Annotated in this window: 49 protein-coding genes and 1 pseudogene (1 of these 50 running past the window's edge); 22 read left to right on the top strand and 28 right to left on the bottom strand. The window is 60.9% G+C overall.

Annotation, left to right across the window (positions count from 1 at the left end; all coding sequences use genetic code 11):
* Positions 1-504, bottom strand: partial view of an efflux RND transporter permease subunit gene (locus QBJ92_RS13140; RefSeq protein ID WP_277970155.1) — the 5' end (the start) only. Its footprint begins 2,688 nt before the window's first position; 504 of the gene's 3,192 nt are visible here — the first part of the coding sequence; it begins with the start codon at positions 502-504; its stop codon lies off the left edge, out of view.
* 188 nt (positions 505-692) lie between these two features.
* Here QBJ92_RS13140 and QBJ92_RS13135 point away from each other — a divergent pair, with 188 nt between their 5' ends.
* From QBJ92_RS13135 to QBJ92_RS13125, 3 genes are all read left to right on the top strand, one after another.
* Positions 693-1,607 carry a LysR substrate-binding domain-containing protein gene (locus QBJ92_RS13135; protein WP_277970154.1) on the top strand — a complete coding sequence of 305 codons (915 nt, stop codon included), beginning with the start codon at positions 693-695 and terminating at the stop codon, positions 1,605-1,607.
* Positions 1,608-1,889: 282 nt separating this feature from the next.
* Entirely contained in the window at positions 1,890-2,315 is a 426-nt protein-coding gene (locus QBJ92_RS13130; protein ID WP_277970153.1) for a GNAT family acetyltransferase, read from the top strand.
* 289 nt (positions 2,316-2,604) lie between these two features.
* Positions 2,605-3,684: a DUF5694 domain-containing protein gene (locus QBJ92_RS13125; RefSeq protein ID WP_277970152.1), complete on the top strand. Its 1,080-nt coding sequence runs from the start codon at positions 2,605-2,607 to the stop codon at positions 3,682-3,684.
* Positions 3,685-3,890: 206 nt separating this feature from the next.
* On the opposite strand, the gene QBJ92_RS13120 is transcribed toward QBJ92_RS13125, so the two are convergent.
* The 4 genes from QBJ92_RS13120 to QBJ92_RS13105 all read right to left on the bottom strand — a co-directional run bounded on the left by QBJ92_RS13120 (position 3,891) and on the right by QBJ92_RS13105 (position 8,271).
* Positions 3,891-4,292, bottom strand: a complete 402-nt coding sequence (locus QBJ92_RS13120; RefSeq protein WP_277970151.1) for a response regulator — start codon at positions 4,290-4,292, stop codon at positions 3,891-3,893.
* A gap of 65 nt (positions 4,293-4,357) precedes the next feature.
* Entirely contained in the window at positions 4,358-6,388 is a 2,031-nt protein-coding gene (locus QBJ92_RS13115; RefSeq protein ID WP_277970150.1) for an EAL domain-containing protein, read from the bottom strand.
* 113 nt (positions 6,389-6,501) lie between these two features.
* Positions 6,502-7,113 carry a PilZ domain-containing protein gene (locus tag QBJ92_RS13110; protein WP_277970149.1) on the bottom strand — a complete coding sequence of 204 codons (612 nt, stop codon included), beginning with the start codon at positions 7,111-7,113 and terminating at the stop codon, positions 6,502-6,504.
* Positions 7,114-7,272: 159 nt separating this feature from the next.
* Positions 7,273-8,271, bottom strand: coding sequence for a GlxA family transcriptional regulator (locus QBJ92_RS13105; RefSeq protein WP_277970148.1), 999 nt, complete (start codon positions 8,269-8,271; stop codon positions 7,273-7,275).
* 238 nt (positions 8,272-8,509) lie between these two features.
* On the opposite strand from QBJ92_RS13105, the gene QBJ92_RS13100 reads away from it, so the two are divergent.
* From QBJ92_RS13100 to QBJ92_RS13080, 5 genes are all read left to right on the top strand, one after another.
* Positions 8,510-9,568, top strand: a complete 1,059-nt coding sequence (locus tag QBJ92_RS13100; RefSeq protein ID WP_277970147.1) for a hypothetical protein — start codon at positions 8,510-8,512, stop codon at positions 9,566-9,568.
* Entirely contained in the window at positions 9,565-10,377 is an 813-nt protein-coding gene (locus QBJ92_RS13095; protein ID WP_277970146.1) for an SHOCT domain-containing protein, read from the top strand. Before QBJ92_RS13100 ends, QBJ92_RS13095 begins: the two co-directional genes overlap by 4 nt.
* A gap of 32 nt (positions 10,378-10,409) precedes the next feature.
* Positions 10,410-10,769 (top strand): hypothetical protein, encoded by a 360-nt coding sequence (locus QBJ92_RS13090; protein WP_277970145.1) that lies wholly within the window; start codon positions 10,410-10,412, stop codon positions 10,767-10,769.
* 141 nt (positions 10,770-10,910) lie between these two features.
* Positions 10,911-12,017: a hypothetical protein gene (locus QBJ92_RS13085; RefSeq protein WP_277970144.1), complete on the top strand. Its 1,107-nt coding sequence runs from the start codon at positions 10,911-10,913 to the stop codon at positions 12,015-12,017.
* Positions 12,018-12,132: 115 nt separating this feature from the next.
* Positions 12,133-12,576: a hypothetical protein gene (locus tag QBJ92_RS13080; protein WP_277970143.1), complete on the top strand. Its 444-nt coding sequence runs from the start codon at positions 12,133-12,135 to the stop codon at positions 12,574-12,576.
* A gap of 491 nt (positions 12,577-13,067) precedes the next feature.
* On the opposite strand, the gene QBJ92_RS13075 is transcribed toward QBJ92_RS13080, so the two are convergent.
* From QBJ92_RS13075 to QBJ92_RS13065, 3 genes are read right to left on the bottom strand one after another with little or no spacing between them, the layout of a single operon-like run.
* Positions 13,068-13,841, bottom strand: a complete 774-nt coding sequence (locus QBJ92_RS13075) for a hypothetical protein (RefSeq protein ID WP_277970142.1) — start codon at positions 13,839-13,841, stop codon at positions 13,068-13,070.
* A complete protein-coding gene (locus tag QBJ92_RS13070; RefSeq protein ID WP_277970141.1) occupies positions 13,838-14,407 on the bottom strand; it encodes a hypothetical protein in 570 nt (189 codons plus the stop codon). Before QBJ92_RS13070 ends, QBJ92_RS13075 begins: the two co-directional genes overlap by 4 nt.
* Complete coding sequence (locus QBJ92_RS13065) at positions 14,367-14,765, bottom strand: hypothetical protein (protein ID WP_277970140.1); 399 nt, start codon at positions 14,763-14,765, stop codon at positions 14,367-14,369. The genes QBJ92_RS13070 and QBJ92_RS13065 overlap by 41 nt, the downstream gene beginning before the upstream one ends.
* Before the next feature lie 170 nt (positions 14,766-14,935).
* On the opposite strand from QBJ92_RS13065, the gene QBJ92_RS13060 reads away from it, so the two are divergent.
* Complete coding sequence (locus tag QBJ92_RS13060; RefSeq protein ID WP_277970139.1) at positions 14,936-15,163, top strand: hypothetical protein; 228 nt, start codon at positions 14,936-14,938, stop codon at positions 15,161-15,163.
* Between the two features lie 18 nt (positions 15,164-15,181).
* A complete protein-coding gene (locus QBJ92_RS13055; protein ID WP_277970138.1) occupies positions 15,182-15,457 on the top strand; it encodes an HAD-IA family hydrolase in 276 nt (91 codons plus the stop codon).
* An 81-nt stretch (positions 15,458-15,538) separates the two neighbouring features.
* Here QBJ92_RS13055 and QBJ92_RS13050 read toward each other — a convergent pair whose 3' ends face one another.
* From QBJ92_RS13050 to QBJ92_RS13030, 5 genes are all read right to left on the bottom strand, one after another.
* The gene (locus tag QBJ92_RS13050; protein ID WP_277970137.1) at positions 15,539-16,474 is read right to left on the bottom strand and encodes an N-acetylglucosamine kinase; all 936 of its coding nucleotides are present in this window, start codon (positions 16,472-16,474) and stop codon (positions 15,539-15,541) included.
* Positions 16,471-17,610 carry an SIS domain-containing protein gene (locus tag QBJ92_RS13045; protein ID WP_277970136.1) on the bottom strand — a complete coding sequence of 380 codons (1,140 nt, stop codon included), beginning with the start codon at positions 17,608-17,610 and terminating at the stop codon, positions 16,471-16,473. Before QBJ92_RS13045 ends, QBJ92_RS13050 begins: the two co-directional genes overlap by 4 nt.
* Complete coding sequence (locus QBJ92_RS13040; RefSeq protein ID WP_277970135.1) at positions 17,603-18,886, bottom strand: D-tagatose-bisphosphate aldolase, class II, non-catalytic subunit; 1,284 nt, start codon at positions 18,884-18,886, stop codon at positions 17,603-17,605. The genes QBJ92_RS13045 and QBJ92_RS13040 overlap by 8 nt, the downstream gene beginning before the upstream one ends.
* A gap of 69 nt (positions 18,887-18,955) precedes the next feature.
* Positions 18,956-19,885 (bottom strand): DMT family transporter, encoded by a 930-nt coding sequence (locus QBJ92_RS13035; RefSeq protein WP_277970134.1) that lies wholly within the window; start codon positions 19,883-19,885, stop codon positions 18,956-18,958.
* Positions 19,882-21,981: a glycoside hydrolase family 36 protein gene (locus QBJ92_RS13030; protein ID WP_277970133.1), complete on the bottom strand. Its 2,100-nt coding sequence runs from the start codon at positions 21,979-21,981 to the stop codon at positions 19,882-19,884. Before QBJ92_RS13030 ends, QBJ92_RS13035 begins: the two co-directional genes overlap by 4 nt.
* Before the next feature lie 133 nt (positions 21,982-22,114).
* Between QBJ92_RS13030 and QBJ92_RS13025 the strand changes: the two genes are divergently transcribed.
* The gene (locus QBJ92_RS13025; RefSeq protein WP_277970132.1) at positions 22,115-23,218 is read left to right on the top strand and encodes an amidohydrolase family protein; all 1,104 of its coding nucleotides are present in this window, start codon (positions 22,115-22,117) and stop codon (positions 23,216-23,218) included.
* A 330-nt stretch (positions 23,219-23,548) separates the two neighbouring features.
* On the opposite strand, the gene QBJ92_RS13020 is transcribed toward QBJ92_RS13025, so the two are convergent.
* The 3 genes from QBJ92_RS13020 to QBJ92_RS13010 form a co-directional block, all read right to left on the bottom strand.
* On the bottom strand, positions 23,549-24,463 hold the full coding sequence (locus tag QBJ92_RS13020; RefSeq protein WP_277970131.1) for a hypothetical protein: 915 nt from the start codon (positions 24,461-24,463) through the stop codon (positions 23,549-23,551).
* Positions 24,464-24,662: 199 nt separating this feature from the next.
* Positions 24,663-25,436: a transcriptional repressor AgaR gene (agaR, locus tag QBJ92_RS13015; protein ID WP_277970130.1), complete on the bottom strand. Its 774-nt coding sequence runs from the start codon at positions 25,434-25,436 to the stop codon at positions 24,663-24,665.
* 97 nt (positions 25,437-25,533) lie between these two features.
* Positions 25,534-27,390, bottom strand: a complete 1,857-nt coding sequence (locus QBJ92_RS13010; RefSeq protein ID WP_277970129.1) for an NPCBM/NEW2 domain-containing protein — start codon at positions 27,388-27,390, stop codon at positions 25,534-25,536.
* Between the two features lie 315 nt (positions 27,391-27,705).
* Here QBJ92_RS13010 and QBJ92_RS13005 point away from each other — a divergent pair, with 315 nt between their 5' ends.
* On the top strand, positions 27,706-30,624 hold the full coding sequence (locus QBJ92_RS13005) for a TonB-dependent receptor (RefSeq protein ID WP_277970128.1): 2,919 nt from the start codon (positions 27,706-27,708) through the stop codon (positions 30,622-30,624).
* A 31-nt stretch (positions 30,625-30,655) separates the two neighbouring features.
* Here QBJ92_RS13005 and QBJ92_RS13000 read toward each other — a convergent pair.
* From QBJ92_RS13000 to QBJ92_RS12990, 3 genes and pseudogenes are all read right to left on the bottom strand, one after another.
* A pseudogene (locus QBJ92_RS13000) lies at positions 30,656-31,652 on the bottom strand (IS3 family transposase).
* Between the two features lie 375 nt (positions 31,653-32,027).
* Complete coding sequence (locus QBJ92_RS12995; protein ID WP_277970127.1) at positions 32,028-33,524, bottom strand: hypothetical protein; 1,497 nt, start codon at positions 33,522-33,524, stop codon at positions 32,028-32,030.
* Between the two features lie 306 nt (positions 33,525-33,830).
* The gene (locus tag QBJ92_RS12990) at positions 33,831-34,220 is read right to left on the bottom strand and encodes a DUF1622 domain-containing protein (RefSeq protein ID WP_277970126.1); all 390 of its coding nucleotides are present in this window, start codon (positions 34,218-34,220) and stop codon (positions 33,831-33,833) included.
* A 358-nt stretch (positions 34,221-34,578) separates the two neighbouring features.
* Here QBJ92_RS12990 and QBJ92_RS12985 point away from each other — a divergent pair, with 358 nt between their 5' ends.
* On the top strand, positions 34,579-35,208 hold the full coding sequence (locus QBJ92_RS12985) for a GNAT family N-acetyltransferase (RefSeq protein ID WP_277970125.1): 630 nt from the start codon (positions 34,579-34,581) through the stop codon (positions 35,206-35,208).
* 362 nt (positions 35,209-35,570) lie between these two features.
* On the opposite strand, the gene QBJ92_RS12980 is transcribed toward QBJ92_RS12985, so the two are convergent.
* Positions 35,571-37,115, bottom strand: a complete 1,545-nt coding sequence (locus QBJ92_RS12980) for a carboxylesterase/lipase family protein (protein WP_277970124.1) — start codon at positions 37,113-37,115, stop codon at positions 35,571-35,573.
* 314 nt (positions 37,116-37,429) lie between these two features.
* Between QBJ92_RS12980 and QBJ92_RS12975 the strand changes: the two genes are divergently transcribed.
* From QBJ92_RS12975 to QBJ92_RS12965, 3 genes are read left to right on the top strand one after another with little or no spacing between them, the layout of a single operon-like run.
* Complete coding sequence (locus tag QBJ92_RS12975) at positions 37,430-37,948, top strand: 2Fe-2S iron-sulfur cluster-binding protein (protein WP_277970160.1); 519 nt, start codon at positions 37,430-37,432, stop codon at positions 37,946-37,948.
* The gene (locus tag QBJ92_RS12970; RefSeq protein ID WP_277970123.1) at positions 37,945-38,934 is read left to right on the top strand and encodes an FAD binding domain-containing protein; all 990 of its coding nucleotides are present in this window, start codon (positions 37,945-37,947) and stop codon (positions 38,932-38,934) included. Before QBJ92_RS12975 ends, QBJ92_RS12970 begins: the two co-directional genes overlap by 4 nt.
* Positions 38,931-41,273 carry a xanthine dehydrogenase family protein molybdopterin-binding subunit gene (locus QBJ92_RS12965; RefSeq protein WP_277970122.1) on the top strand — a complete coding sequence of 781 codons (2,343 nt, stop codon included), beginning with the start codon at positions 38,931-38,933 and terminating at the stop codon, positions 41,271-41,273. The genes QBJ92_RS12970 and QBJ92_RS12965 overlap by 4 nt, the downstream gene beginning before the upstream one ends.
* Before the next feature lie 212 nt (positions 41,274-41,485).
* On the opposite strand, the gene QBJ92_RS12960 is transcribed toward QBJ92_RS12965, so the two are convergent.
* A complete protein-coding gene (locus tag QBJ92_RS12960) occupies positions 41,486-42,454 on the bottom strand; it encodes an alpha/beta hydrolase (protein ID WP_277970121.1) in 969 nt (322 codons plus the stop codon).
* 283 nt (positions 42,455-42,737) lie between these two features.
* On the opposite strand from QBJ92_RS12960, the gene QBJ92_RS12955 reads away from it, so the two are divergent.
* Positions 42,738-43,043, top strand: coding sequence for a hypothetical protein (locus QBJ92_RS12955; protein ID WP_277970120.1), 306 nt, complete (start codon positions 42,738-42,740; stop codon positions 43,041-43,043).
* 1,436 nt (positions 43,044-44,479) lie between these two features.
* Here QBJ92_RS12955 and QBJ92_RS12950 read toward each other — a convergent pair.
* From QBJ92_RS12950 to QBJ92_RS12940, 3 genes are all read right to left on the bottom strand, one after another.
* Entirely contained in the window at positions 44,480-45,403 is a 924-nt protein-coding gene (locus QBJ92_RS12950) for a hypothetical protein (protein ID WP_277970119.1), read from the bottom strand.
* Between the two features lie 80 nt (positions 45,404-45,483).
* Entirely contained in the window at positions 45,484-46,401 is a 918-nt protein-coding gene (locus QBJ92_RS12945; protein WP_431358401.1) for an alpha/beta hydrolase, read from the bottom strand.
* A gap of 17 nt (positions 46,402-46,418) precedes the next feature.
* Entirely contained in the window at positions 46,419-48,446 is a 2,028-nt protein-coding gene (locus QBJ92_RS12940; RefSeq protein WP_277970117.1) for a beta-glucosidase, read from the bottom strand.
* A gap of 18 nt (positions 48,447-48,464) precedes the next feature.
* On the opposite strand from QBJ92_RS12940, the gene QBJ92_RS12935 reads away from it, so the two are divergent.
* Both QBJ92_RS12935 and QBJ92_RS12930 read left to right on the top strand, forming a co-directional pair.
* The gene (locus tag QBJ92_RS12935; RefSeq protein ID WP_277970116.1) at positions 48,465-51,113 is read left to right on the top strand and encodes a TonB-dependent receptor; all 2,649 of its coding nucleotides are present in this window, start codon (positions 48,465-48,467) and stop codon (positions 51,111-51,113) included.
* A gap of 64 nt (positions 51,114-51,177) precedes the next feature.
* The gene (locus QBJ92_RS12930) at positions 51,178-51,813 is read left to right on the top strand and encodes a TetR/AcrR family transcriptional regulator (protein ID WP_277970115.1); all 636 of its coding nucleotides are present in this window, start codon (positions 51,178-51,180) and stop codon (positions 51,811-51,813) included.
* 16 nt (positions 51,814-51,829) lie between these two features.
* Here the strand turns inward: QBJ92_RS12930 and QBJ92_RS12925 are convergent, their stop codons facing one another.
* A complete protein-coding gene (locus QBJ92_RS12925) occupies positions 51,830-52,648 on the bottom strand; it encodes an SDR family NAD(P)-dependent oxidoreductase (RefSeq protein ID WP_277970114.1) in 819 nt (272 codons plus the stop codon).
* A complete protein-coding gene (locus QBJ92_RS12920; RefSeq protein ID WP_277970113.1) occupies positions 52,645-54,126 on the bottom strand; it encodes a flavin-containing monooxygenase in 1,482 nt (493 codons plus the stop codon). The genes QBJ92_RS12925 and QBJ92_RS12920 overlap by 4 nt, the downstream gene beginning before the upstream one ends.
* On the opposite strand from QBJ92_RS12920, the gene QBJ92_RS12915 reads away from it, so the two are divergent.
* Positions 54,125-54,811: a TetR/AcrR family transcriptional regulator gene (locus QBJ92_RS12915; protein ID WP_277970112.1), complete on the top strand. Its 687-nt coding sequence runs from the start codon at positions 54,125-54,127 to the stop codon at positions 54,809-54,811. The genes QBJ92_RS12920 and QBJ92_RS12915 overlap by 2 nt on opposite strands.
* Positions 54,812-54,841: 30 nt before the next feature.
* Positions 54,842-55,357 carry a GNAT family N-acetyltransferase gene (locus tag QBJ92_RS12910; RefSeq protein ID WP_347342794.1) on the top strand — a complete coding sequence of 172 codons (516 nt, stop codon included), beginning with the start codon at positions 54,842-54,844 and terminating at the stop codon, positions 55,355-55,357.
* A gap of 83 nt (positions 55,358-55,440) precedes the next feature.
* On the opposite strand, the gene QBJ92_RS12905 is transcribed toward QBJ92_RS12910, so the two are convergent.
* The gene (locus QBJ92_RS12905; RefSeq protein ID WP_277970111.1) at positions 55,441-55,725 is read right to left on the bottom strand and encodes a hypothetical protein; all 285 of its coding nucleotides are present in this window, start codon (positions 55,723-55,725) and stop codon (positions 55,441-55,443) included.
* 160 nt (positions 55,726-55,885) lie between these two features.
* Positions 55,886-56,611, bottom strand: coding sequence for an SDR family oxidoreductase (locus QBJ92_RS12900; protein ID WP_277970110.1), 726 nt, complete (start codon positions 56,609-56,611; stop codon positions 55,886-55,888).
* Positions 56,612-56,720: 109 nt separating this feature from the next.
* Between QBJ92_RS12900 and QBJ92_RS12895 the strand changes: the two genes are divergently transcribed.
* On the top strand, positions 56,721-57,638 hold the full coding sequence (locus tag QBJ92_RS12895) for an AraC family transcriptional regulator (protein ID WP_277970109.1): 918 nt from the start codon (positions 56,721-56,723) through the stop codon (positions 57,636-57,638).
* Positions 57,639-57,671 lie beyond the last annotated feature (33 nt).

Genomic DNA, 57,671 nt, shown 5'->3' with positions numbered 1-57,671 from the left:
TACCAGCCCAGGGCGCACCTGGTTGACCGCCAGGTCGAACATCTTGCCTTCGGATAGCCCCTTTCCCGACAAGGCAAGTTGGACGATCGGCACGGTCGAAGCACTGTAGTTGAGCACCAGCGGTGGCGTGACGCCGGGCGGAAGCTGCTTAAGTACGGTTTGCGAGACAGAGGTGACCTGCGCAGTCGCGGTGCGGACATCGGCGCCAGGCTGAAAATAGATCTTTACGACCCCGATACCGGGTAGCGACTGGCTTTCGATGTGGTCGATGTCGTTGACGGTCGTCGTCAGCACGCGTTCGAACGGGGTAATGATCCGGCCCGACATTTCGTCCGGCGACAGGCCGCTGTACTGCCATGCGGTCGCGATAACGGGCACGCGGATGTCGGGAAAGATGTCGACCGGCGTGCGGATCGTCGCGAGCACGCCGACGATCGCGATCAGGATCGCCATGACGATGAAGGTGAGCGGACGCATCAGGGCCACACGGACGATCCCGATCATGCAGTGCCTCTCGGATGAATCGGGCGGTAAGCGGAACCGCGCTTGGAGCGATCATTCATGCTTGGGGAGGAGACCTCAGCTCGATGTACGCCTTCATCATGTACGATGCGGCGCTGCCCCATTCGACCTTTGTTTCTGACGTGTCTAATATTGTTTCCCGCCGGATCGAGAGGTATTAGCTATCAATCATGGAGCTTCGCCACCTAAGGTACTTCGTCCAGCTCGCTGCCGATCTGCATTTCGGACGCGCAGCTGCGCACCTTGGCATTTCGCAACCACCACTCAGTCAGCAGATACGATTGCTCGAAGAGGAGCTTGGCGTGATGTTACTGGAACGGACAAGCCGGCGTGTCTCGCTAACTCGAGCAGGCGTGCTGTTCCTCGACGCGGCGAGGCGTACCCTGTCAGAAGCGGACCGCGCCGTTCTCATCGCGCGACGGGCCGCCCTTGGCGAGCTCGGCGCTTTACGCATAGGGTTTAATGCGTCTGCGCCGTTCATTCCGCTGATTGCCGCAACTATGTTCGCCTTCCGCGAAGGTCATCCCGACGTCGATCTGACCCTGACCGAAGTCGCTGGCGCGGCACAGATCGCCGCGATCGGTGACGGCCTTCTTGATCTCGGCTTTCTGCGGAGTCCGGCGCGGCCCGCGGTACCTGCGGGCCTGACTACAAGGCTGATCTTAAAGGAACGGCTGCTGGTTGCCACCCGAACGGATAATGCTCTTGCCATTCGAACGGGGTTGCACCTCTCCGACCTCACCGATCAGTCGTTGGTAGTCTACTCTAGCGACAAAAGCGGCGGTTTTACTGAAACCCTGCTTGAGCTGATGCGTACCGCTGGAGTAGAGCCTCGCATCACCCAAAGCGTTCGCGAAGTATCGACGTTGCTAGGCCTAGTCGCTGCTGGAATTGGTATTACAATCATCGCCGAGTCACTGTCGTCGCTCCAGTCGGCCGGACTTGCCTACATTCCGCTACTAGACGAATGGGCGACGTCGGAGATGTGGCTGGTGCACACCGACGTGCCGTCTTTTCTGGTGCAGCGATTTTTAAATGTTCTCGAGGACGCAGGGGAGGGCGCTAGCGGCAAATCAGCAGACTGACGAAAGCAAATACGCGCTCTCCCCTGCGTTGCAGCGCGAGGCCGCAAGATGCCGAGCTATGCACGGGATCATTCAAACAGCAGCAGTGCCGATAGCGAATACTAGGCTAATACCTTGTGATCTTCGCAAATAACCGACCGGTCCTGAGCGCTAACCGCTTGGCCGATTTGGGCTGCTATGTTAGCCTGTGATCGGTCACAATGGGCAGGTCACGCAGCGCTGTGGATCGAGGCCTTCGGCCAGCGCCTTCCCCGTCATGAGGTAGAAGACTACAAAGGCGGCATGTCGATGATCGTACGCAGCGCAACGCTAGAAGACGAAACCGACGTTACTCGGTTGTGGCGGTCCTGCAATCTCGTGGCGAACTACAACGACCCTGCAACAGACTTCCGCTTTGCGATGCTAGGCGCCAACTCGACCGTTCTTGTTGGCGACGCGGGAGGCCGTATTTGCGGGAGCGTTATGGTTGGACACGATGGACACCGCGGCTGGCTTTATTATGTCGCCTCCGCCCCTGATCAGCAACGGCAAGGCACCGGTCAGGCAATGATCGAAGCTGGAGAGCAGTGGCTTCGGGAGAGAAACGTACTCAAGGTCCAGCTGATGATCCGGGACACGAATACGGCGGTGGTGCCCTTCTATGAGCGCCTCGGCTACGAGGAGGCGCCCCGCATACTCATGAGCAAGTGGCTTAATAAAACCGATTAGACCCAGATGCGGACGTTCAGGGCACCCAAGCGGCTCGCCAAAACCAGACACTCGTTCACGTCCGAACCTAGCCTGCCTTGTCGAAAGTGGGCTCACACCAAAGCGTCGGCGTCAGAGCCTCGATGCCCTCAACAGTTTAGGTCGGCCGCCTGCCAGCCGGGCGGCTTGCGGGCGGATGTAGGCTGCATTGTCTCGCTCAAAAGCTTACGATGCGGGGACAGTAATCTACTTCCATCGGCTCACTTGCTGTATTACCATACTAGCACGGCTGTGATCTAAGGGGCGATGTATGGCGCAGTTATGGAGGTTGGCGGCGATCATCGCTGCGGTCGCAGGCGCGTCAATCGCGTCGGCGCAAGCTTATCGTCCGTTCGATACGAGTCAGCTGAAGGGACCGCGTTCCGGACCACACAACCAACTGCTCGTGCTCGGCAGCACGCATCTATCGGGCTTGCCCGCAGCATTCAGGCCCGAGCAACTGACCCCGGTCCTCGACAAGCTGACGTGCTGGCGCCCGCAGGCGATCGCCATCGAGGCGGTGTCTGGCTCGCAGTGCGATTTCATGCGGCACTACCCCGATCACTACAAAGACAGCATCGAAAGCTACTGCTGGGACCCGACACCCGCCGCCAAGGCAACCGGGCTCGACGTGCCGTCGGCGACGGCCGCCTGGAGCCGCCTACTCGCCGCCTGGCCCGCGACGCCGTCGGCTGCCGATCGTCGCCGCCTCGCTGCGTTATTTCTTGCCGGCGGCGAAGGAGCTAGCGCGCTGGTCCAATGGCTGCGCCTTCCGGAAAACGAACGCCACGTCGGCGAGGGCATCGACGCGACCCTGGTTGCGCGGCTCGAGCGGCTACGCACGCGGAACGACGAAAGCCTATTGATCGCAGCCGCATTGGCTGCCCGGCTCGGACTGGAACGCGTTTACGCAATGGACGACCACACCGCCGACGCGCCGGTCACCGATGAAAAGGGCTACGAAGCCGTGATCTCGAAGGCTTGGGACAATCCCGCTACCACGAAGCGAAAGGTAATGGATGCGGCGTTCATGGCTAGGCTAGGGCAACCGGGAACCATGCTTGCAATGTACCGCGCCTATAATCGCGCCGACCAGGCGAAGTTGACTTTTGCCAGCGATTTCGGTGCCGCGCTGGAAGAACCTTCGCCGGAACACTTCGGACGTGACTATGTCGGGTATTGGGAGACACGCAACCTGCGTATGGCGTCGAATATCCGCGACATGTTTGCCATGCAACCAGGCATCCGCGGGCTCGTCGTCGTCGGTGCCTCACACAAGCCGTATCTTGAAAGCTATCTCAACCAGATGCATGACATGACGGTAGTCGATGCTGAGGCGGTATTGCGCTGATCGACGAGCGCTTCAGCATCATGCCGGCAGCAGCGTTCAAAATCTCAATAGGCAAAGTCGACCTTCAGAGTGACGGCTCAGACCCAAACCCGGACATTCGCGCACCCTTCCCCGCTTCCCAACTTCAGACATTCATTCACCTGCGCTCTGACTGCGACGGGCGCATGCTCCTTCGATCCAACTTCGAAGAGTAATGTCGCCCTTCTTCAGAAACAGGTGAGGACGCTGTGCTTAGGCGGGACGACAGTGTGTAGGAGGTTGGCTACGACAGTCAGCATCCGCGTGAGCGCGAAAGGTTTCTGTACGATCACGCTGCTCGGCACGCCTTCCGATACCCAATCGGCACCGCTGTCACCCGTCATATAAATGACGACAACGCCCGGATCGCACTGGCGAGCCATGCGTGCGACATCCCATCCGCTTGGCCCGGCACCCAAGCGAATATCAGTGACGACGATGGCAAAATTCCGTGTTGCCAAATGCGTGATCGCATTCGCTCCGCTGCTGCTCGCCAAAATAGAGAACCCCGCTTCCTCAAATGCATCGACCAGCGTCATGAGGATCAGTGGTTCATCGTCGACGATCAGGAGCTGTGGTTTTGTTTCCAACGCTGCTTCCCCTTACTTCGAACTCTGCGATTGCCAAACTTTCGGATCGATTGCGGTGGACGCAGCTACCCAGTGCGGTGCAGTGCGGCACCGCTCTGCGCCGGACCAAACAGATAGCCTTGTCCATGGCTGCACCCTTTCTGGCGAAGCAGCTGGCGCTGGAGCTCGGTTTCGATACCTTCAGCAACGACCTCTAGCGACAGGCTGTCGGCAAGCCCGATCACCGCGGAGACGATGGCAGAAATTTCCTGATTGTCGGCCATTCGCTGGATAAACGAGCGATCGATCTTGACCACATCTACCGGAAAGTCTCGCAGGTGAGAAAGCGAGGAATAGCCTGTGCCGAAATCATCAAGTGCGATCCGTACGCCCGCACAGTTCAGCAGTTTAAGTGCTCGCGCAACATAGCCAGCGCCGCGTTCGCAGAATACATGCTCGGTAACTTCCACCTCAAGGAAGGACGCCGGGACCCCAGCATCGCTCCCATGTCGAAGCAAGCATTCGGCATAATCGTCGCGCAAAAACTCGACCGGGGCGGCGTTGATTGCGACCCGTCCGAACCGCAAGCCCTGCCCATGCCACTGCCGGATGTCGGCAAGGACGTGCCTCCGCACGTGATCGCCGATCCTGGACGCAAGCTCATAGTCCTTGAAGGCCTCCTCCACTGTATCCGGACCCTGCACGCCGCGTGTCGGATGGATCCACCGAAGCAGGGCTTCGTACCCGGTGACTTCTCCGGTGCGCAGGTCGACCTTGGGTTGGTAGTGTGGAACGATGCTATCGTCGCGGAGCACGGTCTGCGCAAGACTGAGCTGGGAAGCGGCGCACTGGGCCTGATGGCGCATCTGGTTGCGGAAAACGCTGAGCCCGCCGCGGCCGGACCGCTTGCGGGCGTACAGCGCTGTATCGGCGTTATTAAAAAGTTCGAGCGCGGTCGTGGCATCCTGCGGAAAAAGGGCCCCGCCGATGCTGACGCCTGCGTTCAATACTCGTCCGCCAATCGTCACCGGTGTGTTGAGACGCACGGCGATGGCATCGCCAGTCTTTTGCAGCTGTTCCTCGTCGCTAAAGTGCTGGACGATGATCGCGAATTCATCGCCGCCCAGTCGGGCCGTGAAATCAGTTGGTCGGGTACCGTCCTGAAGCCGGTCTGCCACGGCCTGAAGAAGCAGATCGCCGGCGGCATGACCCAATGTATCGTTGATATGCTTGAAATGATCTAGATCGAGCAACAGCAGCCCGAACGGAATGCCAGTCCTCGCGGCGCGAATCGTCTCTGCCTCAAGATGTGCTTGAAACGCGCTACGGTTGGCGAGGCCGGTGAGCGCGTCGTGTTCGCTCGTCCACTTCAGTCGGTTTGACGCTGCCTTGCTGTCGGTGACATCGCGGCAAATCGACAGCAACCGCAAGACAGTGCCGTCCGGATCTTTGATCGGCGTGACCAAGACGTCCCACCATTTCGCGACCCCACCGTTCGTCGGGCGCATAGCGCTGAAGCGCGCGACCCCGCCCGAACGCGCCGTTTCTAGCGCGGCACCCATCCTCGATCGAACTCGCTTTGGCCAAAAGTCTGACCAAGGCCGACCTAGTACGGTATCGCCGCTACGCATTTGCAGCGCCCGACACCCGGGCTCGTTGATCAATTCCACCCCACCATCAAGCGAGATCACCACGATACAATCGGCACTCGCATCTAGAATGCTACGGTAAAGCGCTTCACTTTCGCGAACCGCGTCCTCGGCCTCCTTCCGGGCGGTGATGTCTCGCGATACGCCGATTACGCCGCATATGTCGCCGTTGACGATCCACGGGACCTTCACGGTCTGGAAATGCCGCGGTTCGCCATGAATCGGGATGATCTCGTCCGCAGTCACGGGCTTCCGCGTCATGAAGATCTGACGATCGGTGCCCTGATAACCGACCACGAGATCAGGTTCGAACAGATCTTCTGTCCGCAGGCCAGTCTCGAGCCCGCATCCCTCGCGCAATGCGCGATTGGAGAGGATGAAGCGTCCCTGACGATCCTTTGCAAAAATGAGATCGTCGACGCTGTCGATCACCGTCTGGAGCAACGTCTGTTCGCGGTTGCGGTCCACCTGAGGCTCGGCCGCCGGAGCAAGGAGCGTGTGAGGAGGATCAGACGCGGGCTCCACCCCAGCGTTAAACGGCACCGGGGGCAAGGCTGCGGTCGATTTGCGCTGACGCGGGCTCATGAAACGCCAGCGCATACGAGACGCAACGTCTGAATCTGGTCCGCCGTCTCGATTCCCGCCATATCACTGGCGGCCCAGCGGACGGACGCGAGGATAAGTGGGCGGTCGGGCAGCCGAACAATGACCTGCTGGCCCACTTCGAGAACCGCGTCGATCTCAAGCCGCATGCCGGAGCGCGAGACGTCGCGTACCGTTGAGTGATAGCATAACGATCCAATCGCAATCCGGCCCGTCAGATCAACCGGATACCGTTTGGACCGCGACGCATGGGATACGAGAAAACCGGGATCGACTGCGTCCGAACAGCTAAAAATATGAAGGGCATCGACGAGGTCGATGCCGAATTTGGGACCGCGGACCCAGCGAACGCTTCCCTGATGGAAACGATTGCCCCCGATCGAAAAGATAAGAAGGTCCGTAGCGCGGAGCGGTGTCATCGTCTCTCCGGCAAAGCCGGTGCGCGAGACGTTCACAATGCGCATGTTGGCATAGCTTACCACCGGCAGCACGTCCGCTTTAAGCAGCACTCGGCTGCGTGGGGCGCCACGACGGTCGGATGGCTCTGCCTTCCCGACGTTCAGCAAGGACTTCAACCGATCTACGAGCATAGCGAAGCGTTCCGCTCAATGCTGCGACGTTCCCGAATGAGAAGACGCCCTGCAACAGTATCAATTTGAGGTAGGATGACGGCAGCGAACAGCATGGTAGCCTCCGGGTGCCAGAATGCGGCAGCCGGGGCGTCTCCTCAACGTCGGCTTGGCGACACTTCAGGACAAAGAAACGTCATTTCCGTCCTGGTCGCCCGCCCCTGAACCGGAGGTACGGAAACGGCTGCGATATTCAGCTGGCGTAACTCCTATCCGGCGGAGGAAAGCGCGGCGCAGCGTTGCGCTCGATCCGAAGCCCGCTGCATGCGCGATCGACTTGATGGGGGATCGGCTGTCCTCCAGCAGCCCTCGCGCGATGTCTACCCGGGTCAACTCAACGTAGGCGGCCGGACTCGTGCCCAATGCGCTATGGAATAGACGCGTCAGGGTGCGCGGATTCAACCCTACTAGGGCGGCAAGCGCCGTTACACCGAGATCGGCCCGGGGATATTCCAGGATATGCAACTGGATTCGATCGAACGGACCGCTAGCACCCGTTTGCACCGTAAGGGCGGCACTGAATTGCGATTGTCCGCCCGGCCGTTTGAGGAACACTACGAGACGACGCGCGACCCATAAGGCTAAGGCACGACCGTGGTCCTCCTCAATAAGCGAGAATGTCAGGTCGATCGCCGCTGCGACCCCAGCCGAGCTGAACACCGGCCCGTCGCGGACGAAAATTCGGTCTGCCTGGACTTGGATCTCAGGAAACTTTGCCGCCAAGCGATCTGCATATTCCCAGTGCGTAGTAACGGAACGCCCCGACAGGAGCCCGGTATCAGCCAACACGAAAGCGCCAGTACAGATTGAGCCAAAGCGCCGTGATTGCCGAGCCTGCTCACGCAACCAACGTTGGACCGGTTCGCTTGGGGTTTGGGGTAAACCGTAAGGACCGACCACAATCAGCGTATCGGGAGGGCCGAACGCATCTGCAATCCCGGCGTCGGGAAGGAAACGGACACCCGATGCGCTTTTCGCTGGAAACCCATCTTCGGTCACTAGCTGAACGTTATACGACTGCCCATTCGCGATCTTGCAGTTTGCTTCGAATAGCGCATCGCGCACGCCAGCGATTTCCAAAAGATGAACATTGTTCGGCGCGAAAATCGTGATGAGCACGATCGATCCTTCGCTCGGCGGTAATCGCCTCAAAGACACTCTACGCTTCGCTGAGAGCGATGAACAGAAGATTGGTTGGCTGGCATGGGTCCGAACTGGGCGTTAGCCGCCCGGCCGTCGTGGGTCTGGCAAGACCCATTCTCGGTCATTCATGGCGACCCGCTCGCTGCCCGATTCAGGCCGTTTGTTCACCTTGAACGTATGGACTTGAAGCGGTTGAAGTTGGGTTTTCAGCTGATTGCATAAAGCCGAAGCGAATTCAGGTGGTCAGGCATTTGCAACAGCTCTGCTCGATTTTCTCTTTGGCACCGCTGTAGTTGAAGGGCGATATCGCAGGATGAAATGCCGAATAGGTCGCCTACTGATCCTGCCGCTGCTGCTCGCCGGTGCGTCCGGCCGCGGGGATGCGCAGAGAGCAGGTATTTGGGAAGCGCAGGCCGTTGTTGACGGGACGCCGCTCGGCTCTCCCGTCAGAGAATGCCATCTAGCCGGCGCGCAACTTGCCATCATGCAAACATGGCCTGCGGGTTGTGTCGCAAAGCCTCTGCAACACACGACGTCAGGCATCACTAGCGAGGCAAAATGTGACAACACCAGAACCGGTCCATCGCTGCTTCTGCGGCAGGAGCTGACAGGCGACTTGGACCGACGCTATCGGATCGTGACATCGAGCCGGATCGATGGAACTGCAACAACCCAGCCAACGCATCGCTCGACCGTGGCATTGCGGTATCTTGGACCGTGCGCCGGTCGAGAAAGCACGGTTTCTGAATCGGATGCGGCTAGTCAGCGCAGGCCGGCGCGAGAGCCGCTGTCAATCGTGATTGCCCGGATCATCCTACCTCTCATCCTAATATTAGGCTTCATTTCGGCGACAGGCTGGTTCTTCCGCCGGCGCTGGCGAGATCGACGGGAGCAGTCGACCGTCAAGAACATCGTACTCGGTGAAGCTGGCGAGGCCACGATCCCCGTCTTGGTCACCTTCACGGGGGTTCGAGGTCTGCCATGGTGGTACAGCATCGCCATGAACAACGCCGCACCGCTTCTGGTCATCGAGCCTGACGGACTACGCTTCCGCGTCATCCGTCGGCAGCATCGCTCCTTTGCCGAGATCGCGTGCGTGGATGTCCACCAAGCCTGGCGCACAGTGAACCTCGACTTCACCTTCCACGGGTCGGCATTTACTTTCGCTGCCAACGTCGGCACGGTCGCGCTGGCTGCGCATGTTATCGCTTCGCTGCCGTCAGGCGTTCCCCTCTCGCCAAGCGCACAGGCGCTGAAGTCGGCCACGTTATGAACGCGATCGCGATCTACATGTTGAGCGGTACGGTGCTGAGTAGCATCATTGCCGCGGCAAAAGACCGCTCCATCGTCTTCTGGGCGGTGTTCGGGATCGTCGCCGGCCCGATCGCCGTCGCGGTCGTCGTGTGGCTGCCGTCCCGTCGGCCCGTTGCCCCGCCCCGGCGTCCGCCTTATGCGATGCGCTCTATTGCTGACGAGATCGACGCGCTAGACGCCATGCGCCAGCGCGGAATGATAACAGACCTTGAGTTCGCTCAGGGCAAGGCGCAGATCCTGGCATGGCCGGTTACGTCGCAGATCCCACCCGCACTCTCGCCGCAGCGCGTAATCGCGGACGGCAGGCGCACTTGGGCAAGCTATCATCCAGCCACACGGGCGGCCTTTACGAACCTGGCAAGCCGTCATTGTCTCGATATCCACTGGCGTGACGACCTACCGTTCGAGGTGGTTGCCACCTATCCGGTGCAGCTAGGCCTCTCGCTGGCGTTCACGATGGCGCTGGAGAAGGGCGCGGTCCACTGTTGGGGCGAGGGGTGGGATCTTGAAAGCGCCGAGATCGGACGACCCGACAAGGGCATACCCGGCGACGTCGATCAGGCGCTTGACGCCTTGGTCGAAGGGACGGGTCGCATCGTCATTCGGACGGCCTACGGCACCCAAACTCCGTTTCATATCTCTCTCCAAATGTTGAGGAACGATCGATGGCGTACGGTCCGACGCCGCTTTCATCTGCCATGGCCGCCACTGTGGCAGCGGCGGATACTAATGAACGATCAGGCTGATAAGTTGACCGACGTTGCGTAGAGACACGGAAACTTTTCAAGGCGACATGGTGGATGAACGACGACAAAGCCGAGGCTGCTGAGACCTCGATGACGCCGGCGAACTATGCCGCAGCGGCCCATCCGCGTAGACCTTGGTGGAAACCATATCGTCGAACATGGATCATTTTTTTAGTCGCCATAGGCAGCATTGCCCTCTTCGGAGCGTTCAACTTCGGTGGACGGGACAGTAGCGGCGATGCGGCAGGGCAAGGCCTCGCAAGCGCATTCGAGGCTCTCTTTTTCATCGTTGGCGCATTCGTCATTGGTGGAGTGGCACTGATCATATGGCTGTCTCGCTACGTCCGCATACCAACGATCGTCATGGGAATCTTCGGGCTGGTAGCGTTGTCAGTTCTAGTCCTGATTTGGTGATCATACTTGTCGGTTGGGTAGCGGCCGTTGAGACCCAGAAACGTTCGTTCAACTCGCGTCTGGCCGCTCCCGCTTGCGGACGTTTGTTCATCGGAGCATAGGTTGTCTGCGGACAGGAACTGATCTCAAGGAATTTAGGAAGTGACGTTCGACGTTCCGCACTTTGAGCGCGAGTTCGAGACCTTCAGCGGCTCGACTTACCGGTACTTCAACGATGGCCCGTTCACCAGCTTCACGTCAGGCGCCGCGGACGGCTGGGAAGGGTACAAGCCGAAGCTAAGAGAGCGGGCGCTCGCGGAACTCGACGCGGGATCATGGACCGAAGGGGACATTGGCAGCGGCAAGATGCTCGACGGCGCCATAGCCGCGATCGAGATTGAGGGCACCGACCGAACGCGCAATAACCTCGTCTCGTGGGAAGGACGCTACGGTCCAGGCTCGGCGAGCCATGCCTCCCTCGTCTCGGCCCGGACTAATTCGCAGCGGCGGCAGGCGTTCGAACGGTGGCTTTGGGGCGCCTTCCGCACCGGTAGCCAGCCAGGCGAGCTGTTCGAGCGACTGCGCGAGTTGGCTGGCGACTGCTACCCATTGGCGGCCTATCTCTTCTTCCTGATCGACATTGATCGCTTCGCTCCCATCGCTCCACGCACCTTCGACGAGGCGTTCAGGCGGCTCGGTATCGATCTCAGGACGAGCGGGCACTGCTCGTGGGCGAACTACGCCGGCTTCAACGACGTTCTGGAAGCGGTACGGGCACGGCTCGCCACCAAGCCAGGTCTGTCGAACGCAAAGCACATCGACGCACACTCCTTCTGCTGGATGCTGGTCCGGATGGACGAGGAAAGGCGCGCTAACGGCACCGGACCCGGCACTGTGCGCTATGCTAGCGCGCAGAAGAAGTCGGTAGTCGAGATGGCGATGAACGCCATGGCTGCCGCCGCGCAGTCCGGTCAGACCACGACGACCATTCGCAAAACCAAGCAGGTCCACCAAACGCGGACTGAGCTCGAGGCGATCATAGCCCGACTGATCGCGGAGCAGGATGGACGCTGTGCGCTAACCTCGCTGCCGCTGCAGTGGCGTGGCGAGGCCGAGGACTCGGCGATGCTCGCATCCCTCGACCGCATCGACAGCGAAGGACACTATTGCGATGGCAATCTGCAGGTGGTCTGCCGCTTCGCGAACATGTGGAAGGGAGCGATTCCAGACGGCGAGTTCAGGCGGCTGCTCGACCTCGTTCGATCGTAGGGGCGGCCGTGACGAGAACCGAAGGCGCCATGCCTACTACCGTTCCGGAACCCGAGCTCGAGTTCATGAAGGTTCTCGACAACGAGTACCGAGCACGCTCTAGGCTCTCCGCCGCGTGCCCAAGACGAATATGGTGTTTCGCCGCTCGCAAGGCATGGCCAAGTTTCGCAAGCAGCAGGGCGGCATGTCGATGGCGAGGGCGTTGCAGGAGTCGATCCCGGTCGTTGCGCAGATCGTCGGCCGCGTCTCACCAGAGGTCATTATTTTCGCAGGTCACGATGCGCTTGCGATGTTCCATAAGACATTCGGGACCGCGCCTCTCGGGCCTTCGCTCGTCGCACCGGTGACCACGCCTAACGGTCGGTACTCAGCACTCGTCTATGCCGTTAAAGAGATCCAGTGCTCGATCCTGCCGCGGCCGGTCCTTGCGTGCGCACTGGCACACCCCTCAAAGTATGCACGTCGGGCGGAGTTTTTGACCGCCGAACAGGACATGAAGGTTCGCCTCAGTCACATCGGCGCTCGGCTTATAGAGATGGGACCGCCCATTGTCCGGTGAACAGGGGCCGCCCAAAATCGCACTTCAGCGGAGCGTTCGGGTGGAGGCAGCGGGGACCCAGTTGCAGACATTTACGACGCGCTAGCGGCTTTTCGAAACTGGCCGCTCGTTCAGGTTACAAAGTCGCCCGCCTTAAAAAGCCGTTTGGCCGGTTCCAGAAGCCGCGGACGAGATAGCGATGCTTGGCCGGTGGCGGAACTCGCCGCCCAAACATCCTTTGAGCGACACTTGGCAATGGTACTGTCAGACTAACAAGAATCTGGTTCGTTCGGCGGGCGACCGGTCAGAAACTCGGTTACGATCGGGTGCCACGGTAAGAACATTGGCAAGCCTTTCATCAAACAAAGTGACAGCGAGGGCGGCCTACTTGCCGCCCCAACCGCGTTGATGCGCCATTCTCGATCGCGAACCGCGCGGCATCGGTCTCCGACGCCGCAAAAAGGATCTGTAGAGACCGCATCGCCTATACTGCGTAAGAGGCGCTGTGACGCTCAACGGTATACCATTGTCCAGATGAGCACCGCGGCCGCGACCATAGCCACGGCCAAGGGGATGATCAGTGAAAACCACCTTCCGAAGCCCATGAATCGGCGGAACCATGCAACGCGCCGAGAGGCGACCTCGATCACTCCGAGGTCATCCGAGTCCAACGCCTCCTGCGGATTCACCTCGTTGAACGCGGTCATGCGAGCATGCTCTGCCTTGATAAGCCCAAACAGTTCGTGCTTGCGATCCGGATCCGCTCCCGTTTCCATCAGCACCTCGAACTCCGCCTGCAGCGGATCGACTATGCGCCGGTGTTCCGCCACGCGGTCCTGGAAGCGCACGAAGGCGTTTTCGGCTCGGTCCTTGAGATCATCCTGACGCCTTCGATGCAACTCGATGCGATCCCGGATGTCCACCAGCGCGAGCGCGAGCGCCGAGCGCCAGCGCATGAAGTCCATCTTCCCCTGCATGGCGAAGCAGAAGCCGAAATAGCCGAGGACACCGAGCGCGCAAAGCCGCAGCCAGATGTCGGGTATTGACGACGCTTCAAACGGCCCCAGGCTCACCTTGTTCAGGTGCATCGGCGACGCGAGCAGGAGGCAGACGGCGGCGGAGACCAGAAGCCGATCGCGGTCGGCCCTGCCGGCATCCGAGAGCATCGGCGCGGTCGCAGCTATGGTTGCGCGCTCCCTGATCATGGCCGTCCTCAGCGCCGGGTCGCGGTCGGCGTCGGACGGTCCGGCAGGATCCGCCGCCGCGGGCGAGACGGGGGCCGTCACGCCACGTCCGCGGCTGCAAGAAGTACGAGGTCATTCAGCATGCGCTGGCGGGTTACCTGCCCTGCGGCCGCGGCCTCGACGTGCGCTCGCATCCCGTCCAGCATTTGTCTGCGAGCGGCGGCGTCGTTGGCACGCGGCGGCTCGACGCTGACGACCGGCGCGAAAAGGAGCGCTGCGACCATGCCTTCGACCGCGGCGGGACGGCCATCGGGCGCGCAGCGCACGAGGTGCAGCTCTTCTCCCAGGGTCTCGCCTTGCTCCGACTGCCAGCGGCCAAGGAAAGCGGCGATCTGGCCTTGCGGACCGGGAAGCCCCAGAGAGGCGTAGCCGCCGCCGAATTCAGGCGAGCCTGACATCGCGACCAGTTCGCGCAGAAATGACGAACCGAAGTCGATGAGCGTCAGGGAGCGGCCCGCGGCCACCTCGACGCGGCTGGTTGTGGCCTCGATCACCGTCCGGGCGCCGAACTCGGGGTGACGGCCTCGCAGGCCATCGGCGAGCCGCAGCGTAACCCGCTCGCGGCGCTCATCCACGCCGGCAACCTCGTAACCGTAATAGGGCGCCAAGCAGGCGAGCGAGGGCAGGCCGGTCGAGCTCGATCCGCAGCTCGTCGTCCGCCATGCCGATCGATCTGACGAGCTTTGCGATGATGACGCGAATCTTCGCTGGTTCCGCCAAATGTTTGACCGCGTGCTCGGCCCGCTCCACCAGCACGCCGATCGCAGCAGCAGATGCGCCGTTACCGGCGAGGACCGCGATCTCGCGATAGTCGCGAAAGTAATCGCTCAGCCTAGCGACGAGCGCGGCTTCGACATCGTGCGCCGGCATACGCCATGCCAGCGGGGATTCCGGCCGCAGATCGGCGCTATGCGTCACATAGTAGCGATAGCGGCGGCCGTTCTTAACCGCGTGGCTCGGCGTCATCCGCCGCCCATGGCCTCGCCGAACCCACCGATGCCGCACCGCTAGTCCTGCTTGCCGCTGCAACCAAGGTCCGTGAAGGTAAGGCAACCAAGCTGGTTCTGACAGGCCCCGGCGGGCAGACATCAACCCGCGACCCAAAGCTTGTCGCGCTGCTGTCGGAAGCGCGTGCCATGCGCGATCTGGTGTTGGCATCGCCTGACCGTTCGATCCGAGAAATTGCAGCGGACCAGCAGCGCTGCCGCCACCGCATCGCCAAGCTCATTCGGCTGTCATGGCTCTCTCCCAGCATCGCCACCGCTATCGTAGAAGGTCGGCAAGCCAGAGCGCTGACGCCGCGCAAGCTGCTAGATACGGACTGGCCACTGAGTTGGGCAGCGCAGGACGCGACGATTGCTTGATGGGGACGGGCTGCAGCGTTGCCGCACGATGGCTGGGCAATCTTCACGGCCGCTACCAGCCGTCTTACCGAGGCCCGACTGGAAGCCGCCGGGCTGAACGCACCTAGCCTGTTCATTACCGCAGAGGACATTCCCGTCGGCAAATCGGCGCCGAATTGCTACAGCGAGCCGACCCTAAGGCTCGGTAAAAATGTGACGCGGTGTGTCGTTTTCGAGGATGCCCCAGCCGGCATCCAGTCCGGACGCGCCGCTGGCGCAGAAGTAGTTGCTGTCACCCAACGCGTACACTCTTGATGGCGACTGAATATCTGCAGATCCACGACTAAAGCAATCTTGCCGTAACGCAGCACGGCCGTTTAATGCGCTTCGCGTCGATCAAGTAGCAAGCGATCGCTCCAGCAACGCTGCGTATAGCGCTGCTCCTACGCCCGGTTCGTGGCGCGGCGCGATTAGTTCGTAAGGCGACTGCTGCTCCAGCGCGCGCAGGAAGGACTTGCGCACCGTATCCTGCTTGGTCAAGACGCCGCCGGACCAGGAGAGCAGCACCGTTTCGCTTTCCGAGAACCTCAACCGATTGCGCAGCGCCTGTGCCAACTGTGCCAGTTCCTGGCCTGCTCGATCGAGAATGGCGGCGGCGTGCGCATCCCCCTCACCCGCCGCCTGCACGACGATCGGCGCGAGCGCAGCGATTGCGTCGCGGGTCATGCCCTGTTCCCCCATTACCCGCGCACAAATATCCAGATCGCTGCCGAGATCGAGCGCAGCGACAAAGACACTGTGCAGCGGCCCGGCAGCAAGGCGACCGTCGCTCATCCGGGTGAAGGCGTTGAGACCCTGGATCGCGATCCAATAGGCAGAACCTTCGTCACTGAACATTTCGCCCCAGCCGCCGACCCGGGCGGACAGCCCCTGCCGCTCACCGTAACCAATAGAACCCGTCCCCGCCACGAGGTTGATCCCGTCGGCACAGGCTAGCGAGCCCGCCCAGCCGCACACCATGTCATTGTCGCAGGCGTAGCGGTCGTGTCCGAGAATTCGCCCGCATGCAGCGTTCAGCAACGGATCCACTGCGGCGTCCTCCCCGTAGGCCGGCAGTCCGAAAAACGCGTAGCGCAGTTCCGATGGCGCCACCGCGAGTTGGCCGCATACTGCGCCGACCCCGTGCGCGATCCGGGCGACTGCCTCGTCGAGCCCAACCTGCAAATGATAGGTCGTTCCCGTCAAAGCCCGTGCTACGACCGCACCGCTTGCATCGCTGCACACGAACTCGGTCTTGGTGCCGCCGCCATCGACGCCGAGATAAAAGGTCATGCTGCCGGCGTATGGATGCGGACGCCCTGCACGACACGGTTGACCGTGCCGCTTGCATTGGGCCGGTCGGGGGTACGACCCTGTCGCAGCGAGCAGTGCAGACCAAACAGTTGCGCCGGAACGATGTAGGGGAACAGCAGGTCCGATTCGGTGAACGCGGATGCGCCCTCCACCAGCAGCGTGTCACCGCCGCCATCCTGCGCGGAGATCGCGAAGATGGCACCGCAACGTCCGTCCGCGCGCAGTTCGGCAAGGATATCGAGATCGTATAGCCGGGTCAGCGGATCGTTCGAAACGAACACCACCACCAGCGTTCGAGCAGTAACGATCGTCTTCGGACCATGACGGAAACCTAGCGCGGAATCGAACGCCGTCGGAATGGCGCCATCAGTCAGTTCGAGTAGTTTGAGCGCGGCTTCACGTGCGAGGCCCTGGAACACACCACTGCCCAGATAGACGACCCGCTCGAAATCCTGTGCGGCGAGATCCACGGCGATGCCATCGGCTTGCGTCAAAGTGTTACCGACGGCGGTCGCGATCGCCTCTACTCGCGCATCCATCGTATCCACGCCCGTGAAGATCGACAGCGCCGCCAGCATCATCGCGCTGAAGCTCGAAGTCATCGCGAAAGCGCGGTCGTGTGTTTCTTCCGGCAAAAGGACGACATGGCCGTGCGGGCCGGCGCGCTGCGCCAGCGCACCCTCGGCATTGCAGGTGATGACAAGATGATGGACCGACAGGCGCGCGTCGGCCAGATCGACCGCGGCGATGCTCTCCGGGCTGTTCCCCGATCGACCGAACGACACCATCAGCGTCGGTCGCTTCGGGTCCAGATAGAGGTGTGGCGCACCAACGATGTCGGTGGTCGCCACCGCCTCAACCGGACGGCCAAGCGTTGCGGTCAGCCACGGCGCGAGACACTCGCCGATAAACGCCGACGTGCCGGCACCACACAGCATGATACGCAAGTCCGCCTTAGCAAGGAGCGGCGCAAGGAACGCGTCGATCGCGTCGCGCGTCGCGATTAGCACGGCCTGCGTAGCGCGCAGCGTGGCGGGTTGCTGCAGGATTTCGCGCCGCGTCCAGCTATTGTCGCTGGTGGCCGGTCGGTCAGACGCAACAAGGGTTTCAGGCATTGGGGTTACACGCTCCATAATAGGCGTCGAGCGTCGCGGCGATGTGCGCGACAATGAGATCCACTGGGTCCAACGTCGCTGTACCGGCGCGAACAGCGGCATAAGCGACAGGGAGATATTGGCTGAGCAGCGGCAATGGCGGCGCGTGCGCGCGCAGATTGTCGAACAGTTTGGTCTCCGCTTCGACGATTGCGGGGTCGGGCCAGTAATAGCGGATGCGGTCGCTCAGGCTGTATTGCAGCTGGAGATCGAGCGCTCCGCCGGTCTCGTGATAGTATTTCCGCCAATTGCCCGGCTCGGCCTTCATCCGCGCAACCGCAACGTCGCGGAGATGGGAACGCTCGTCGGGCGCAACCGTCTCGCGTTCGATTGCATCAAGCCCCCACAGTGCTTCGCGCAACGCAAAGGTCACGCCGGGACCGACCTTGAGGATCGCGAAATGATCATGCACCAACGCGGCAAGCGAAGCAGCGGATTGATAATCGGTCGAATGCGCCTCGAACACGACGTGGTCGACAGGCACGATCGCGGCGCTCAGCGCGCGTGCCGCCTCAGGTCGGTAATCAACTACTTTCATGTGATCGAACTCGACGCCCGGTTGCACAACCGTTGCGATCACGCGATCCCAGGCAGCCGCGAGCCCGCTTTCCGCAAATAACACGCGATGCATGTCGAGCGTCGCCAGTGCAGCCTCGGGCGTCGTAATCGCGAGCGTTTCGAGGTCTTCTGCTGCGCCACCGGGCACCGGCACCTCGGTGCCGATCACATAAACCGGGGCGTCTGCTGTATCTCCCAAAAAGGCGTTTTCCGCTGCGCGGCACAGTCGCGCGGCGCGTTCCGCAATAGTCCGCTCGGGCAATGGGTTCGGGTCACCCGCACACGTCATTGAGCAATCAAGATGGATCTTCGAAAAGCCCGCGCGAACATAGTCGGCGATCATCGTCTCGGCCTTGGCCATCGCGTTGTCCGCCGACAGGCTAGTCCAGGCATTAGGACCGAGATGATCCCCGCCGAGCGCCAACCGCTCAAGCGGAAAGCCCAACCGATGTGCGATCGCCTCGACAAAGCGGCGGAAGTCGGCGGGCACCATGCCGGTGTAACCGCCGTCCTGATTGACCTGGTTCGAGGTCGCTTCGATTAGCACGACCGGCGCATCGTGCCGCAACGCATGCGCAAAGGTCGCCTCGATCACCAACGGGTGAGCCGAGCAAACCGAAGTTACGCCGATCGCTTCCCCGTGCTTGTGACGCGCGACGATGTTTCGAATCAGTTCCACCAACTTCTCCTTTCGATATGCATTAGCGCATCACTCTCAGACCCGCAACTAAGCGAAGCAAAACGAAACCTATTTAACGAGAATACCGTCGGCTTTGTGATCATCGCCGCCTGTGGCGTCGGGCTCGAACGCCAACATTAGCGATGCGGCCAAGGCGAGCCCGATTCCGACGAGCTTGATCGACCCCGGCATCACGCCCAGCGCGACTAATGAGATGATGGCAGTCGCGAGCGGCGCGCCGGCGTTCGTCAGCGGCGCCACGATGATCGCCTTGCCGTAGCGAAAGGCGAAGACGAGCGTCAGCGCACCGACAGCGTTCAAAACTTGGATTCCCGCAGCCAACCATGGACCGTCCGCACCATCGTTGATGGGCCGGCTAAAGTCGGTCAGCATCAGCGCAACGGGCACGAGCGCGAGACCGGTGACGGTCATGTAGAAGAAGATGCTTTCGCCCGTCATGACGCGATTGGCGGATTTCATGAAATAGGCTTGAAGCCCCCAACAGGCCATGACGATCAACGCCATCCACATCCAGCTCCCGCCGGACGCAGCACCACCCGGCGCGAAGTCGAAGGTCGGCAGCGCGAGCAGAGCAAGCACGATTCCGACCGCACCAAGGCGCCCGGTGCGTTCTCCCATGAACAGGAAGGAGAGTGCAATCGTAACAACCGGCGACAAGGAGATGACCGGAAAGATGAGGTACGCCGGCCCCCGCGTTACGGCGTAAAACAAAACCATCTGTCCGCCCGCGCCGAGCAATCCGACCGCAAGGCCGTGAGCGACAGCGCGCGGGTTGGTGTCGAGCTTCCATTTGGCCTGCGCCAGTACGATTACCGCGGGCGGGATCATCGTCAGCGCCCATACGCAATATACCAGCGTCTCTGGGAAACCATGCTGCGGCGACAAGCCCGAAAACGCCCCCCAGATTCCCCACAGAACGACGGTTGCCAAGGCGTTCAGCAGCCATACCCGGCTACCCGACGTCGCGCTGTTAGTCATGCTGTAGCCTTTTGATTGAGCGGTGTGGCGGCAAGCACGAGGAAATGCTCGAAGCGTGCCGGCAGGCTGGCAACAGGACCGCTGACGGTGCCCAGCGGCTGTCCGGTGAAGCTGTTGATCAATCTATGACGCCCCGGCGGGAGGCCACGCAGCGTGACGGTTCCGGCCCATGTATCGGCGTAGAACGCATAGTGCATTGCCCCGCCCGCGCGGATCGCGTGGCTCTCCGGTTTATCGAAGCCGATGTCGTAGAGGCCGCCGAGATACTCCCCCTTGGGCAGCATATTCGCGCGGTACAGTGCGATCCACTTGCGCCACAGCACCTCACGTTCCGGAGTCAACGCGATTCCGCCGGGTGGCAGTGGATCGGTGGTGTTGACTGGATCGTGCGGCCAGGTGAATTTGGTCGAGACGATCGCACCGACGCCGTAATGCGTGGCAAAGTCGTTGTGCCGGTCGCTTAGCTCGACGTGATCTCCAGCATAAGGCGCGGACGGCCCCATCAATGCCTTGAAAGTTTTTCCCTTTAACCGGATCTGCCATGAAGAAGTCGGGTCAGAGGCCGGGGTGTGATTCATTCCCGGCATGTTGTGAAAGGCGAAGGAATCGCCGCACGGGCAAATCTCGATCACCGCGTCAGGGTTGATCGCCATTGCCTCGTCGTAGAGCGCCTTCCAGAAATCCTGCAGCTTCTCGTAGGATTCTTCGGGGCGCGCATGGTTGTGCGCAGGGTTATGGCAAGGCGCGACCCCATTCAAATGCTGGCCGTCGAGCTTCAGCCCCTCGAACCCCCATTCCCCCAGGATACGGCGAACCTGCCCGCGAAAGTAATCGACCACCGGCGGATACGCCGGGCACATGGTATAAGCATTCCAGAAGCTGACGTTCTGCGCGGCACCCGTTGCATCGAGCAATAGCATGTCGGGATGATCGCGCAGCAGATCCGTGCCGGGGTCGACCGCGAGTGGTGCGAGCCATAGGCGGGGGCGCATCCCCCCCGCTTTCATAGCGCTGGCGAACGCCTTCATGTCGGCATTGCCACGCGGGAATTTTTTCGAGTTCAGCTTCCAGTCACCCTCCGATGTCTGCCAGCCATCGTCGAGCACCGCCCATTCAAGGCCAATCTCCTTAGCCTTGCCCATCGCCGTCAGAACTTCAGCGGTCGTAAAGTCGCGGCCGTATCCCCAGGCGCACCATACCGGCGCGTAGCTCGCGTCGGGGATTGCGGGAGCAGCAAGCCCGCGCTCGGCCATCAGTCGACGATAGGCGTCGAGTGGACGAAAATGATCGCCCTCATGTACCATTAAAAATACCGGCGGCAGATCGAGCGACGCCCCCGGTGCAAGCAGCGCGGGCTGGTCCCCGGAGATCGCGATGCGGGTGCCCGTTGGCTGACCCGAGACCGGCAGCGACACTAGTCGTGGCACGGTGTCGATATGCCCGACGGCAAGACCGGCATCGCGACGCCACACCACTGCGACCGGCGTACCGCCGCCATAATCCGATGCGTTCATCCCCATGAAGTTGTGCTGCCCGAAGCCCGGCGAAACGCGCTGCACCCAGTCTCTTCGATCGGGGTAAGACGCTCCCGAGAAACTCCAGGCGCCATCGGTATGCGCGAGTAGATCATGCGTCGCCGCCTGCCATCCCGTAACGACGACCGGCGCGGCGCTGGTGTTGCGATAGCGTACGTCAAGCAGCGCGAGACCGGGGTAGCGATCGAGGAACGTCACCGAAACACGCTTCTCGATACGCCCGGCTGATGTTCCACGAAGATGATGGACGCGACCCGTGCCGTGCGCACCGGATACGTTTTCGTGAGTCTGGTCGAGCAGCAGGAATCGGTCGATGACCTGCTCATCGCCGAGCCGGATCGCCTCGCCCGGTTCCATCGCGGTCAGGACCGTGCCGCCTCGCGAAATCCGCGAATGGAGGCCTGAATCAAATTCGATCGTCAGCACGCCATCGCTCAGACGGACTGCCGATCCGCCCTTGGTCACGACCCACGCTAGGGCTTGCGGCGCGACTAACAGTGTGGCGGCAGTGCCCGAAAACTTCGCGAGCAGGCGCCGGCGAGAAAGGATGAAACTCTGCACGGCAGCCTCCCGAAAACTAGGCCACCTCATGAAAACGGGAGCGACCTTGAACACGATGTGCCCGATCGTTATCGCTTGCGCAAACCAAAACGCAACATAGTATCGTTTCGTTACGTTTCATTTGGAGAACTTGATGCGCGCGTTAACAGCAGTCCTCACGGCAACCGCAGCGCTCGCGCTGGTCGGCGCCGCTCCGCCGCCGACCTATACCGAGGCCGATTTCGCGCGCGTCCCCAAGCTCGATGCGCACGTCCACGCCAATCGCGACAGCACCGACTTTGCCGAGATAGCACGCAACGATGGATTCGAACTGCTGTCGATCAACGTCGATTACCCGGATTTTCCGCCGCTCGCGCAGCAAGCCTCGATTGCTTACAAGATGCATGCTGCCGACCCGAAACATTTCCACTTCGCCACGACCTTCTCGATGGACGGGTTTGGCACTCTGGGCTGGACTACAAGCGCGCAACGCGCGGTGGACGCTGGTTTCGCCCATGGCGCGGTGGCGGTTAAGGTATGGAAGAATATCGGCATGATCGCGAAGGATGCCGCCGGGAAACGCGTATTTCTCGACGACCCGCGCTTCGATCCGATCATGGCGCATATTCAGGCGCGTGGCGTCCCGTTAATCGCCCATCAGGCCGAGCCAAAAAATTGCTGGCTTCCACTGGACCAGATGACGACCGAGAATGACCGCACCTACTTCCGCGAGCATCCGGAATATTACATGTATACCCATCCCGAGGAGCCGAGCTATGAGCAGCTGACGGCGGTGCGCGACCGGTTCGTGGCGCGCCATCCCAAGCTTGCCTTTGATGGTGCGCATATGGCCAGCCTCGAATGGAGCGTGGACGAACTTGCGCGCTTCCTTGACCGTTACCCCGATGCTGTGGTCGATCTCGCCGCGCGAATGAGCCAAGTGCAGGTTCAGTCCAACGCAAACCACGCCAAGGTCCGTGCGTTCTTCGTGAAATATCAGGATCGTCTGCTGTACGGTACGGATCTGACAGACAGTCCGGCAGATCCCAAGGCCCGTGCACAGAACCCGCCGACCACCGGCAATTTCAAGAAAGAGGCGGACGATGCGTGGCGCTCCGACTGGCGCTATCTTGCCACGCCCTTGTCCCAGCCAGTCGCTGCGATCAAAGCGGACGCGCCTGGACTGGCTTTGCCGCGTGGCGTGATTGACAAGATTTACTATACCAACGCCCGGCGGTTCTTTCACCTGAAGGGGTAGCCCGACACCTTCCCCCGTTCGGGTAGACTATGTTCGCCCGAACGGGGAAACCCACGCCCGAACTTTGCGATTTAAAGCCCTCGAATTCGGCTCAAGCCATCGGGCGTTATCAGCACCCCATCTGAGCACTTATCACCTCATGCCTGGGTCCGGTTTTGGTGGTGAGCGGTCCAACTGCTTTCGTGACCTTACCATGGGAGAGGCAACAGCGGATCCCGCGTAAAACGCATCGCACTGCTGCATCAGCACTTGCGCGGTATTTAGACGCTTTTTGACTGATGCGATACCTGTGAGTTTTGCATTACGACGACGCTGATGCCGCTCCCATCTTCAATGGATGATGGCGAACCTCACCTTTGCGGTCAGGTCCAGAACAACGATTCCATCCCAGACGGGAGCATTGCCAAGCACGCCGACGGTCTGCACGGGCCAGTCGGCAAAACCGGTTGGCTGAGCAGGATTGGTGAAGATAGTAACACGACCAAGAGTGGCCTTGCCGACTGAAACCAGGCCTGTGGAAGGTGCACCTGGGATAAAAAGCGGCTTACCCCAAGCACTGCCCCGATAGTTTGTCGGCGCGCCTTCGGTGGTCACGCGGCTGGTCAGTGTGCGCCAGGTCGCTAAGTCGACGTTAAGCGGTAATTCGCTAGACCCGGTATCGAACACGAAGGCGTCGCTGGTGAACGTACCGATCGACAGGGGAACGTAGAGTTTGGAGTTGCGTAGCATCGCGCGAACAGATGGTGCTTCAGCGATCGCTGCGGGTACATCCGCCTCGGCAAACAAGCAGAAGCGTTTTTGTGGATAATCGAGGACCGCGACTTTACCAAGAAGCGCTGGAAGGCCGAGCGTCCCTTGCACGTCGGCATCGGCTTCCATGTCAGAATTGACGTAGATAGTCGGCCGGTCGAGGCCAGTGTCAGCGATTCTAAACCGCGCAGCTTTGAACGTCTCTATTCCTGTTTTCGACCAGTGCGATTGCTCGGCTAGTTGTCCATAGAGGCTGATGACATCAGCACCCGTGTCAAGCTGCATTTGCAGCGACCGACCGTTTACCGCCACAGGCACGGTAATCGCGCCACGGGCCGACCCCTTGTCGTTTGCAATCCATTTAAACGGCACGCACTGCGACTTGGTGTCGAGGCTTCTCGTCGCCCGGTTCAAAGCTGCGCTGGGCCCGGTTACCGTAGGCATAGGCATGGTGGATACAGCTGCGACAGCGATGAATGCGATGAGCTGGAACATCACTTATGCCTAACAGTGTGCCTGGACAGGGCATAGCCTGCTGATGCAAACTTTGGACTTTTGCATCAACGCAGGGGCAGGTTTTGAGGTTGTAACAATCGGCCCGAAACGACCGACCTTGGGCGTTTCCGGACCGCCCTCGTTTTCGACCGCCCGGACCTACGATAACGACCAATGCACATATCTGCCGCTCGACGAATCAGGCTTCGTGTATCTTGAATCCCAGCCGTTGCGCCGCGGAGGCGATCTCGCTCGGCACCGCGTTGTCCGTGACGAGATGATGGATGTTTTCCACAGTGACGATCCGATGCAGACAAACCCGCCCGAATTTGGAGACATCGGTGACCGCAATCACCGCGCGCGCTGCCTCCACCATCTTCCGGTTGAGCATCGCTTCCGGCTCGTAGTGCGTCGTGATACCGCACTCGATATCGAACCCGTCGACCCCGAGAAACAGTTTGTCGACACGCAGATTCTCCAGCGCCGCCACGGTCTGCGCACCGTAGAACGCGCGGTTCTTGCGACGCAACATCCCCCCCAGCATCACGATGTTGAGGCGTTCCTTGGCGGCCAGCACCGATAGGATATCAAGATCGTTTGTGAGGACGGTGATGTCCTCGTCATCGGGCAGGAAGCGCGCGATCTGCAACGTCGTCGTTCCTGAATCGAGCACAATCGACTCGCCCGGGGAGACCATTGCCGCGGCCAGCTTGCCGATCCGCACCTTCTCGTCGGCATGGCTCGAGCGCTTTACTTCGACCGGTGGTTCGGCCGTTACGTTAACTGCTTCCGCGCTGATCCCGCCGCCATAAGAGCGTTCCATGACACCGCGTGTTGCAAGAAAGCGAAGGTCCTTGCGGATCGTCTGCATCGAGACTCCGAAACTCTCGGCGAGTGGCGCTACCTGAACACTTCCGCGTTCGCGTACGAGCGTACTGATCCTCTGCCGTCGCTCGCTGGTGTCCCGGATCATCGCGTCTTTTCCCTTGCCGATTTCGGTGGCGGTATCAGTGCCGTGTGACGGCTTCAATCGAACTTACGTTTCGTTATGTCTCCACCACTACGCCTGCCTACCGCAGGAACCGCGCGTTGCCCCATGCGATCATCGGCGGACGCGCCGGCCCACTGGGCGCAAGTGCTACCAACTCCACGATTTTAGCAGAGGTCACGTCCATATCGATTGGGACGGCGGCCTGCGCTGGCCCCGCGACAACCTCTCGCACAAGCTTGCGATCGGCATAGACGCGAAAGCGTACGGGTTGCTGCCCGCTCAGCACTGCAGGCGCGACCACGAAACGGCGGAACGCGCGATCGGCACGAATTTCGAGCCGCGAATTGGCAAACGCGCCGATGCCCCGCTGTACTTCCTTTCCATTCGCGCGGATCGGCAACCCGTCCGGGGTGGCACCAACTCGCACCGGAAACTGTCCCATCGGCAAAGCCGTTGCCTGCGTAAGTCCGTCGACGGCGACATTTACGCGCGCGGGCATTTCGTCGAGCCATGCCGCGGCGGGATCGCTGGGCTTTCCCGTTACTCTAAGCAAGACAGCGCCATGTGCGGGCAAGTTAACGCTAATCTTGTCGGAGACGGCAGCACGATCTCTCTTGGTCCAAATGTCACGGACAGTCGCGGCCGTCCCAGGCTTGAGCCCGAGCTGAGCCCAGGAGACGCTTGCAGCGATTGGCACGGCACTGCGATTGAAGAACGCAACCGCCCGCGCACCCTGACCACTCAACGTCCGTACAACAACCATTGCCGCCCCGTTACGATACGGGACACCCTGATTGCCCGCCGGATCCTGGTCGATCGCGATCGCCTCGGGATTGCCGACGATATCAAGCAGCGCGGTAGGTGACTTCCGCAAATCATAGCCGAGCAACAGTGGCGATGCCATGATCGTCCACATCGTGAAATGAGCCCGTGCCTCGGTCAAATGCGCTGCATCGAAATCGCCATGCCCGATCGCGAGCATGTCAGGGTCGTTCCAGTGGCCGGGCCCGGCATAGAGTGCGCCGTCGATCACACTGTCGATATTGCCCAGCATGCTTTGCCACGTGAACTCGATATCCGGACTTGTACGCCACAAATTGCCCCGCGCCTTGCCCCACAGTGGCGAAAGCGCTTCGCCCCACGCGCAGATTGACATGGTAGCATCCTCGCCACCCCATTTGTGCACCGCGTCTCCCAGTACGGCATAAAGGTGCTCGACTTCGCCGGGATCAGACGCGGGAATGTTGCCGCGTACGATCAGCGGTGCAGCTACCTGGTAAAGCCCTGCTTTCACCGGTGCTACATCAGGCGTGTAATCAGCGACACCGCACGCATCGATCTTGATGTAGTCAAAATTCCAGTCGGCAAAGATCGTCCGGATGTCCTGCACGGCATGGCCGTAACTACCTACCTGCCGCTCGGCCACGGTACCGACAGGTAGGTTCGGGCTTTCGGCATCCCATCGCTGCGCGCAAGTATTGCGTCCGATGTCTGTGTAAAGCCCTACCTTGAGTCCAAGGGCGTGGATATAATCGGTAAACGGCTTGAACGTGCCGGTCACGCTACCTTGAGCCGCAGCGGACGGGAACATGCTGTCACGAATTCGGATTCGCCCGTCGGGCAGACGCTTGAGTGCCCAACCGTCGTCGACATTGACAAAGCGATAGCCACGTCCTGCCAGTCCGTTGTCAACCATAGCCTTTGCCACTTCACGGACCTTGGTTTCGTCTACGTCCGTGCGGAACGCGTTCCACGGGTTCCAACCCATTGGCGGCGTCTGCGCAGCCGTCGTGCGGTAAACCGAGAATTGCCCTGACGGGGCAAGGGACGCGTCTTGCGCACGCGCGGAAAGCGGAAGGCCGGCAACCATGAGGGTGCTAAAGGAAACGACCAACGACCGCGCAGATTTTCGTAAAACGATTGACGGCGTTGGCATTGATGTAACTCCCCAGAACATGGCGCCAGTGCGGCACTCACGATCCAAGCTATCAGAATAATTGGCTAGTGCAACCTAACGAAGCAAAACGAAACAGCTGACGTTCTTTATCGCGGTATGCCCAGCGGCATCGTCGACGTCCTATAGCCCCATGTCCATAGCCTCTTACGACGATAGTATATCAAATTTGTCACATGCATTGGTTTCGTTTTAAAGCGTTTGACATTTAAAACGTTCGCACGCTAGCAAAGCGCAACAAAGTGCTCGCACAGTCTGAGATGACTGGCAGGCAGGCTCGAGATGAGGGGACTTAGCATGGTCGATCGTAAACACTGGCGGAAGCTTGTAGGCGCGAGTGTCAGCATCACCGCGCTAGTCGCCGGATCGCAGGCTTTCGCACAAAGCTCGCAACCAGGTCCGGCCAATGAGTCCCAGACTGAGCAAAACGGACCAGTCGCCGGAGCACCGACCGACCAAACGAACCTAGGTTCTACCATTCAGTCCGGCCCCGGTACCGGTGGCGATGCCACCACCGCGACAGACAGTACGACCGGCGCCGACATCGTGGTGCGAGGCGTACGAGGCAGCTTGCTGCGCTCGATCGATACCAAGCGCAACGCATCCACCATCGTTGACGCGATATCCGCGGAAGAACTAGGCAAGTTCCCCAACCGCAACGTGGCGGAAGCACTCTCCAATATTCCAGGCGTGACGGTCGGACGCGACGGGCGCGGTGAAGGCCGCAGCGTCACGGTCCGTGGTCTCGGCGAAAACTTCGCCCTGACGACGCTTAACGGGCGCGTTCTTCCTACCGACGGCCCCGACCGGTCGTTTGCGTTCGATGTGCTGCCCTCCGAAGTTATCTCGGGCGCGGAGATCCAGAAAGCGGCACAAGCCTCACAGCTCGAAGGCAGCGTCGGCGGCAATATCGACTTGCGCACGGCACGCCCGTTCGACCACCGAGGCTTTCATGCGGCGGGGTCGTTGGAAGGGCAGTATAACCAGTTTGCGGAAAAGGGCGGCATCAAGGCGTCGGGCGTAGTCAGCACGACTTTCGCCAACGACACGATGGGCATACTGCTGTCGGGTACATACAATAAGTACAAGTTCCGTACCGACAATCTCGGCGAATACTCCAGCAACGACGTTTATGATCTGGTGACGGCGCCAAATGGTCAGCGCAGCGTCGTCAATGCGCCGAACGGCGGCGGCGTCATTGTCCCGTACTTCTACAGCGTCGGCTATGTCCGGGGGGACCGGCAACGCTGGGGCGGATCGACCGCCTATCAGTGGAAGCCTTCTGACAAGTTCGAGCTTCGCGTCGATGGCATTTACAGCAATTATACCGATAACCAGCAGAACCAGCGTGTTTCGGTCGGACTGACGCCGTTTGCTGACGATGGTAGCGTACGCTGGGATCTTAACAACGTGAAGGTCGACAGCAACAACGTCGTCACCAACTACACCGTTAATCCAGCAACGATCGACGTGCTGGCGACCAATGAACCACGCAATTCGGTGACGTATCAGGTTGGCGGGCACATCGACTGGCGGCCGCTCGACCGCCTAAAGGTTGCAGCCGATCTTTCCTACGGCAAGGCCACCAACAATACGGGCGGGCAGAACCGGTTCGTCGTAGCCGGCATTCCCGGATCCAGCGCACAGGTCGCAACGCGGGATGGCGGCATTCCTGACCTGACTCTGATCATCCCGAACGCTGACGGCACACTGACCAACCGATCGATCGACCAGGCTGGAAATGACGACCTGCGCGTTCACTATATCGGCATCCAGGGCCAGAACATCTCGGATCGCAGCACGAGTGCCAAGCTCGACTTGCTGTACGACGTGGACAACGGCCTAATGCGTTCGATCGCCTTTGGCGGTGCTTACAGCGATCGCAAAAAGACGGTCGACGTGATCGACAACCAGTACACCACCGCCAACAATTTTGGTGGTTATCCCTTCTCGTTCTCAGCAATCGGCGCGAACGTGGTACAGGCTCCTCAGTACAACAACATCCTGCCCAACCTGTCGGGCAACTTCCCGCGCGCGATTCCGACGTTCGACATCGACACCTATTTGTCGTCTCTGTCGAAGGCGGAGAACAACCCCAACGTCATCAACCCGCGCACGGGTGAGATCTACCCCACCGGCTATGCAACGCAGCAGGTCGTACCCGATCAGCTGGCGTCGTACGCGATTACCGAGCGCACCTTTAACGCTTACACGCAGATCAACGTCGGCGGCGACCGATGGAAAGGCGACTTTGGCCTGCGTTATGTGAATACCACGGTGGATTCGCTGGGTTATGGTGCCAGCGTTCGCAGCTATCAGGTCATCGGGGTCGGGACGGCCAATGTCGTCTTTAACCCGATAGCGCCGATCACCGGCGGCGGCAGCTACCAACGCTTGTTGCCTTCAGCAAACTTCTCCTACGACATCGCCAAGGGCTTCCGAGTACGCCTGGCGGCATCGCAGGCGATCTCGCGGCCGACCTTCGGCGAGTTGTCCTCCGCCAAAGACTATTCCGCGGCGCAGTCCAATACGCCGGTGGTCACCGATGCAGGCAACCCGAACTTGCAACCGGTCTCGGCTGATCAGGCAGATATCTCGTTCGAATATTATCCCAACCGGCGCATCGCGCTAACACTGGCCGGGTTCTACAAACACCTGACCAACTTCGTGACGACGCAAGCTGTGGCATTTAACCTGGTACCAACCAATCAGGTTGCGGGGGCGCCAGCCAGCTTCCCCTTCACCGAGCTGACCTATGTCAACGGCGACAGTGCGACGGTTTACGGCATCGAGGCAGGCGCTCAGTACTTCTTCGAAAACGGCTTGGGCTTCCAGACCAACGCGACCTACAACCGCTCCCGCGCAAAGCGGGAAGGGTTGCCGACTACCGGACTTCAGGACGCGGTGCCGTTCTCGGCGAACGCGAAGGTCTTTTACGAGAAGCACGGAATCAACGCGTCGCTGTCATACCAGTATCAGTCGAGCTTCACATCGTCGCAATACAGCTACATCAACACGCTTTCGATTAAACAGCGCCCGTATCACGAGCTGGCCAGCAGCATATCTTATGACATCATGCCGCAACTAACGGTGTATGTTCAGGGATCCAACTTGCTGGATTCGGCGACACAGCGATACTCGACGTATAACAACGTACCAGCTTTCTACGAATATACTGGCCGTGCCTTCTTCTTCGGTGTTCGCGCGCGGATATGACCTGCCCCCGCCAAGTGGGCCGGGTTGATTGTTAGTGGATTATGCTCGCCCCCGCCATATCTGGGCGGAGGTGGAGCGAAGCGGAACCGGAGGCCGGATATGGCGGTGACGCCGTTTCCGGGGCCGGTGGTCTGTAGCCAAGGCTGCTGTGCGGACGGACCGTGTTGTAATGCCGCCGCCAGGCTTCATTCAGCACCTTCGCCTCGGCGAGGCTGTAGAAGATCTCGCCATTGAGCAATTCGTCGCGCAGGGACCCGTTGAAGCTCTCATTATAGCCATTCTCCCATGGTGATCCCGGCGCGATGTAGAGCGTCTTCACGCCGATCTGGCCGAGCTGCGGAACTTGCGACCATCATGCGTGCGGCCTTCGACAAAGTCGTACGCCCATACATGCCCCGGATATTCCGGGCGCAGCCGGATGCACGAGCCGTCGTTGAGCCATAGCCGCCCACGTTTCGGTTGCTTCTGCGGCACCTTGAGCCCTTCGCGCCGCCAGATCCGCTCGACCCGTTTATGGTTCACCGTCCACCCGGCATGGCAAAGCAATGCTGTCACTCGGCGATAGCCGTAGCGACCGTACTGCTTCGCCAGCGCGATAATGTCCTCGCTCAGCGCCTGCTCATCATCCGCCCCGCGCGGGACCTTACGCTGCGTCGATCGATGCTGGCCCAGCACCCGGCAGATCCGTCGCTCGGACACCGGAAGCTCTCGTCGCACATGATCGATGCAGCGTCGTCGCCGCGCAGGGCTCACAAGTTTCCCCGCGCTGCCTCCTGCAAGATCAGCTTATCCAACGTCAGGTCCGGGATCGCCCGCCGTAGTCGCAGGTTCTCCTTCTCCAGATCCTTCATCCGCCGTGCCTGGTCGGTCTTCAGCCCACCATATTCTTTGCGCCAGCGGTAGTACGTTTGCTCGCTGACAGCGATCCGCCGACACGCTTCGGCCGTCGATGCCCCCTGCGCCAATACGATCTCAACCTCACGCAGCTTGCCGATGATCTCTTCCGGCTTGTGCTTCTTGAATGGCATCTGTCGTCCCTTTTGTGGTCCAGACTATCATAGTCTCTGGGCCACTCAGGGGGGGCAGATCAGTTCAAACAATCGGCGCGCAAAGAACACTCGCATTAACGTATCTTAATGGACAAGCCGACGTTGGGGTGTGCGCATATCTGGAAAGGCGACGTCTCGTTATGGCTGAGCTAGCGAGGCGAACCAAGGTACCACTTCCGCGCACCCGTCACGCTCAAACTGACCACACTGTACTATGCCGCTGTCGGTTTCACGCGCACCTGCCCGGCGTGGCTGAGACCGCTACTGTATAAAAGCTCGCGTGTTAGAATGGTGCCGGCCTGGCTCGATACTACGTTAGGGCGGCACGCCTTACTCGGACACAACGGGACTGCATCATTTGCGAATTGAATCGCTCATCCTGCGATCAGCCCATTTAACGAAGTAACTCATGTTCGGCCCATCGGTATGACCGCCGTCATGTTGCCGCCAAGCAAGGTCGCCGTTTAGCAGATCAGTCCCTTGTGGCGGCATCATCGCCGCCCGGTAGTCGTTGCCTTGGCCAAGATCTCGTCCACCCAGGAGGGTCCATGCGCGCCCGGCGGCGATTGTTGTCATGTAGCTGCCTTGCTGATCAAGCCAAAGAGCGTCGCCCTCTTTGGGTATGCCGTAGCTGACAAAGGCGAACCGCGGCGCAACCAACGCGAGCAACTCGTGAGAATCGACTGGCAGATCGTTTGCTGTCTTACGGCCGAGGCGTCCCCTCTCCGTCCCGTACTTCAGGAAGTTGCCTGCCATCCAATGATAGCCGCCGGTCCCCGTCAGGTTCTCGACCTGCTCGCCAAAGTTTCGTCGATGGGGCTTGACCCCGCCTTCCCCCGACGAACCAATCAGCACCATGGCGAAGCGCTCGTCGAACGCCGCCGTTACCAACGCCGCTTTGCCCCAGCGCGAAACGCCTTCAATACCGACTTTCGCAGCGTCAACTTCCGAGCGCGTGCAGAGATAGTCGAGCAGCCGACTGGCACCCCACCCCCACGCGCGCAGCGCGCCCCACTGTTCTGGCGTGCGAGGCGCCCCTTTGTTGACAAGGCCGATGATCCCCTCGCGTAGCCCAGCCCCGTCGTCAGCCTGAATGGTGGAAGTATCAAGAAGCGCGACACCCCAGCCAGCCGCGATCAGCTTGGTTACCCGGTCATCATTGGGCGGGGGCGCGAAAAGTCCACCTGGCTTGACGAGCTCGAAGCCCGGGTGCGCCGCAAAGATCGAAGCGAAGGACGGGTCGCGTGCAATCAAGGTCGCCTTCAGCGCCGCATCAAGCCGCGCCGCCTCGGCGAGGTTAGGCTGGCTTGGTGACGGATACCGCGCCGGCCCGAACATCACCAACACCGGCACGGCCCCTTTTGCGTTGGTCGGAAGCACCAAAGTCGCCCGGATGTCGACGACTATCCCTGGCGCTGTACGATTGTCGACGTGACCGACAAGCTGCTCCGCTACCACCGGTCTTCCGCCGAAATACTCGCGATCTACCGTTTCGACCCGCCACGTTACGCCGGGTACGCCCGATGGAATGCGGCCATAGACCTCTCGTTCAAACAAGCCGATCAACTCGGGTCGCCGATGTTCCCGCCACATCGCCGCGCTCGTCACTGGCCGTCCATCCGCCATCTTCAGCAGGTCTGGCCAGACGGGATAGGGGTTGGCTTTCGCCGGATCGTAATTGGCCGCATTTTGAGCAGTAGGATCTCCATTCGCGCCCGGCCGGAGCTCTGTGATGCCGAGCTGGCGCATCATGTCGGCATGGTCCTGCTCCGCCGTCCAAGGCGTCGCCGCAAACGATGCCGACGCAAAGAACGCGACAATGAGTCCAATGCAAACACGTTTGCCAATCATCGCTGCCCTCCATGACTGCTTCGGTGCCGGCATTCGACAGGGCAGTCCGTCGATATTGGCTACCCAAATGCTAGTTGCCAGCTACAGTATGGCCGGACACGTTGTCCGCGGCGACACCTTATTTTTTATGCGCTCAGCAAGACTATCAACATCTCAGCTAGGCCACGAAGCCGCCCTCTGCCGCCATCGCAATTCGCAGACGCAGCAATCAGATAATTATCATTTTATTTGCGTACGATACTGGCGCTTTTTGACGCTTTCAACTTTCCGTTTCCAGCCAACTGCGTGACTAGACCGCCCCGGGCTTTAACCGCGCGACTGCTCGCGCACCCTGCTGCGTTTTTCGTCACGCGTCTTTCGCCGCCACGGCCAGCACCCTTCGATCTCAGTTTCGAGAGAGAAACTTAGGAAGGTACGGATCGCGATAATAGCACCAAGCAGTCCAACGCTGGCGAACGTTAGAGGCGCGGTAATCGTCGATATTATGTCGGCTCCGACAAGTAGCTCGAGACCTAGGAGAATACCACGGCCCAAGCCTGCACGATAACGCTGGTACGCGTCTTCCCAGTTTGTCCTGTTGCCGTCGACTGCGAACCTCGCCGAAGCGAGTACTACACCACCCAGAATTATTGCGGCCCCAACCAGCTCTAGGAGCTTGGCAAGTGCATCCACGACCGCGTGCGCGTGCTCAATCATGCTCCTAATTACGCGGAAAAGACGTCGTAGCGCTATAGGGTGGGAAGTCTCGCTAGCCGCACGTGCCTGACGCGGCCCAACCGGCACATTTTTAGATGCCCACGAGAAACGGAGATCGTCGGACGAGTGCGAACAACCGTTACGACACAGCTGTTCAAAATTTTCTCCCGCACTGCATTTTTGCGTCGTTATCCTTTGGAAAAATCGCCAGTGACGGTCCCCAGTTCTGACACCGTCGCCTACACCACACCTGTCGGAATGTTGGAGCAGAAATTAGGTGCGTTGCTGAGTTTTGAACAAGTACTGACGCTCTTATTTACTGTGTTCCAACGCATGCTGGGACTGCTACGCGTATCGTATGCCTATTATCCGCGATTATGTATCGACCGACCTCAATTCGCTGTACGCAATCGCTCTCGCAACCGGCGACTGCGGCTCGGACGCCTCTCGCCAGTTTCATGGCGCAGAACTTCTAGGGCATGTTTATGCGGCTCCCTATGCGATTTTTGAGCCGGAACTCGCATTGGTCATCGAGGATAGCCACGAAGTTGCCGGATACTGCCTTGGCGCACTAGACACCCGTGTATTTGAGCGTCTGTTAAATCTACGGTGGTGGCCAGCGTTGCAGCAGCGCTATCCATTAACACCCGTCGGCGGCTCACATGAGCGCCTGATCGGGGACGCTGACATCATCCAGATGATTCATCATCCATCCCGTTCGCCTAGTTGGCTGGTAAAGGCCTACCCTTCCCATCTTCATATCAACCTCCTGCCTCGCCTCAAAGGCCGGGGTCACGGTCGCAGTCTGCTAACTGCTTGGTATGGGCGATGCCAAGCAATGGGCTCGACCGGATTCCACCTTGGCGTCGATCCCAGGAACACTCCAGCAATTGGCTTTTATGAGGCAATGGGATTGGACAGTCTATTCTCCCCAAGCACGACCGCCCCGGACAACGCCTTGTGGTTGGGAGCGCGTTTTGCTCATTGATATAAAATATTCGCCGCCTGGTGCTCGCCGCACGCAAACTCCAGACGAGTTGTATCGTTCAATTTTCTGATCACCTTGGACTCATTCACAAATTTTCGGTTTGTCTTGCGCCATGTCTAGCCTAAAAAGCTTTCTAAGCCTGGACTGTTCAACACGTTGGCAACTCAGCAGTTTTCCTTATCTCACTTGCCGGCTTGGCACTCAGTACTGACTAACGAACCTTTCCGGCGTCTTGGTATGGTTCAGGCTTCCAAATTGGCGAGCCCTACATCAAGAAGCAATGGGGAGTGCGTGAAGCCCGCACCACCAGGAAGGCCACCTCAAAATGCTGGTCGGTTACGATTACGCAAGAACCAAACGCCTTAGTTTCGCGCTCGTTTGTCGCTCGGAGCACTCCTACGAACAATGGCATCAATCGCTTGCATTTTCTGCAGCCGGTTTGGCGGCTCGTTCGTCAGTCCGCTGCTGCGGAACCAAAGCGCCGTCGCCGCTTTGGTGTAAGGGGCCCATCGCGGCAGACCGACGCCGTTCGGATTGCCCGTTTGCATGAAATTAATCCAGTAGCGCTGCATCTTGTCGCTCAATGCATTGTCAGCGGCTGACCACCGGCGCTCCGGGTCGTCGTTTCCCCACACGAACCCGAGTTCATCGGAATGCACCGCCCCGCTTGTACGCGACCCGTTCGCTCCCGGTGGCGGGTTGTCGAACTGGTACAGGAATACGGGAGGACCCTCCCCGTCCTTTCGGGCCTCCGCAATGCTCCAGCTTCGCCACCCGAACCCGACATCGCTCATCAAGTCCTGTGCAGCATGCGTGGCACCGGCTTCGGTGGCGGCAGGGTACAAATGCAACAGCGCACTGGCGACCGGGCCATAGCTCTCGTGGGCGGAGGCGGCGTAGCCGGCGAGTGTCGCATGATCGATGAAGCGGGCTGCTTCGTTGCTATTCCAGCCAAGAAGGAGAGGAAAGCCCGGCTCCCCTCTGCGACGGTACGCAGCCGTGATGTCGATGGGAACGATCGTCCCATCCTGTATGGGGCTAGTAATCGAACGCGGCGCGCCGAGCGCGATAAGGGCTGAGGTTGGGAGAGCACGGAGCTCGTCAAGCGACCTCGCGCCGAGTTTTTGCCCGAACGCTGCACCAGCCTCTTCCGCTCGTTCGAGACTATCGCCCGCTCTAGTTCCGGGCAGGTCGAGCGCCGCACCGCTTTCGAAGATCGCTTTCTGGAACAGTCGGCGCGCCATTGGTGATACCGTGACCAGCATCGCCGAACCTCCTCCTGCCGACTGTCCGGCAACGGTCACGTTGGCCGGATTACCGCCGAACCGCGCAATGTTTGCGTGAACCCACCGCAATGCCGCAATCTGATCCAGCAACCCGTAGTTGCCCGACGAGCCTAGCGGCGACTCCTTACTCAGTGCCGGATGAGCAAGGTAGCCGAGCACGCCCAATCGGTAGTTAACGGTAACAATCACGGCGCCGCGACAGGCGAGCTTGCTGCCTTCATACGTGCCCTGAGAGCCTGCGCCTGCCGTGTAGCCGCCGCCATGAAACCACACAAGCACAGGCAGGCGTGCGCCAGCTACCGTGCGCGGAGTCCAGACGTTGAGCGTCAAGCAGTCTTCGCTGGTACGATCGAGGTCGTGTCCGGCCCACGTGACCGGAGCCTGCGGGCAGACCGGCCCAAAAGCCGAGGCCTCTCTGACGTCCGGCCATCGCGGTGCCGGCGCTGGCGGCCGCCAACGAAGCTTGCCGACCGGGGGCGCAGCGTAAGGGATTCCCTTGAACGTTAAGACACCCTCGTTTGTGGTTCCGGATACTCTGCCCTGTGCGATCGTCACGACGGGGCTGGCCCAACCCGGCGTGGCCATAAGCGCGAGCAGAAGCGAGAACAGGCGCGTCTTCATAGATCTACTCTCCGCTCAAATAACCGCTATCCTTGGTGAATTTTGGCATGTTGCTCGGCGTGCCGACTAGCTCTCGGTGCTCAAAATTCAGGTCTTTCACCTACCATTCTGGTCGGCAGAACCCAAAGCAGCCGTTTGCCAACAGTTTTCAGCTCCTCAACTTCGACTATTCGTTCCCGCGGCGACGACGAGCGCTGCATAGGCGTGACGATCCTGACGTTAAACGGCTCGGCGCTTCGACGCGGAAAAAGACATCAGCACGACAGATAAATTGGTATAAGTCGGCATTGTGCGGTGCGCCGAAGGAGATCGTTATGTCGTTCATCGTCAACGGAAACGCCGTCACAGGACCGGCGGATCCTCGTGTATCGCTGCTGGATCACCTCCGAGAAACGCTGCATCTTACTGGCACGAAAAAGGGCTGTAACCAAGGTGCGTGCGGGGCGTGTACGGTGCTGGTCGATGGCGAGCGAATCCTGTCCTGCCTCGCATTGGCGGTCCAGTATGATGGCCGTCAGATCACGACGATTGAGGGGCTGGGCGAGGCTGGGACGCTTCACCCGTTGCAGACTGCCTTCATCGAATATGACGGCTTCCAATGCGGATATTGCACGCCGGGGCAAATCTGCTCGGCTATCGGCATGGCGGCGGAGGCGCGCCGCGGCGTTCCGAGCAACGTCAGCGCCAACCTATCCGACAACGTGACGCTGACCCGCGAGGAGGTTCAGGAACGGATGAGCGGCAACCTGTGCCGTTGCGGCGCGCATAACGGCATCATCGATGCGATCCAGGCGACAATCACGTCGGAACGCGTCACGGAGGTAACGGCATGACCCCCTTCAGCTACACGCGCGCCGAAGATGTGTCGGATGCGGTGCGACTGGGCGCAGGCGATGCAACGGCCTTTCTCGGCGGCGGCACCAACCTCGTCGACCTTATGCGCGAGACCGTGGCGCAGCCGGACCGGCTGGTGGACGTGACTGGCCTGTCCAACGCGATCGCCGAGACTGCCGACGGCGGCTTGCTGATCGGCGCGGCCGTCCGCAATACCGCGCTGGCCGAGCACCAGGCGGTGCGGACACGCTATCCGGTGCTATCGCGTGCGATCCTGGCAGGCGCTTCGGGACAGATCCGTAATATGGCGACGGTGGGCGGCAACCTGTTGCAACGTACGCGGTGCACCTATTTTTACGATACGGACGGGTCACGATGCAACAAGCGCACGCCCGGCACGGGATGCGACGCTCGCGAGGGATTTTCCCGCATCCATGCGATCCTGGGCGCTTCTGACGCCTGCGTTGCGACGCATCCATCTGACATGTGCGTTGCGCTGACGATGCTAGAGGCGACCGTGCATATCGAGGGACGCGATGGCGCACGGACGCTCGCCTTTGGCGACCTCCACCGGTTGCCCGGCGACCGACCGGACCTCGACACGGTGCTGTCGCCGGGCGAGCTCATCACGGCGATCGCACTGCCGCCGCTCCGCTTCGCGGCTCGCTCTACCTACCGCAAGGTACGCGACCGGGCGAGTTACGCCTTCGCGCTGATCTCCGTCGCCGCGGCAGTGGAGATGGACGGCGACCGGATCGGCGACGTCCGGATCGCGTTCGGTGGTGTCGCGCATAAGCCGTGGCGCGCGACCAAGGTGGAGGCCGCACTGCGCGGCGCATCGCCCACCGAAGCCGCATTCCGCGCGGCGGCGGCGGCGGAGTTCGCCGACGCGCGCTCGCTTCGCGACAATGCGTTTAAGCCGGAACTGGCGACGCGGACCTTGGCCGCGGTGCTGGCCGACCTGGTGAAGGGAGAAGTGGCATGAGCATTGTCGAGACCGCAAAGCAGGCGGTGCAAGGAGTGATGCAAGGGGCCATGGAGAAGCTCGTGCCGCTAGCGCCCGACAGCTGGATTCCCGGCGGTCGTCCTGACCCGCTGATCGCGCGCAAGCACGGGTTGATCGGCACCCCCATATCCCGGCTCGACGGCGCGCTGAAGGTCAAGGGCGAAGCGACCTTCGCGGCGGAATTCCGCTTCGACGAAATGGCGTATGCGGCGCTCGCTTATGCGACGATCCCGCGCGGGCGCATCGCGGCGGTCGACAGCGCGGCCGCGGAAGGCGCGCCGGGGGTGGTACTGGTAATGACCCACCGCAACGCGCCGCGAATGAACAAGCCGGGCGTGTTCGGCTCGTCGCCGACCGCAGTGGGTCCTGCCGACCTGCCGATCCTGCAGGACGACCGCATCCATTGGAACGGCCAGCCAATCGCCTGCGTCCTCGCCAAGACGCAGGACCAGGCGGATCACGCCGCGTCCCTTCTCCGCTTCACCTATGACGAGGAGCCATCGACGACCAGCCTCGAGGGCGCGAAGGCCAACGGCATCGAACAGGGCCTGTTCATGGGCCAGCCGCTGCTCAACGAGATCGGCGATGCCAAGGCAGCGCTCGCCACCGCGCCGCACGTCGTCGATCAGGTCTATCGCACGCCGCGCCACAACCACAATCCGATCGAACCGCATGCTGCGACGATCGCATGGGTCGATGGCGAACTGGTGATCCACGACGCAAGCCAGATGGTCACGGCGCAGGCGCAGACGATCGGCGAGGTGTTCGATCTCGATCTTGCGCAAGTCCGTCTCACCTCCCCCTATGTCGGCGGTGGTTTTGGCAGCAAGGGCCTGTGGGACCACCAGATCATCGGTGCCGCTGCCGCCAAGCTTGCACAGCGACCGGTGCGCATCGCGCTATCGCGCGAGGGCGTGTACCGGGTCGTCGGCGGGCGATCCCTTACCGAGCAGCGCGTCGCGATCGGCGCGACCGCGGATGGTGACTTCGACGCGCTCATCCATACCGGCCTGTCGGTCATGACCCCGCACAACAACATGCCCGAACCGGTCATCCTGGGGACGCGCGCGGCTTATGCCTGCCCCAACATTACCCTGCAGGTCGAAGTCGCCAGGATGAACATGCTGGCGAACACGTTTATGCGCGCGCCGGGAGAAGCGGTCGGTACTTTCGCGCTGGAATGCTCGATTGATGAACTCGCCGTCGATCTCGGCATGGATCCGGTAGAACTGCGTATCCGCAACGAGCCGGACAAGGATCCGACATCGGGTCTGGCTTTCTCCTCGCGGCACATCGTCGAAGCGTGGCGGTCGGGCGCCGAGCAGTTCGGCTGGGCAGATCGCCCCGCCGTGGCGGGCGAGCGCCGCGATGGCGAGTGGCAGGTCGGCATGGGCTGCGCGACGGGCACCTATCCCTATTACCGGATGCCAGGTGCTCAGGCGCGCATCACCCTCACTCGCGAAGGTGACACGGTGCGCGCAAAGATCGAGGTCGCGGCGGCCGAAATGGGCATGGGGACGTCGACAACTACTGCCATCGTCGCAGCGGAGCGCCTGGCGCTACCGATGGAGTGTATCGAGATCGGCTACGGCGACTCCTCGATCCCGGGGGCGATTATGGCAGGTGGATCGCAGCAGACCGCAGCGATCGGCGCCGCAGTCATCGCCGCACAGAACGCGCTCGTCGCCGAACTCCTGAAGCTCGCCGGCAACGATTCGCCTCTCGCGGGGCTGTCGGCGGACGAAGTCGACAGCAAGGACGGCGGGCTCGCCAAGCGTGACGATCTGACACGGCGGGAGAGCTACGCGTCGATCCTGACACGCGCGCAGCGCGACAGTATCACCGTCACCGAGGCGGCGTCACAGCCTCTCGAACTGATGCGTTGGTCAATGCATTCGCACAGCGCGATCTTCTGCGAGGTGCGCGTCAACGCGATCACCGGCGAAACACGCGTCAGCCGCATCCTCGGATCGTTCGATTGCGGTCGAATCCTTAACCCCAAGACGGCGAAGAGCCAGTTTCGCGGCGGCATCATCATGGGGCTGGGCATGGCGCTGATGGAAGAGACGCAGTTCGACGAACGCAGTGGCCGGATCATGAACCCCAGCCTCGCCGAGTATCACATTCCCGTGCACCTCGATGTGCCGGAGATCGACGTTATCTGGACCGATATCGCCGACCCTCACACACCGATGGGTGCCCATGGTATCGGCGAGATCGGTATCACAGGCGTAGCGGCGGCCGTTGCCAATGCAGTCTACAACGCGACGGGTAAGCGCGTGCGCGATCTGCCGATTACGCTCGATAAGCTGATGTAGGTTGGTTGGTTAGCGGGAACGCGCTTCTTTGACCCATAGCGGAACATAGATTTTGCCTCAAAGTCGGCCGCTCAGGAGAGGTCTCAGGTTCGGATATCGGCCATTCGTTCATTCGGCGGCACAGCTGCTCAATGAAAACTCTGAAGTTTGAACAAGCTGCACGACATGCACTCCGGTGCCGATATGCTCGCACTTGGTGAGGTTTCAGGACCTCAGCCGAGTGCTTGCGCCTGTGCCCAGACGGCGAACATTTCCTTCCAGCGCCGCGCTGGCTCCCCCGCCAGACCTGCAAGACCAAGGCCGTGCTGACCAGCCGCAAATAGGTGCGTCTCTACGTTCAAACCCGCCGCCTTGAGAGCAGAGCGCATCTCGGCGGTGTTCTCGACTGATACGGTCGTGTCGTCCTCTGCATGGGCCATGAAGAAGGGCGGCGCGGCTGCGGTGACGTTATGCGCGGGACTGTGCGCCCGCTGCGTTTCGACCGAAGGATTTGGCCCGAGAAGCATATCGCGCGAGCCTCCATGCGCTAACGGCAGACTCATGGACTGGACCGCATAGATGGGTGCCGCAATCGCGGGGCGCGCGCTCAGCCTATCGGCAGCATCCACCGGGGCGTACACCTTTGCATCGTAACGGGTGGCGAGATCGCCGCAAACATGGCCTCCAGCAGAGAAGCCAAGCGCGCCAACCTTGTCCGGATTAACACCATAGTGAGCCGCTCGCGACCGGATCAGCCGCATCGCACGCTGCGCATCGGCCAGCGGCACATCCGCCCGGTTCGCCCAGCCTTCGCCCGGGAGCCGATAGTATAGGACAAAAACTGTCCAGCCGCGCTTGCTAAGCCAGGGCCCAACCTGGTAGCCTTCTACGTCAATAACGATCACCGAATAGCCGCCGCCAGGCGTCACCAGCAGCGCAGCGCCATTCGGCTTGGTCGGACGGAACACCTTCATGCGCGGGCGAACGATGCCCTTTACCATACGGCCGTGATGCTGCTCATTCCCGGTCTCAATTACTTGCTCGACCGGCAGGACGGCGGGTGCCCCGGGCGGGGTGCCAGGCCACAGATCGATCTCCTCTGCAGGATAAGCGGGCCAGGTGCCAGGTACGGCAGCACGCGCCGTAGAGCCGAGGAAACCAGTAGCCATCCCGGCCAACAGCGTTTCGCGACGATTTAGCATAAATGCTGATCTCCCACTTTGGAAAGGGTCATCACTGGCAGATTGGCTCGTGTCAAAGCTATTTGCTCCTACTTAGCGACCGCGCGTCGAGATGAACCGGCCTTTCCAGCTGGCGGACGGAAAGGGCCAGAACCGGGCATAAGAAAGCACTCAGCCCATTCCCGGAAGTGGACCTCCGTTCACCTCCTCACCTATCGCACGTAATCTCGAGTTCTGATTTGAATCGCTGCCCCATAAGCGGCGTACATGCGTTGAGCGCGTCTGGGTTAACGGAGATCTCGCGATGGCTACAATCAATGCTACCTTCGAGACGCGGCGCGAAGCCGAGCTGGCAGTCGAGCACTTAGTGCAAGAGCATGGGATAGACCGCGACGACGTAGAGGTTGGTGCGGAGGGCGACCAAAACAGCGCTGGGGTCGAGGCTAGCGGCTCGGACAAAGAGACTGAGCTTGAGGACGGCACAGGAGACGAAGCTGCCCTGAACGGCCGCATCTCACTCTCTGTAACAGTTGATGGCGAGGAAACCGCTGAATTCGTGCAGGGGGTCCTCGAAGAATATGGCGGAGATGAGATTACGATCGAAGGATGATGTCCTCGATGTCCCTGGCGTAATTTCGTAGCCACCAAGTGCTGCTCCAAGAAGGTCTCGGAATTGGGCCTTAGCAGACCGGACAGCGTTGGTGACTAAGACCCACAAGCAGACGTTCGAGCGCCTTTCCTCGCTTCCCAACTTCGGACACTGGTTCATCTTTGCGAATGACCGATTTTCGAGCCTGGCTATCCGCTCGCGAATGTCGTGGTGGGGGGAGGAAAGCGGCCCGACTGCCTGGCCTAACACAATTCAGTTGAGCTACGGCGCTACGGGTCATTCTTTAACTTGCGCGGCCACGCGGGATCGTAATCTAACGGCTTCAAACGGCGGATTGCTAGCCACAGCCCGATTAGAAGTAGATCGATGGCTAGCATTCGCGGTGAACGCTTGACCCACCATTCAAGGGTCGCAATGATGAAAACGGCCAGCGTCAGTATTTCGGCTACTGCTCAAGCAGACACATATTCCATCTCTTCGTCCTCACGCTTTGCTGACACAGGACACCCTTCGACCTTTCCGCCAGAACACCACCTACCGATATGTGAGATTAAATGGATGACCGGTTGTAGGAAGATTATAAGTCGCGCAGAGTGTCTGCAATTCGACGCTTTGAACTATACGACTAGATCGAAATTTAGTATGTTGGCAGCCAAAATTCGGCCATTCGAATATGAAATCGGAGGTCCAATCATCTGCTTCTTTGATGTTAAGTCAATAGGTCTCCAATCTGGTTGATACCAGGCTGTAGATTTATAAAGGCCTTCCCCAAGCCCCGGTGACTCAAGCCGTCTCGCCTTCAATGGATATAGTGTCGATTGCAATTGACACCCAGGCACCAACAAATTTAAGTTCAAGATCATCCGCAAGTTTCAAAGCCTCCTCAAGCTTGTCTTTAAAAGCCCTAACGGTTCATCCATAAATTATCTCTGTCTATTTCGGAGTCGTAGTGCCTGAATGGACGTCGGGATCATTTAGCCTCAGCGCATAACTCGGCGAAGGTTTCATCGAACTCGGCGCCACCGTCAGCTATGGCCCCCATCCTTGCGGTCTTCGCGTAAAAGAAACGACGGAAGGCCTGCCCCGCCCCAGGCTGTACCTGTCCGCAAATAACCTGATGCCTGGAATTCGAGCCGATCACCTCGCGCAATCGGGCATCCGCCGGCAAGGCAAGCGCGCGCAGTATAACGGTGCGGTCAGAGCCCATCCAATCAGACCGTGCTGGGCCTCGGTCGACAAGTCCGGCGGATACGTTGCTGCCTGAGGCATGACCGCCAACTGCCGGGACTGATACCACGCGGACATTATCAGGCGGGAGCCCGAGCGGGGGCGGCGAATAAAACACGAATACGGCGACGAGCAGTGCGGTACAGGTGCCAACAGCCAACAGGCCCCACCACAAATGACGCGACCGCACCATCGTGAGATCATGCATCTTAGGGTCGCTGGATATTGCTAAGGACGCCGAGCCATCCGGGTGCCGCGTTGCTCAGTTCACCGTTTTTAGCGAACGCGGCCGGCCCATCGGCCGCTCCCTGCAACTTCCACATGAACCAGGCGGTGGGATATCCGAGCAAGGGATAAACACCGAGATTGCACGACGCCGGGATACCGCCGCTCGCGCAACCAGGATTGCCCTCGATCTCGGTATGGCCGCCAAGCGCGATCATCCCCATCGCCTTGTCGACCGCATCTGAAGTCGGCACGTAATAGCCCAGATTAGTCGGCAGGCTTGAGATCACATCGACGTCGCCACCAACATAGAAAATGGAACCACGGGTAACCTTTGAAAGCGCGCCAAGGTCGATCGAGCAGTTCGCGACCACGCAGACCGCGCGTAGTGGGGTCTCGATCGGCACGTAGGTCTTGAACGCAGGATCGTTCCGCGAGAACAGTAAAGCCGCGGTCGCCGCACCCTGCGAATGGCCTGCCAGACCGATATTGTCGGCGTCCACCTTCCCGTAGAAGACACTCCCCGGATCGCGGGACTGAGCGAGTAGGAAGTCCTTCGCGTCGGTGACCGTTTCGCCCTGCCCCGTCGAGCCGTCGCGCGATCGAATGATAATGAAGCCCCAGCTCGCGAGATGGCGCAGGAAAAAGGCATTCTTCTCCGCCGGGACCGTTTCCGCCGTGCCGTTGGCGAAGACAATCACAGGATGACGAAAGCCGCTGGTCCGCCCCTTGAGAGGGTTGGCGCCGAGGTCAGTCGGATACCAGATGTCGCAAACATTGCCCTCGCGGTCGCAGGCGTGGGTCGAGACGGTTGTCGTCGTGGCCCATGGACCGTCCGCCGCATAATGACGTTCGATCGGCCCCTTGGCCTCGTATGTCGCAGCCGTTGCCGGCTGCATGAGCAGCATCGCGCTTATCGCGCCCAATATCGACCAACGCATCGTTCCGTCTCCTCGAAGAGTAGCGATCAGCCTCCCGGCAGTTCTTGCTATTTCGTCAGCCAGCCGTGCGCGCCGAGCCAGGTAAGCAGCGCTACGCTCCAGCCAGTGCTGGTCGTGCCCGCTTTGCCGTCGAAGCCGAAGCCATGGCCGCCATGTTCGTAGACGTGCAGTTCGACCGGCCGCCCGGCGCGGCGCCAGCTGTCGGGTAGTCCATAGCCCTGCTTGGCGAACAGCTCGTCGTCGTTGGCCACCGCAACGAACAGCGGTGGCGCACCTGCGGCGACGGTCGTTGGTGCCATCGAGGGATAAATGGCGGCGAACAGGTCAGGCGTGGTGCCAGGTTCTGCGGTCTTTACCAGATCGACTCCCATGATCGCGCCGGCGGAAAAGCCAAGATAGGCGACGCGGCGTGGATCGACGCCCCATTCCCCCGCACGTGCCCGCACCAGCTTTACTGCCGCCTGCGCATCGGCGAGCGCCGGTGCAGGCGCGGGGACTACGGCACCGCCCTTCGCTCCAGCCGCTGCGGCAGCACCGAAACGCGCCAGCGCGGCCTGCTTGAACGCATCCAGCGAAGCCGGTGTCGCATCGAGACGGTATTTGAGAACGAAGGCGGCGATGCCGTGATCGGCAAGCCAGCGTGCCGGCTTCATCGCCTCGGCCTCCATCGACTCCATCAGGAAACCGCCGCCCGGCGCGATGATGACCGCAGCGCCTGTCGCCTTTGCCTTGTCGGGCAGCACCGGCAAAAGTGTCGCGGTTGCGACGTTGCGGACCGTGGGACGACCGGCGAGCGTGAACCAGCTTTCCGCCGGCATACCGGGCATGCCGCCAGTGCCCAGTGCAATCGCACCGCTTTGCGGGGGTGTCGCGATCGGTTCGACCGGGATGCCCTGCGCCGTCACCGCCGTGGGGAGGGCAAAGGCAAGGGCAGTGACGAACAGGCTGAAGCGGTTCACGGGCATGCTCCTAGAGTGAATGGTCAGCGCCACTGGCGCGCTGGCAGGCTGACAGTGACGACAGGCCCAAGATCGGTTGCCGAGCGCCCGAGCGCGAAGCCATAGCGTCCTGCCGGCATCGTCCAGCGTCCACCTTTGCTGTCGGCAAGTATGCGCGGTTCGATTTGAACCGTGACGTTCGCCGCAACCCCTGGCTGCACGGCGACCTTCTTAAAGCCAGCGAGCCGCAGCGTACGTCCGGCAGGCGTCGAGACGAGGTAGAGTTGCGCGACGTCGCTACCCGCGCGCGTGCCGGTGTTGCGGATCGTTACCGTCGCCTTTGGTTGCGTGCCCCCAGTGACCTTCATTGGGCCGGATTGGAACTGAGTGTAGCTAAGCCCGAAGCCGAACGGGAACAACGGCGTAGAATTCTTGCGTGCGAACCACCGGTAGCCGACGTCTGCGCCCTCGATATCGTAATCGATCGGATAGCGCGTCCCAGCCGCGGTTCCGGCGGCAAAGTCCCGGTCGATCATCCCGGCATAGGGCAGCGCCGGGCGCGGCAGCTGGTCAAGCGATGCGGGAAAAGTGACGGGTAACCGACCAGATGGATTGCTATCGCCGAACAACGTTGCGGCGATAGCATCGCCACCACGCACGCCGCCATACCACGCCTCCATCACCGCACCTGTGCGATTAAGCCATGGCATCAGGACCGGCCCACCGGTTTCGAGAACGACGATCGTCTTAGGATTAGCGGTGGTCACCGCAGCGATCAGCGCGTCCTGCCCACCCGGCAGCGACAGATCCGGCACGTCTGCGCCTTCGGCCATCCACTGCGTCGCAAAGACGATCGTCACGTCCGCCGTTTTTGCTGCCGCAACAGCCTCCGCCGGATAGCGCCCGTCATGGAATGTCACCTTGGCGTTTGGCGCCAGCGCACGGATCGCGGCGAGTGGCGCGGTGCCATGATAGGTCTGGTTATTGTATTTCGCGAGTGGCCCCTCGCCTCCCATCGGCAGTGAGACGGACGGGCCGCCAAGCGGTTGCACCTGCGTCGATCCGCCGCCCGACAGCACGCCCGCATTCGCATACCCACCGATCACCGCGATCGACCGCACGTCCTTTGACAGCGGCAGCAACGCGTTAGAGTTGCGCAGCAGGACGATCCCTTCGTCGGCGACGCTCCGGGCAATGCCGGCGTTCGCTGCGAAATCGATCTCGGCCTTGACCGGCGGATAAGCATCGAGCCCGACCGCGTAGATCGAACGCAAGATGCGCCGGTTCATGTCGGCGACGCGTGCGGCATAAGCCGGATCGCGCGCAGCCGCCTCGGCGAGCGGCACGCCGAAGAAGATCTTCTTGTCAATCTGCGCACCCGATTGCTGGTCCAGCCCAGCAAGCGCGAAGTCGAGGGCGCCGACCGCACCCCAATCGGACATGACGAACCCTGGGTAGCGCCAATCCCGCTTCAACACGCGGTTGAGCAGGTAATCGCTGCCGCATGCCGGCGCACCGTTGACGCGGTTATAGGCGCACATCACCGAGCCGGGCTGGCCACGGTCGATCGCGATCTCGAAGGCGAGCAGATCGCTCATGCGGAATGCATCGTCGCCAAGTTTACCATCGACGGCGTGACGCCCCGTCTCCTGCGCATTGAGCGCAAAATGTTTCACCGTCGACAGCACGTGCTGCGACTGGACGCCGTCGATCGCCGCCCCCCCGAGAAGCCCCGAATGAAGTGGATCCTCGCCAAAATATTCAAACGTCCGCCCATTGCGTGGGTCTCGCATCAGATTGATGCCACCACCAAGCAGCACGTTGAACCCCTTCGCGCGGGCCTCGCTCGCAATCATCGCATTGCCGCGGCGGATCAAATCCGGGTTCCACGTCGATCCCATTGCGGTCGCCGACGGCAGCGCGGTTGCGCCGTCCTTGCGAAGATTGGCGATGTACGAGACGCCGAGACTCGCATCGGTCTCAACCAGCGCTGGCACGCCGAGCCGGGGGATCCCAGTGACGTAGCCAGCGCCCAATATCGCCTCAGCAGGAATGCGAACGTTAGGGATCAACGGAATCGCCCAAAGGCCATGCGTCAGCACGGTCCTCTCATCACCTTGCATGGCGCGTTCGGTAGCGGTCGCACGCGTATCTGCCGTGGCTGGCCTTGCCATACCGGTCGATGGCCGTTCCTGAGCAAAGGCTGCTGTCACACAGGTCATCAGCACGCCACCAAGCAATACCGACCGATGGGTCATCCTTATCATCACCACTCCCCGACGCAGCATTTTCGCTTTACGTGCGTGCTTGACAGTATGTTTCTAACAGACAATGATCGTTGTCAAGCGGCAGGGATCGCTGGACGGGTGAGGATAACGACAATGCGTGGATTGGCACTGCTGGTGGGCTCGAGCATTCTGGCTTGGGCGGGAACGGCTCAGGCACAGACCGGAACCCCGGTGACACCGAACGGAGCGAGCGAGGCAGCTCAAGCTTCGGACCCTACCAGCACCGAAGGCGACATCGTCGTGACGGCTCAGCGACGGACCGAGAATCTCCGCGACGTGCCGATCGCCATCACCGTCGTGAACGGCCAGTCGCTTCGCGAGACAGGAGCCAATCAGCTTGCCGACATTACCCAGCGTGCGCCTAGTCTGAACTTCACGGCGACGCCTGGTGTGCCGAACTTCGCAATCCGCGGCGTCGGCACCAACTCGTTCGACTACGGCATCGAGTCGGCCGTCGGCATAGCGGTCGACGACGTCAACATCACGCTGCCGCGCTACGTCCCGCTCAACTCGCTCGCCGATGTCGAACGTGTCGAAGTACTGCGCGGGCCACAAGGGCTGCTGTTCGGCAAGAACACGACTGCAGGCCTTATTTCGATCTCCACCACCAAACCACAACTCGGTGAGTTCAGCAGCAGCGGTAGGGTCCAGGCGGGCAGCCGTGACCAGGTCCAGACGCAAGCCGTCGTCAACGTACCCATCGGCGACACCGCAGCGTTGCGTGTCGTTGGCGGCTATCAATACCAGAAGCCGTCGACGCAGCTTGTTGGACCAGGTCGTCTCGATCCAGTCCGCCGGTACTTCGGCACGGCCAAGCTACTGTGGGAACCGACCGACCGACTTTCGCTGTACGGCATCGTCGATTACCAGAACAATAGCGGGATCGAAGCCTATTCCACGATCCGCAAGTTCGGCGGCAACGATGCGACGCCGATCCCCGCCGCCTTCCGACCCTTCGCGCCCGCCAACTTTGTGTTCACGCAGAACAGTGCACTCGGCGTTGTCGCCTCGCCGACCAATAACAAGACTGCGATCGGGAGCACCGACGTTCTCCGCGACGAACATAGCCTCGGGGCACAATTCTCGGCGAGCTACGATGCAGGGCCGCTCACCGTCACCTCGGTCACGGCGTACCGCGACCTGCGCGCTCGCGCTAACAATGACGTCGATCAGACGCCGGTCGCGTTCTTCGACACGAATATCGCCAACTCGCAATCTCACCAGTTCTCAGAGGAACTGCGTGTTGCCAATAATGGCCACGGCTTCGTCGACTACACGGCGGGGCTGTATTTCTTCAAACAGCATATCGACGCGCAAATCCTGCAGGCAGGCACGTTCGGCGTCTTGCCCGCAAGCACTCCGGTCCGACTGTCACCGGTCAATGGCCAGTCGAACTTCGACTATGGGACGAAGAGCTATGCAGGCTTTGCGCAGCTCACGTTCAACGTGACGCCGTCGCTCCACCTGATCGCAGGCGGCCGGTACACGCGCGACGAGATCGACTCCACGACAACCGTTACTGCCGTCTCGGGCGTCTGCAATCTCGTCACATTCCTGCTGAGTGGCGGTAGGCGCTGCGTTGGTACTCTTGCCGCGCCGATCGTCGCCAACCGGAATGCCGACGGTTTTTCAGCACGCGGTGGCATCGAATATTCGATCGCGCCCACCGCGAACGTCTACGCGACCTATACTCGAGGCTACAAAGGGCCGGCAGTCAGCTCAGCCGCGGGCGTCGCGTTCAACGTCGATCCCGAGAAGGTCGACGCCTATGAGATCGGCGCCAAGTTCGACCTCGCCGACCGCCGGGTCAGCCTCAATCTCGCCGGTTTCATCAACGACTTCCGGGATTTCCAGGCTCAGGTCTTTGACCCCACGCTTAACGGTGGCCTGGGTACCTTCCGAACCGGCAATGCCAGCACGTTGAAGACGCGCGGCGTCGAGGCCGAGGCTGTCGTACGACCACTGCATGGTGTCAGCCTGTCGGGCGGTGTTACCTATCTCGACACCGAATATGGCAACTACAACGTGGCCTGCTATTTCGGGCAGACCGCTGCACAGGGCTGTTCGCTACCCGGACCCAGCTTCAATGCGGCAGGGTCCCCGCTGGTCGGCGCATCGAAGTGGACGACAAGCCTTGCTGCTAATGTCGACCAGCCCATTGGCAATGATCTCAAGGTCTTCCTCAACGCAGACTGGCGCTATCGCAGCCGCTTCTATTACGCGATCAACGATCCCAGCACGATCCAGGAGGGCTATTCGCTGGTCAATGCGACGATCGGTATCGGCGATATCAGCGATCATGCGCGCTTCAGCGTGTTCGTCCGCAACCTGTTCGACAAGCGCTACGCCGCGGCAATCTTCCCAGGAAACTTCTCGGTCGGACAATATGTCCAGACGCTGCCGGACAATGCCTTCCGCCGGATAGGCGGTGCCTTCGAATGGCGCTTCTGATCATCGCACCGCGTGTCGCTTGTCGGCACGCGGTCGATCGGTCAGTAGGGCGGCAGGAGTGACGATGAGCGAGACCAAGGTTGTAAGGCGCACGCAGGAACAACGCACCGCAGAAACGCGCGGCGCGCTGTTCGAGGCAGCAGTGCGCGCAATCAGCCGGCTGGGCTACAGTCGCGCAAGTAACGCTGAAATTGCCGACGAGGCGGGCGTCAGCCGCGGTGCAATCACACATCATTTCACGACCCGGACCGCATTCATTGCGGAAGTCGTACGATGGGTCTTCCAACAGGAAGTGGTCGCCTACCAGGACTTGCAACGTGAATGGGGTACCGGATCACGCGTATCGGACTGGCCTCAAATCTCGTGGGAGGTGCTTTCGCGGCCCTCCGGCGTCGCGGTTCTGGAGATCTTCGTCGCTTCGCGGAGCGATCCCGAGCTCGCCGCGCTGATCAAGCCGGTTCAGGCCGAGATCGAGGAACTGGCGGTGACCGCTTTTCTAGATCGTCTCGGCGCCAAGGTCCGCGATACAACCGCCATCCGGCTGGTTGTCTGGGCGATGCACGGCATGTCGATAGGTCGTGATTTCATCGACGATCCCGACGCGATGCGAGATTCCGTGATTCTACTTTCGAACATGCTTGAGCGCCTCGCACCCAACGGCACGCTCGAAGAATTGCTGGGCTCCCCTCCCCCATCGTAACGCTCACAGGCAACCATCACCGTCCGCGTCCGAGCAGCCGCCAGTAAGCGACCGGCATGATCCGCTCGATCATCGCGACGATCTTTGCGTCCCGTCCGACCAGCACCCGGGCTCGCCGCTGCTCGATCCCGGTGACAATGATCTCGCCGGCCTGTTCGGGACTGAGCTTCAGCGCCTTCGAAAAGTGCGCCTGCTGCCGCTCGCGCTCTTCAACTCCGACTGCAGCACCGGCGCGTGCGTTGGTGGCGATACGGGTCTTCACACCGCCTGGATGCACCACGGTTACACCAACCGTGGAATGTGCTGCGATCAGTTCGTGGCGCAGAGCTTCCGAGAAGCCGCGTACGGCAAACTTCGCGGCGGCATAAGCGCTCTGTCCCGGTGGTGCGATGATTCCGAACAGGCTGGAAAGGTTGACCAGCTGTGCCTGCTCACGCTGCTGTAGCAGCGGCAGGAACGCGCGTGACATGCGGACGACGCCGTGCAGGTTGATGTCCAAGAGCCAATCGAACTCCGCCTCGGTGAGCTGTGCGAAGGAACCGCTCAGGGCGACACCGGCGTTATTGACGACCACGTCGACGTGTCCATGAGCTGCCAGAACCACAGTCGGAAAGGCGGCGACAGCATCGCGGTCCGCAACATCGAGCCTGTGACGGGTGACGCGGACGCTGTTCGCGATCAGTGCGGCGGTTTCAGCCAGCCCATCCTCATTCACGTCGGCCAGCGCAACGTGACAGCCACGCGTAGCAAGCGATTGCGCGATCGCACGGCCTATTCCGCCCGCTGCGCCAGTCACTACCGCCACCTTGCCGGCAAGCTCCATCCGGGCGCTCATGCCGCTCTCTCTGCAGTCAAATCACGCCGCCCAAAGCGCAAAACACCGTCGTCGATTCGACCGGTACGGAACGCCAACAGGTCGCGGAGGTAGTTCTGCTTCACCTTCCACGGCGCACTCGCGCCTTGTCGAGGGAGAAGGTCTGCCGCCCGTTGCACATACCCGGAGCTCAGGTCGAGGATCGGTTCGTTGCCCGCAGACGATGACGGTGCGACCGGCACGACCCTGTCCATCTTGCGCCGATCCATATGATCGAGCAGGCGGCGAACGAACTGCGACGTCAGGTCGCATTTGAGCGTCCAGGACGCATTGGTGTAGCCGATCGCGAAAGCGAGATTGGGCACACCGTCTAGCATCGCTCCCTTGTAAAGCAGCCGCTTGCCCGGATCGACGAGGGCGCCATCGACCGTCAGTCGTGCGCCGCCCATGAGCTGCACCTTGAGCCCCGTCGCGGTCACGACGATGTCGGCGGGGATGGCCTCGCCGCTCTTCAACTGAAGACCGTCACGCGTGAACTCCGCGATCTCATCGGTCGCGACCGACGCCCGCCCGTTGCGCAGTACCTTGAACAGATCGCCGTCAGGGACGAGGCACAGCCGCTGGTCCCACGGGTCGTAGCGCGGCGTCAGGTGAGTGGCGATGTCGAAGTCCGGTCCCAGCATCGCGCGCTGCTGTTGCCTGATCTTCTGCTTCAAGACATGTGGTTTGCGCCGCGACACACCGTAGACGAAGATGCCGTAGCCGATATTCTTCCACCGCACCGCCGCCTCCGCCACCTTGTCAGGCAGCCAGCGGCGCATTGTCTCGGCGCGTTCGTCGCGTGACGGTCGCGAGACGATATATGTTGGCGATCGCTGCAGCATCGTAACATGCGCGGCGCCCTGATCGACCATTGCCGGAACCAGCGTCACCGCGGTCGCACCCGAACCCACGACCACGACGTCCTTGCCCGCGACCGAAAGGTCGTCAGGCCAGAATTGCGGGTGGACGACCTGTCCCGCGAACGCGTCCATTCCCGGCCAGGTCGGCGAATGCCCCGCGGCATAGTCGTAATAGCCAGAACACAGGAACAGGAAGCGGCAGGTCAGCTGGTTCGCTATGCCATCGACGGTATACGACACGATCCACAGCGCGTCCGCCGAGGACCAGTCTGCATTGGTCACCCGGTGACGCAGTCGCACCTTGGCGTCGATTTCGAACTCTGCCGCAGTGTCGCGGATATAGTCGCGGATGTCCTCGCCCGCGGCGATCGCTTTCTCACCTCGCCACGGACGGAATGGGAAGCCCAGCGTCGTCATGTCCGAATCCGAGCGAATGCCCGGATAGCGGAACAGATCCCACGTGCCGCCGATCGCATCGCGCCCCTCGAAAATCGCCCAGCTTCGCGTGGCATTGCCAGTCTTCAACCAGAACGCGGCGTCGATCCCCGACAGACCGGCGCCCACCACCAGCACGTCCAGATGCTCCATACCGGTCATGCCCGACTCCCACCATATTCCCGAACTGAATGACAATGCTTGTTGTCATTGTCAATATCGCTACTCTGCTGGAATGACGGCGACAACAAAACGGTGGACCGGGCAGACGCTTGACGCTCGACGGGCTGAGCGGCGGACAATGCTAATACAAGCCGCTGTGCGCTTGTATGGCTCGCAGGGGTTCCACAGCACGGGCGTGCGCGCGATCTGTCGCGAGGCAGGCCTTACCGAACGCTATTTTTACGAAAGTTTTGCGCATGGGGAGGCGCTGCTACTCGCCGCGTTCGATCAGGTGATCGCCGCAGTGTTGACGCAGATCGTTGCGGCCGACGATCCCACCCTACCGACTGAAGATCGTACCCGACGGATGCTGGGCGCATATTTCGCGACGCTACGCGCTAATCCCACCACGGCACGCGTGTTCCTGGTTGAAATCGTCGGCGTAGATCCGTTGATCGACGAGGCAATTCGACGTTCGATGCATGACCTCTCCGAGCCGCTCTTTGCGGCCCTCGATCCTGATGATCGCGGCCCCGTCAAAATCAATGCGATGCTCCGACGCGGTGTCGAAGGAGGGCTGTTACACATTGCCCTCGCCTGGGGCGCCGAGAACTATAAGTGCTCATTGGAGGAGATTGTCGCCGCGGCGTGGATACTATGCGTAACGGCACGGCCGAGCGACTAACGTGCGCAGCGGAAAGGCTACGCTTTGACAATGAATGCCGGCACAACCGGCCAAGCGCTGGTCATCACTCTTGGGGGCAATAGTGAAATGCAAATACGGGTAGACGATCCAAAAGAACCATACGTCACGGATCTATTGGACCATCACTTGCGAGAGTTGCAGGGCGTAATGGCCGATCACGCTTTTGCACTTGATGCGTCTGGCCTTTCGGCAGCTAGCGTCACCTTCTGGACGGCATGGAACGACAAAAACCTGGCCGGGTTCGGCGCGCTAAAGGAACTGGACTGCGCACATGGCGAGCTGAAATCCATGCGGGTGGCCCCGGTCGCACGTGGCACAGGGGTAGGACGAGCGATGCTTGAGCATATTATCGCGGAAGCTCGCCGGCGCGGCTACACTCGGTTGAGCCTTGAAACTGGAACTGCCGCACTACACGCGCCGGCCATATCACTTTACCGTAGTGCCGGGTTCGCTCCGTGTGGTGCGTTCGCCGATTATCGGCTCAGCCCCCATAATCAATTCTTTCAGCTGGCTCTTGTAGCGTAGCTCCTAATATCTGAGTCAAAGCGCCCTACTGTTCGGGTTCCGAAACGACGCACCAACTCCGATCGCTTCGCTTACCAAAAGCGCTATTCGGAAAGGAACATCGTCTCAGCAGCCAACGCGGAGCGATGTTCCTCTCCGTAGTATGATGCGATCTCATCCAACCGGAGCGTGATCACTCTGCTGGGGACATGGATAGTCAACCTCTGCTGCTCGCCTTTGTTGAAGCGAGTGGCCTTATTTAACAGGTCACGGATAGCTCCGCGACCGACGACTCTGTCGCCGCCAAGCCAGCCACTGCCGAGCGCAATTTCAGGTGCGAGGATGAGAAGGCCATAGTCGTCAGGTGTGAGATGCTCGGTTGTGACCATGGTGTTCCTTGGCGTGATCGCGGCTTGCCCTTTATACTGGGGATCAGTGCTTGGCGACCGGGCGGCGCTGATCCAACTGCGGTCATGCACGGGCCTGAACCGGATCAACGAAGTGGACGCCTGTCCACAATCGATCAGGCGTCCCACGTCAATTTAAACGTCACCAAGCTACCGTACCATCATCGTCGAAGAAGCCACCAGTGGGTCCATGGTCAGGTAAAGTAGCTAGTCGAATACCGATCGCAGCCCCCTGCTCCGGAGTGCGCGAGCCTGTGTGCTGGTTCAGGTCGGTCGCGGTATAGCCCGGGCAGCCGGCATTAACCTTGAAGCCAAGCGGCGCGAGATCCTTGGCGAATGCCACTGTCACCGCATTCAACGCCGACTTCGAGCTGTTGTAGCCAAGCAGATTTACCTCGGCCATCGGCGCCTCAAAGTCCGATGCCCAGGCAAGCGAGCCCAGGCTGCTGCTGACCATGACGATCCTCGGCTCGGACGCCTTTTTTAGCAAGGGTAGGAAAGCCTGCGTTGTTCGGATCACGCCAAAGACATTGACGTCGTAGATTGCATGAACATCCGTGACCGCCTCTTCGCTAGGCGGTCCCCAGCCAATTGAGATGCCAGCGTTGTTCACTAGAACGTCGAGCTGGTCGACTTCGCCTCCCAGAGTTTCTGCGGCCGCGGCGACGCTCCGATCGTCTGTTACGTCTAGCGGCAGGAAGCGGGCATCCAAGTCATCGCGGCGTAGTGCCTCAGCAGCCGCCTCGCCGCGGCTCTCGTTCCGGCTACCGATCCAGACCGTGTAGCCAATCCTGCCGAGTCCGCGCGCTATCTCCAGGCCGATGCCCTTGTTTGCTCCTGTCACGAGTGCTGTTTTCTTGTGGGTCATGCCTATTCCTTTATCTGGTGCTCCCAAGATGGACGCCGCGGCTATCTGCGCATGCGTGATCGCCGCGAGTACTTGCCCGATCCGATCAAGGACGCTTGTCTGAAGCGACGTGACCGCTCATCTTCGTCGCATGCACGACACGCTTACAGAACTGCGCGGTATCGTCAGCCGCCATACACCTGGCCGATATCAGTCAACCGTGTTGCCACGAGTCGCGCTGTACAAGGACCGCGCCGCGCCACAACCGGTATCAGGCGTTTACCAGCCGATGATGGCGTTGATCCTAAGCGGCGCAAAGGAGATCGCGATCGGCGACCGCCGGCTTCGGTATGATCCGGCCAGCTATTTCATCGCTACAGTCGAGCTACCCGCGTCCGGCTGCGTCAAACTCGATCAGCCAAACGAGCAGTATCTTGCAGTCAGCCTCGACCTCGACAGTGACCAGCTTGCATCCGTTCTCAGCGAGGCGGACGTGTCCTCGCCTACAGCCGAACCCGCGTTTGCAGTGAACCCGGTCACGTCGGAGCTGCTTGACGCGTGGCTACGTCTCTTACGGCTTCTCGATGCGCCAAAGGATATTGCCATGTTGGCCCCGCTTTGCGAGCGAGAGATCCTCTATCGTCTACTCCAGGGGCCGCAGGGCGCAATCGTCCGGCAGATCGCGCGCGCTGACAGCCGGCTTTCGCAGGTACGCCGGGCGATTGCACTGATCCGCGATCAGTTCGATAGGCCGTTGCGCGTTGAGGCGCTGGCTGACGTGGCCAGCATGAGCCCGGCTTCGTTACACCGGCATTTTCGCACAGCAACGGCGATGAGCCCGCTGCAGTACCAGAAGAGCCTGCGGCTTCAGGAGGCTCGTCGGCTGATCCTGGCCGGCCGCGACGTCGCCGCAGCTGGCTTTGCGGTGGGCTACGAAAGCGCATCGCAATTTAGTCGGGAGTACGCCCGCCTGTTCGGCTCCCCGCCGTCCCGTGATGCAAAAAGCACTAAGCTAACGGGCGAAAGCAACCGAACCCTAGCTGCCTAAACGATGACGACTTGACCCATAACCGGACGTTCC

The organism is Sphingomonas echinoides (genome assembly GCF_029623395.1).
Taxonomy (GTDB): domain Bacteria; phylum Pseudomonadota; class Alphaproteobacteria; order Sphingomonadales; family Sphingomonadaceae; genus Sphingomonas; species Sphingomonas echinoides_A.
Note: the sequence above shows the minus strand (reverse complement) of the source record. Positions and strands in the feature narration are given on the sequence as shown.

Bases quoted from the DNA above. Each gene is read 5' to 3' on its own strand.
- QBJ92_RS13135 (WP_277970154.1), top strand. From the start codon at position 693: ATGGAGCTTCGCCACCTAAGGTACTTCGTCCAGCTCGCTGCCGATCTG.
- QBJ92_RS13130 (WP_277970153.1), top strand. From the start codon at position 1,890: ATGTCGATGATCGTACGCAGCGCAACGCTAGAAGACGAAACCGACGTT.
- QBJ92_RS13125 (WP_277970152.1), top strand. From the start codon at position 2,605: ATGGCGCAGTTATGGAGGTTGGCGGCGATCATCGCTGCGGTCGCAGGC.
- QBJ92_RS13110 (WP_277970149.1), bottom strand. From the start codon at position 7,113: ATGCTCGTAGATCGGTTGAAGTCCTTGCTGAACGTCGGGAAGGCAGAG.
- QBJ92_RS13095 (WP_277970146.1), top strand. From the start codon at position 9,565: ATGAACGCGATCGCGATCTACATGTTGAGCGGTACGGTGCTGAGTAGC.
- QBJ92_RS13090 (WP_277970145.1), top strand. From the start codon at position 10,410: ATGAACGACGACAAAGCCGAGGCTGCTGAGACCTCGATGACGCCGGCG.
- QBJ92_RS13065 (WP_277970140.1), bottom strand. From the start codon at position 14,765: ATGACGCCGAGCCACGCGGTTAAGAACGGCCGCCGCTATCGCTACTAT.
- QBJ92_RS13060 (WP_277970139.1), top strand. From the start codon at position 14,936: ATGCGCGATCTGGTGTTGGCATCGCCTGACCGTTCGATCCGAGAAATT.
- QBJ92_RS13050 (WP_277970137.1), bottom strand. From the start codon at position 16,474: ATGACCTTTTATCTCGGCGTCGATGGCGGCGGCACCAAGACCGAGTTC.
- QBJ92_RS13045 (WP_277970136.1), bottom strand. From the start codon at position 17,610: ATGCCTGAAACCCTTGTTGCGTCTGACCGACCGGCCACCAGCGACAAT.
- QBJ92_RS13035 (WP_277970134.1), bottom strand. From the start codon at position 19,885: ATGACTAACAGCGCGACGTCGGGTAGCCGGGTATGGCTGCTGAACGCC.
- QBJ92_RS13025 (WP_277970132.1), top strand. From the start codon at position 22,115: ATGCGCGCGTTAACAGCAGTCCTCACGGCAACCGCAGCGCTCGCGCTG.
- QBJ92_RS13020 (WP_277970131.1), bottom strand. From the start codon at position 24,463: ATGTTCCAGCTCATCGCATTCATCGCTGTCGCAGCTGTATCCACCATG.
- agaR (WP_277970130.1), bottom strand. From the start codon at position 25,436: ATGATCCGGGACACCAGCGAGCGACGGCAGAGGATCAGTACGCTCGTA.
- QBJ92_RS13010 (WP_277970129.1), bottom strand. From the start codon at position 27,390: ATGCCAACGCCGTCAATCGTTTTACGAAAATCTGCGCGGTCGTTGGTC.
- QBJ92_RS13005 (WP_277970128.1), top strand. From the start codon at position 27,706: ATGGTCGATCGTAAACACTGGCGGAAGCTTGTAGGCGCGAGTGTCAGC.
- QBJ92_RS12995 (WP_277970127.1), bottom strand. From the start codon at position 33,524: ATGATTGGCAAACGTGTTTGCATTGGACTCATTGTCGCGTTCTTTGCG.
- QBJ92_RS12990 (WP_277970126.1), bottom strand. From the start codon at position 34,220: ATGATTGAGCACGCGCACGCGGTCGTGGATGCACTTGCCAAGCTCCTA.
- QBJ92_RS12985 (WP_277970125.1), top strand. From the start codon at position 34,579: ATGCCTATTATCCGCGATTATGTATCGACCGACCTCAATTCGCTGTAC.
- QBJ92_RS12980 (WP_277970124.1), bottom strand. From the start codon at position 37,115: ATGAAGACGCGCCTGTTCTCGCTTCTGCTCGCGCTTATGGCCACGCCG.
- QBJ92_RS12975 (WP_277970160.1), top strand. From the start codon at position 37,430: ATGTCGTTCATCGTCAACGGAAACGCCGTCACAGGACCGGCGGATCCT.
- QBJ92_RS12970 (WP_277970123.1), top strand. From the start codon at position 37,945: ATGACCCCCTTCAGCTACACGCGCGCCGAAGATGTGTCGGATGCGGTG.
- QBJ92_RS12965 (WP_277970122.1), top strand. From the start codon at position 38,931: ATGAGCATTGTCGAGACCGCAAAGCAGGCGGTGCAAGGAGTGATGCAA.
- QBJ92_RS12960 (WP_277970121.1), bottom strand. From the start codon at position 42,454: ATGCTAAATCGTCGCGAAACGCTGTTGGCCGGGATGGCTACTGGTTTC.
- QBJ92_RS12955 (WP_277970120.1), top strand. From the start codon at position 42,738: ATGGCTACAATCAATGCTACCTTCGAGACGCGGCGCGAAGCCGAGCTG.
- QBJ92_RS12950 (WP_277970119.1), bottom strand. From the start codon at position 45,403: ATGCTGCTCATGCAGCCGGCAACGGCTGCGACATACGAGGCCAAGGGG.
- QBJ92_RS12945 (WP_431358401.1), bottom strand. From the start codon at position 46,401: ATGCCCGTGAACCGCTTCAGCCTGTTCGTCACTGCCCTTGCCTTTGCC.
- QBJ92_RS12935 (WP_277970116.1), top strand. From the start codon at position 48,465: ATGCGTCAGCACGGTCCTCTCATCACCTTGCATGGCGCGTTCGGTAGC.
- QBJ92_RS12930 (WP_277970115.1), top strand. From the start codon at position 51,178: ATGAGCGAGACCAAGGTTGTAAGGCGCACGCAGGAACAACGCACCGCA.
- QBJ92_RS12925 (WP_277970114.1), bottom strand. From the start codon at position 52,648: ATGAGCGCCCGGATGGAGCTTGCCGGCAAGGTGGCGGTAGTGACTGGC.
- QBJ92_RS12915 (WP_277970112.1), top strand. From the start codon at position 54,125: ATGCCCGACTCCCACCATATTCCCGAACTGAATGACAATGCTTGTTGT.
- QBJ92_RS12920 (WP_277970113.1), bottom strand. From the start codon at position 54,126: ATGACCGGTATGGAGCATCTGGACGTGCTGGTGGTGGGCGCCGGTCTG.
- QBJ92_RS12910 (WP_347342794.1), top strand. From the start codon at position 54,842: ATGAATGCCGGCACAACCGGCCAAGCGCTGGTCATCACTCTTGGGGGC.
- QBJ92_RS12905 (WP_277970111.1), bottom strand. From the start codon at position 55,725: ATGGTCACAACCGAGCATCTCACACCTGACGACTATGGCCTTCTCATC.
- QBJ92_RS12900 (WP_277970110.1), bottom strand. From the start codon at position 56,611: ATGACCCACAAGAAAACAGCACTCGTGACAGGAGCAAACAAGGGCATC.